Origin of the sequence: Streptomyces sp. NPDC046831 (genome assembly GCF_040645305.1) — a bacterium.
Classification (GTDB): domain Bacteria; phylum Actinomycetota; class Actinomycetes; order Streptomycetales; family Streptomycetaceae; genus Streptomyces.
The window spans coordinates 173,015-228,601 of sequence record NZ_JBEYXZ010000001.1; the positions used below are offsets into that span (position 1 = coordinate 173,015).

General features: G+C 71.2%; 51 protein-coding genes and 7 pseudogenes (2 of these 58 only partly in view). 34 read left to right on the forward strand and 24 right to left on the reverse strand.

The window, feature by feature from the left end; genetic code table 11:
- The 5 genes from ABZ920_RS00600 to ABZ920_RS00620 all read left to right on the forward strand — a co-directional run.
- Nucleotides 1-136, forward strand: partial view of an SRPBCC family protein gene (locus ABZ920_RS00600; protein WP_361496928.1) — the final stretch only. The gene continues 278 nt to the left of window position 1, outside the view; 136 of the gene's 414 nt are visible here — the last part of the coding sequence; the start codon falls outside the window, past its left edge; it ends in the stop codon at nt 134-136.
- Nucleotides 137-339: 203 nt separating this feature from the next.
- Complete coding sequence (locus ABZ920_RS00605; protein WP_361496931.1) at nt 340-654, forward strand: metalloregulator ArsR/SmtB family transcription factor; 315 nt, start codon at nt 340-342, stop codon at nt 652-654.
- Nucleotides 651-1,061 carry an SRPBCC domain-containing protein gene (locus tag ABZ920_RS00610; protein ID WP_361496934.1) on the forward strand — a complete coding sequence of 137 codons (411 nt, stop codon included), beginning with the start codon at nt 651-653 and terminating at the stop codon, nt 1,059-1,061. Before ABZ920_RS00605 ends, ABZ920_RS00610 begins: the two co-directional genes overlap by 4 nt.
- Before the next feature lie 231 nt (nt 1,062-1,292).
- Nucleotides 1,293-3,530, forward strand: a complete 2,238-nt coding sequence (locus ABZ920_RS00615) for a helix-turn-helix transcriptional regulator (protein WP_361496937.1) — start codon at nt 1,293-1,295, stop codon at nt 3,528-3,530.
- A 7-nt stretch (nt 3,531-3,537) separates the two neighbouring features.
- A complete protein-coding gene (locus tag ABZ920_RS00620) occupies nt 3,538-4,095 on the forward strand; it encodes an XRE family transcriptional regulator (protein ID WP_361496940.1) in 558 nt (185 codons plus the stop codon).
- Nucleotides 4,096-4,265: 170 nt separating this feature from the next.
- Here the strand turns inward: ABZ920_RS00620 and ABZ920_RS00625 are convergent, their stop codons facing one another.
- Nucleotides 4,266-5,291, reverse strand: coding sequence for a winged helix-turn-helix domain-containing protein (locus ABZ920_RS00625; protein ID WP_361496943.1), 1,026 nt, complete (start codon nt 5,289-5,291; stop codon nt 4,266-4,268).
- Between the two features lie 153 nt (nt 5,292-5,444).
- Between ABZ920_RS00625 and ABZ920_RS00630 the strand changes: the two genes are divergently transcribed.
- Nucleotides 5,445-5,825, forward strand: coding sequence for a hypothetical protein (locus ABZ920_RS00630; RefSeq protein WP_361496946.1), 381 nt, complete (start codon nt 5,445-5,447; stop codon nt 5,823-5,825).
- Between the two features lie 248 nt (nt 5,826-6,073).
- Here the strand turns inward: ABZ920_RS00630 and ABZ920_RS00635 are convergent, their stop codons facing one another.
- Together ABZ920_RS00635 and ABZ920_RS00640 are read right to left on the reverse strand one after the other, a co-directional pair.
- A complete protein-coding gene (locus ABZ920_RS00635) occupies nt 6,074-6,625 on the reverse strand; it encodes an EF-hand domain-containing protein (RefSeq protein WP_361496949.1) in 552 nt (183 codons plus the stop codon).
- A gap of 167 nt (nt 6,626-6,792) precedes the next feature.
- Nucleotides 6,793-8,208 (reverse strand): hypothetical protein, encoded by a 1,416-nt coding sequence (locus ABZ920_RS00640; protein WP_361496952.1) that lies wholly within the window; start codon nt 8,206-8,208, stop codon nt 6,793-6,795.
- 314 nt (nt 8,209-8,522) lie between these two features.
- Here ABZ920_RS00640 and ABZ920_RS00645 point away from each other — a divergent pair, with 314 nt between their 5' ends.
- Complete coding sequence (locus tag ABZ920_RS00645) at nt 8,523-9,623, forward strand: PP2C family protein-serine/threonine phosphatase (RefSeq protein ID WP_361496955.1); 1,101 nt, start codon at nt 8,523-8,525, stop codon at nt 9,621-9,623.
- A gap of 235 nt (nt 9,624-9,858) precedes the next feature.
- Here the strand turns inward: ABZ920_RS00645 and ABZ920_RS00650 are convergent, their stop codons facing one another.
- Nucleotides 9,859-10,590 carry an alpha/beta fold hydrolase gene (locus ABZ920_RS00650; protein ID WP_361496958.1) on the reverse strand — a complete coding sequence of 244 codons (732 nt, stop codon included), beginning with the start codon at nt 10,588-10,590 and terminating at the stop codon, nt 9,859-9,861.
- A gap of 353 nt (nt 10,591-10,943) precedes the next feature.
- Here ABZ920_RS00650 and ABZ920_RS00655 point away from each other — a divergent pair, with 353 nt between their 5' ends.
- From ABZ920_RS00655 to ABZ920_RS00680, 6 genes are all read left to right on the forward strand, one after another.
- The gene (locus tag ABZ920_RS00655) at nt 10,944-12,047 is read left to right on the forward strand and encodes an AI-2E family transporter (RefSeq protein WP_361496961.1); all 1,104 of its coding nucleotides are present in this window, start codon (nt 10,944-10,946) and stop codon (nt 12,045-12,047) included.
- A 108-nt stretch (nt 12,048-12,155) separates the two neighbouring features.
- Complete coding sequence (locus tag ABZ920_RS00660) at nt 12,156-13,220, forward strand: YihY/virulence factor BrkB family protein (RefSeq protein WP_361496964.1); 1,065 nt, start codon at nt 12,156-12,158, stop codon at nt 13,218-13,220.
- Nucleotides 13,221-13,362: 142 nt separating this feature from the next.
- Entirely contained in the window at nt 13,363-13,734 is a 372-nt protein-coding gene (locus tag ABZ920_RS00665) for a phage holin family protein (protein WP_361497571.1), read from the forward strand.
- Nucleotides 13,731-14,174 carry a DUF3618 domain-containing protein gene (locus ABZ920_RS00670; RefSeq protein ID WP_361496967.1) on the forward strand — a complete coding sequence of 148 codons (444 nt, stop codon included), beginning with the start codon at nt 13,731-13,733 and terminating at the stop codon, nt 14,172-14,174. The genes ABZ920_RS00665 and ABZ920_RS00670 overlap by 4 nt, the downstream gene beginning before the upstream one ends.
- Nucleotides 14,175-14,458: 284 nt before the next feature.
- Entirely contained in the window at nt 14,459-15,007 is a 549-nt protein-coding gene (locus ABZ920_RS00675) for a phosphatase PAP2 family protein (RefSeq protein ID WP_361496970.1), read from the forward strand.
- 147 nt (nt 15,008-15,154) lie between these two features.
- The gene (locus ABZ920_RS00680) at nt 15,155-15,322 is read left to right on the forward strand and encodes a hypothetical protein (protein ID WP_361496973.1); all 168 of its coding nucleotides are present in this window, start codon (nt 15,155-15,157) and stop codon (nt 15,320-15,322) included.
- A gap of 38 nt (nt 15,323-15,360) precedes the next feature.
- Here ABZ920_RS00680 and ABZ920_RS00685 read toward each other — a convergent pair.
- Together ABZ920_RS00685 and ABZ920_RS00690 are read right to left on the reverse strand one after the other, a co-directional pair.
- Nucleotides 15,361-15,537: pseudogene (locus ABZ920_RS00685) on the reverse strand (aldo/keto reductase); the annotation flags it as partial.
- A gap of 54 nt (nt 15,538-15,591) precedes the next feature.
- Nucleotides 15,592-15,693: pseudogene (locus ABZ920_RS00690) on the reverse strand (hypothetical protein); the annotation flags it as partial.
- Here ABZ920_RS00690 and ABZ920_RS00695 point away from each other — a divergent pair.
- From ABZ920_RS00695 to ABZ920_RS00705, 3 genes are all read left to right on the forward strand, one after another.
- A complete protein-coding gene (locus tag ABZ920_RS00695) occupies nt 15,664-16,266 on the forward strand; it encodes an aldo/keto reductase (protein WP_361497574.1) in 603 nt (200 codons plus the stop codon). The pseudogene ABZ920_RS00690 and the gene ABZ920_RS00695 sit on opposite strands and share 30 nt — an antisense overlap.
- Nucleotides 16,267-16,463: 197 nt before the next feature.
- Entirely contained in the window at nt 16,464-18,095 is a 1,632-nt protein-coding gene (locus tag ABZ920_RS00700) for a sulfite oxidase (protein WP_361496976.1), read from the forward strand.
- 106 nt (nt 18,096-18,201) lie between these two features.
- Nucleotides 18,202-18,864: a fasciclin domain-containing protein gene (locus ABZ920_RS00705; protein ID WP_361496979.1), complete on the forward strand. Its 663-nt coding sequence runs from the start codon at nt 18,202-18,204 to the stop codon at nt 18,862-18,864.
- A gap of 234 nt (nt 18,865-19,098) precedes the next feature.
- Here ABZ920_RS00705 and ABZ920_RS00710 read toward each other — a convergent pair whose 3' ends face one another.
- The 3 genes and pseudogenes from ABZ920_RS00710 to ABZ920_RS00720 all read right to left on the reverse strand — a co-directional run.
- Nucleotides 19,099-19,848, reverse strand: coding sequence for an anti-sigma factor (locus tag ABZ920_RS00710; protein WP_361496982.1), 750 nt, complete (start codon nt 19,846-19,848; stop codon nt 19,099-19,101).
- A complete protein-coding gene (locus tag ABZ920_RS00715) occupies nt 19,845-20,429 on the reverse strand; it encodes a sigma-70 family RNA polymerase sigma factor (protein ID WP_361497577.1) in 585 nt (194 codons plus the stop codon). The genes ABZ920_RS00710 and ABZ920_RS00715 overlap by 4 nt, the downstream gene beginning before the upstream one ends.
- A 143-nt stretch (nt 20,430-20,572) precedes the next feature.
- A pseudogene (locus ABZ920_RS00720) lies at nt 20,573-21,054 on the reverse strand (M48 family metalloprotease); the annotation flags it as partial.
- A 322-nt stretch (nt 21,055-21,376) separates the two neighbouring features.
- Here ABZ920_RS00720 and ABZ920_RS00725 point away from each other — a divergent pair.
- Complete coding sequence (locus tag ABZ920_RS00725) at nt 21,377-21,592, forward strand: hypothetical protein (RefSeq protein ID WP_361496985.1); 216 nt, start codon at nt 21,377-21,379, stop codon at nt 21,590-21,592.
- A 285-nt stretch (nt 21,593-21,877) separates the two neighbouring features.
- Here the strand turns inward: ABZ920_RS00725 and ABZ920_RS00730 are convergent, their stop codons facing one another.
- From ABZ920_RS00730 to ABZ920_RS00750, 5 genes are all read right to left on the reverse strand, one after another.
- Nucleotides 21,878-22,873 (reverse strand): NUDIX domain-containing protein, encoded by a 996-nt coding sequence (locus ABZ920_RS00730; protein WP_361496988.1) that lies wholly within the window; start codon nt 22,871-22,873, stop codon nt 21,878-21,880.
- A gap of 3 nt (nt 22,874-22,876) precedes the next feature.
- Nucleotides 22,877-28,867, reverse strand: a complete 5,991-nt coding sequence (locus ABZ920_RS00735; RefSeq protein ID WP_361496991.1) for a hypothetical protein — start codon at nt 28,865-28,867, stop codon at nt 22,877-22,879.
- Between the two features lie 394 nt (nt 28,868-29,261).
- Entirely contained in the window at nt 29,262-29,573 is a 312-nt protein-coding gene (locus ABZ920_RS00740) for a hypothetical protein (protein ID WP_361496994.1), read from the reverse strand.
- A gap of 6 nt (nt 29,574-29,579) precedes the next feature.
- Complete coding sequence (locus ABZ920_RS00745) at nt 29,580-29,861, reverse strand: hypothetical protein (protein WP_361496997.1); 282 nt, start codon at nt 29,859-29,861, stop codon at nt 29,580-29,582.
- Nucleotides 29,858-31,084, reverse strand: coding sequence for an APC family permease (locus ABZ920_RS00750; protein WP_361497580.1), 1,227 nt, complete (start codon nt 31,082-31,084; stop codon nt 29,858-29,860). Before ABZ920_RS00750 ends, ABZ920_RS00745 begins: the two co-directional genes overlap by 4 nt.
- A gap of 910 nt (nt 31,085-31,994) precedes the next feature.
- Here ABZ920_RS00750 and ABZ920_RS00755 point away from each other — a divergent pair.
- The 4 genes and pseudogenes from ABZ920_RS00755 (at nt 31,995) to ABZ920_RS00770 (ending at nt 35,397) form a co-directional block, all read left to right on the forward strand.
- The gene (locus tag ABZ920_RS00755; protein WP_361497000.1) at nt 31,995-33,167 is read left to right on the forward strand and encodes a polysaccharide pyruvyl transferase family protein; all 1,173 of its coding nucleotides are present in this window, start codon (nt 31,995-31,997) and stop codon (nt 33,165-33,167) included.
- An 82-nt stretch (nt 33,168-33,249) separates the two neighbouring features.
- A complete protein-coding gene (locus ABZ920_RS00760; protein WP_361497003.1) occupies nt 33,250-34,713 on the forward strand; it encodes an FAD-dependent oxidoreductase in 1,464 nt (487 codons plus the stop codon).
- A 21-nt stretch (nt 34,714-34,734) separates the two neighbouring features.
- Nucleotides 34,735-34,947, forward strand: a pseudogene (locus ABZ920_RS00765) (hypothetical protein); the annotation flags it as partial.
- Nucleotides 34,948-35,193: 246 nt separating this feature from the next.
- Entirely contained in the window at nt 35,194-35,397 is a 204-nt protein-coding gene (locus ABZ920_RS00770; protein WP_055711351.1) for a cold-shock protein, read from the forward strand.
- 603 nt (nt 35,398-36,000) lie between these two features.
- Here the strand turns inward: ABZ920_RS00770 and ABZ920_RS00775 are convergent.
- The 5 genes from ABZ920_RS00775 to ABZ920_RS00795 all read right to left on the reverse strand — a co-directional run bounded on the left by ABZ920_RS00775 (nt 36,001) and on the right by ABZ920_RS00795 (nt 40,938).
- Nucleotides 36,001-37,932 carry an ABC transporter ATP-binding protein gene (locus tag ABZ920_RS00775; protein ID WP_361497006.1) on the reverse strand — a complete coding sequence of 644 codons (1,932 nt, stop codon included), beginning with the start codon at nt 37,930-37,932 and terminating at the stop codon, nt 36,001-36,003.
- A 3-nt stretch (nt 37,933-37,935) separates the two neighbouring features.
- Nucleotides 37,936-38,352 (reverse strand): lasso peptide biosynthesis B2 protein, encoded by a 417-nt coding sequence (locus ABZ920_RS00780; protein WP_361497009.1) that lies wholly within the window; start codon nt 38,350-38,352, stop codon nt 37,936-37,938.
- Between the two features lie 75 nt (nt 38,353-38,427).
- Nucleotides 38,428-38,688 carry a lasso peptide biosynthesis PqqD family chaperone gene (locus ABZ920_RS00785; protein ID WP_361497012.1) on the reverse strand — a complete coding sequence of 87 codons (261 nt, stop codon included), beginning with the start codon at nt 38,686-38,688 and terminating at the stop codon, nt 38,428-38,430.
- Between the two features lie 128 nt (nt 38,689-38,816).
- A complete protein-coding gene (locus tag ABZ920_RS00790) occupies nt 38,817-40,670 on the reverse strand; it encodes an asparagine synthase-related protein (RefSeq protein WP_361497015.1) in 1,854 nt (617 codons plus the stop codon).
- 160 nt (nt 40,671-40,830) lie between these two features.
- Nucleotides 40,831-40,938 (reverse strand): keywimysin-related RiPP, encoded by a 108-nt coding sequence (locus ABZ920_RS00795; protein WP_358938496.1) that lies wholly within the window; start codon nt 40,936-40,938, stop codon nt 40,831-40,833.
- Nucleotides 40,939-42,099: 1,161 nt separating this feature from the next.
- Here ABZ920_RS00795 and ABZ920_RS00800 point away from each other — a divergent pair.
- A complete protein-coding gene (locus ABZ920_RS00800; protein ID WP_361497018.1) occupies nt 42,100-42,282 on the forward strand; it encodes a hypothetical protein in 183 nt (60 codons plus the stop codon).
- Nucleotides 42,283-42,422: 140 nt separating this feature from the next.
- Entirely contained in the window at nt 42,423-42,965 is a 543-nt protein-coding gene (locus tag ABZ920_RS00805) for a DUF5709 domain-containing protein (protein ID WP_361497021.1), read from the forward strand.
- 4 nt (nt 42,966-42,969) lie between these two features.
- On the opposite strand, the pseudogene ABZ920_RS00810 reads toward ABZ920_RS00805, so the two are convergent.
- Nucleotides 42,970-43,567: pseudogene (locus ABZ920_RS00810) on the reverse strand (FAD-dependent oxidoreductase); the annotation flags it as partial.
- A gap of 220 nt (nt 43,568-43,787) precedes the next feature.
- Here ABZ920_RS00810 and ABZ920_RS00815 point away from each other — a divergent pair.
- Both ABZ920_RS00815 and ABZ920_RS00820 read left to right on the forward strand, forming a co-directional pair.
- Entirely contained in the window at nt 43,788-43,910 is a 123-nt protein-coding gene (locus ABZ920_RS00815) for a hypothetical protein (RefSeq protein ID WP_361497024.1), read from the forward strand.
- 116 nt (nt 43,911-44,026) lie between these two features.
- Nucleotides 44,027-45,940 (forward strand): cellulase family glycosylhydrolase, encoded by a 1,914-nt coding sequence (locus ABZ920_RS00820; protein WP_361497027.1) that lies wholly within the window; start codon nt 44,027-44,029, stop codon nt 45,938-45,940.
- Nucleotides 45,941-45,983: 43 nt separating this feature from the next.
- On the opposite strand, the gene ABZ920_RS00825 is transcribed toward ABZ920_RS00820, so the two are convergent.
- On the reverse strand, nt 45,984-46,346 hold the full coding sequence (locus ABZ920_RS00825; RefSeq protein ID WP_361497583.1) for a transposase: 363 nt from the start codon (nt 46,344-46,346) through the stop codon (nt 45,984-45,986).
- A gap of 47 nt (nt 46,347-46,393) precedes the next feature.
- Between ABZ920_RS00825 and ABZ920_RS00830 the strand changes: the two genes are divergently transcribed.
- The 5 genes and pseudogenes from ABZ920_RS00830 (at nt 46,394) to ABZ920_RS00850 (ending at nt 49,983) form a co-directional block, all read left to right on the forward strand.
- Nucleotides 46,394-46,756 (forward strand): MarR family transcriptional regulator, encoded by a 363-nt coding sequence (locus ABZ920_RS00830; RefSeq protein WP_361497586.1) that lies wholly within the window; start codon nt 46,394-46,396, stop codon nt 46,754-46,756.
- Nucleotides 46,753-48,513, forward strand: a complete 1,761-nt coding sequence (locus tag ABZ920_RS00835; RefSeq protein ID WP_361497030.1) for an MFS transporter — start codon at nt 46,753-46,755, stop codon at nt 48,511-48,513. The genes ABZ920_RS00830 and ABZ920_RS00835 overlap by 4 nt, the downstream gene beginning before the upstream one ends.
- A 24-nt stretch (nt 48,514-48,537) precedes the next feature.
- Nucleotides 48,538-48,639, forward strand: a pseudogene (locus ABZ920_RS00840) (carboxymuconolactone decarboxylase family protein); the annotation flags it as partial.
- Between the two features lie 109 nt (nt 48,640-48,748).
- Nucleotides 48,749-49,711: a zinc-binding dehydrogenase gene (locus ABZ920_RS00845; RefSeq protein ID WP_361497033.1), complete on the forward strand. Its 963-nt coding sequence runs from the start codon at nt 48,749-48,751 to the stop codon at nt 49,709-49,711.
- The gene (locus ABZ920_RS00850; RefSeq protein ID WP_361497036.1) at nt 49,708-49,983 is read left to right on the forward strand and encodes a hypothetical protein; all 276 of its coding nucleotides are present in this window, start codon (nt 49,708-49,710) and stop codon (nt 49,981-49,983) included. The genes ABZ920_RS00845 and ABZ920_RS00850 overlap by 4 nt, the downstream gene beginning before the upstream one ends.
- Before the next feature lie 10 nt (nt 49,984-49,993).
- Here ABZ920_RS00850 and ABZ920_RS00855 read toward each other — a convergent pair whose 3' ends face one another.
- A complete protein-coding gene (locus ABZ920_RS00855) occupies nt 49,994-50,878 on the reverse strand; it encodes a helix-turn-helix transcriptional regulator (RefSeq protein WP_361497589.1) in 885 nt (294 codons plus the stop codon).
- 241 nt (nt 50,879-51,119) lie between these two features.
- Between ABZ920_RS00855 and ABZ920_RS00860 the strand changes: the two genes are divergently transcribed.
- The 4 genes and pseudogenes from ABZ920_RS00860 (at nt 51,120) to ABZ920_RS00875 (ending at nt 54,191) form a co-directional block, all read left to right on the forward strand.
- Nucleotides 51,120-52,565: an MFS transporter gene (locus ABZ920_RS00860; RefSeq protein ID WP_361497039.1), complete on the forward strand. Its 1,446-nt coding sequence runs from the start codon at nt 51,120-51,122 to the stop codon at nt 52,563-52,565.
- A 33-nt stretch (nt 52,566-52,598) separates the two neighbouring features.
- Nucleotides 52,599-52,697: pseudogene (locus ABZ920_RS00865) on the forward strand (IS5/IS1182 family transposase); the annotation flags it as partial.
- A 127-nt stretch (nt 52,698-52,824) separates the two neighbouring features.
- Nucleotides 52,825-53,439 (forward strand): DUF1326 domain-containing protein, encoded by a 615-nt coding sequence (locus tag ABZ920_RS00870; protein WP_361497042.1) that lies wholly within the window; start codon nt 52,825-52,827, stop codon nt 53,437-53,439.
- Complete coding sequence (locus tag ABZ920_RS00875; protein WP_361497045.1) at nt 53,436-54,191, forward strand: DUF2182 domain-containing protein; 756 nt, start codon at nt 53,436-53,438, stop codon at nt 54,189-54,191. The genes ABZ920_RS00870 and ABZ920_RS00875 overlap by 4 nt, the downstream gene beginning before the upstream one ends.
- 384 nt (nt 54,192-54,575) lie before the next feature.
- On the opposite strand, the gene ABZ920_RS00880 is transcribed toward ABZ920_RS00875, so the two are convergent.
- Nucleotides 54,576-55,307: an alpha/beta hydrolase gene (locus ABZ920_RS00880; protein WP_361497048.1), complete on the reverse strand. Its 732-nt coding sequence runs from the start codon at nt 55,305-55,307 to the stop codon at nt 54,576-54,578.
- Between the two features lie 249 nt (nt 55,308-55,556).
- On the reverse strand, nt 55,557-55,587 hold the 3' portion of the coding sequence (locus ABZ920_RS00885) for a hypothetical protein (protein ID WP_361497051.1). Its footprint extends 368 nt past the window's final position; only the last 31 of its 399 coding nucleotides appear in the window; its start codon lies beyond the right edge, outside the window; its stop codon occupies nt 55,557-55,559.

Consider the following 55,587-nt stretch of genomic DNA (forward strand, 5'->3'; position numbering starts at 1 on the left):
GGACGGTGACCGGAGCCGGGTGGAGTGGTCGGGCACCTTCACCCCGGCGGGAGCGAGCGAAGAGGAAGCGATCGCCCTGTTCCACGGCGTCTACACCGAGGGGCTGGCGGCGCTGAGGGAGACGCTCCAGGCGTGAGGGCGGACACGGGACGCCCGGTCGCCGCCGCCGGCTTCGCACGGCGGCGGCGACCGGCCCCGTGGCGCGGGGCCCGCGATGCGTGCAGGCTCCTCGTCCGACCATGACTCCGTGCACCTCGGCACGTCCCGCGCCCGCCGCGGCCGCTCGCAATGCGTCGGATTTCATTGACGCGTCGGAAGCTTCCGGCATATCCTTTCGGCATGCCCACCGACGTGTTCGGCGTGCTGGCCAATCCGGTACGCCGCAGACTCCTGGAGCACCTGCGCGAAGGGCCCCGCTCCACGGGCGAGCTGGCCGCACTCTTCGAGCTGGGGAGGCCCGCCGTCTCCGAGCACCTGGCAGTGCTGCGCACCGCCGGACTGGTACGCGAGGAGCCGCGCGGCCGGCACCGCTACTACCACCTCGAACCCGCCCGACTGGCCGAAGTGAGCCAGTGGCTGCACCCGTTCGAGCACTACTGGCAGCAGCGCCTGGACGCCCTGGCCGAACTCCTGGACGAGGAGAACGAGACATGACCGAGAACAACACGATCACCTGCGAGAAGTTCCTGCCCCACCCCCCGGCGGCGGTCTGGCGGGCGCTGACCGACCCCGAACTCCACGCCCGCTGGTGGGCCGCCGGCGACGTCCGGCCCGTCGTCGGACACCGCTTCACCCTCGACATGGGGAACTTCGGCAGCCAGCCCTGCGTGGTGACCGAGGTGGACCACCAGCGCCTGCTGGCCTACCGGTTCGCCGAGGGCACCCTCGACACCACCCTCACCTGGCTGCTCCAGCCGGAGGACGACGGCACCCGCCTCCTCCTGACCCACTCCGGTTTCGACCTCGACTCCCCGATGGGCCGACAGGCCTACGACGGGATGGGCAAGGGCTGGCCCCACGTGCTGGACCGCCTGGGCACCGTCCTGGCCGAAACCGCCTGACCCCAGCCTCCTCCCGGGTGCCGGCCACGCGGCCGCTTCGACCGACGGCGGTGCGCCGTCGTGCCGCTCCCGTCGAGCCCCACCGTCCGGCGCGGGCGGTGGGGCCGCTCGTGCCGGAACAGGACTCGTCGGGTCAGGAACGGTTTCCGTACGGGAGGTGAGGGGCGAACGTCCGCCATAAGTACGCTTCGGGGGTAGGGTGTTCGGTCTTGGAGTCCTGGAGGTGCCGGCATGTCCGAGTTGTTCGACGCGGTCGACGCGCTGGTCGCGTCCCGGGCCTCGTTGCCGCCGCCGGAGGAGCGCAGGCGGCTACGGAAGGCCCACGGTCTGACGGTCGAGGAAGTGGCCGCGGCGCTCAAGGTCCGACGGGCGACCGTGAGCGGCTGGGAGGCCGGCAAAACGGAGCCGCGGCCGCCGGAGCGCGACGCCTACGCACGGCTGCTGAACAGGCTCGGCGAGCTGTATCCCGCCCCCGCCGGCGAGACCGCGCCCGCCCCGGAGCCGGCGGTGCCGCAGTCGTTCACGGACGAGCCCGTCCCGGCCACGGACCCGCGGACCGCGTCAGCGTCACTGGCCTCGGCAGCGCCGGCCACGACGGCTTCCGACCACACCCGGCCCCGCCCCGCGACCGGCAGCGCGCCGGCCGGCGCGTCGCGGCCGGCACGGACGAGTGCACCGTCGCCGACGCCGCGCCGTCCGGGCGCGGGGAGGGCCGCCCCGGCCGGCACCCCCGCGGGCGCCGACCCGCGCTTCGAGAACGGCCCGCTCGCGGTCGTCGACGTCGATGACGGCCAGGTCGTGGCGTACTGCGCCGGCGGCCTGCTCCTGGACGTGCCCGCCAAGTCCCTGCCGGCCCTGGTGGAGTGGACGCTGAAGGAGGCCGGGCTCGGGCAGCCGAAGCTGGTCGGCCCGGGCAAGGACGCCGATCCGCTCCTGGTGCTCACCGAGGCCGCCCTGGAGCGGTACGGCCTGCCCGTGGCCCTCACGGAGGAGGAGCGGCTGGCGGGCCGGCTGCCGGAGGGCCACAAGGTCATCAGGCAGCTGGCCCGCGCGGAATGGAAGCTGACCCGGCGCGGGTTCGGGCCCTGGGCGCGGATCTACCGCCCGGCGCAGGGCTCGGAACGCAACTGCGTGCAGCTGTGCATCCCGTCGTGGAACGCGCTCGACGCCCGGCACTGGGGCAACGCCGCCGAGCTTCCCCCGGCGGACCTCGCCCGGCTGCTCGGCACCTACGCGGCGCGGGTGATGACGCCGCGTGGGTCGACCGCCGTGACCGGCCTCGAGCTGATGACCGCCCTGCACCCGCCGACCCGCGCCTCCGAGCCCGACGAGACGGGCACGCGGCACAGCGTGCACAACCCCGGATCGCTCGGCAAGGACCCGGTCGACCCGGCGCCCTGCGAGGCCCCCGACGGGCACCCGCTCCTGGCGGACCTGCCGCGCTTCCACCGCCGCACACCGGCGGAGGTCCTCGCGGAGGAGGCCTGCGACTGGGCCCGCCCGCTCACCGACGACGAGTGCACGAAGCGGTTCCTGGTCGGCATCGACGTCAACATGGCCTTCGCCGCCGGCGCCAACGGCCTGGTCGTCGGCCTGGGCGCGCCCACCCACGTCGAGCGGCCGCCGTTCGACGCCAAGTTGCCCGGCTCGTGGCTGGTCGACCTGTCCCACGTCGACCTGTCGAGGGTGAAGGCCGGCAAGGAGTGGGTCCAGCTCGACGCCGGGCTGCTGCCCAGCCCGTTCACACCGTCCGGCGAGCGCCCCGCAGGACCGGCCTGGTACGCCACGCCGACCGTCGCCTACGCCGTCGAGCTGGGGTACGACGTCACCCCGCTCGAGGCCTACGTCCGCCACGAGAACGGCCGTTACCTGGACGCCTGGTACAACCGGCTGCGCGACGCCTACGTGGTCACCATGGCCGAGCTCGGCGTGCCCGCCGACGCGCCACCGGAGGAGTTCCTGCGGGCCATGGCCGGCCACAGGGACCGCGACCCCGAGCTGGCGATCGTGGTCTCGGCGATCAAGGCGACCGTCAAGGGCGGCATCGGCAAACTGCGTGAGCGGCCGCGCGGCGAGGGCTGGAAGCCCGGCCGGCCCTGGCGCGCCCTCGCCCGCCCCACCTGGCGCCCGGACATCCGCGCCGCGGTCATCTCCCGCACGCGGATCAACATGCACCGCAAGATCGTCAGGCATGCGGCGTTCACCGGCCAGTACCCGGTCGCGGTCCTGTCCGACTGCGCCGTCTACGCCTCCACCGGGCCGTCGCCGCTGGACTTCCTGCCCTACCGCGAGGGCAGACCGCTGCCGGGCGGCTGGCGGCTCGGTGTCTCGCCCGGGATGGTCAAGCACGAGGGCACCCAGACCGTGCTGTGGGGCGAAGAGGTCCGCGAGCGGTTCGACGCGCCGGAGCTCAACCTCGCCCGGTACATCAAGACCGGCGAGGTCACCACCGGGGACGACGGGGAGTGACAGGCCGATGAGCGTGTTCGGGGACGGCCTGGACAAGGCCGTGCAGCGGGCGTTCACCCGCCCCGTGCCCAAGAGCGCGGGCGCGCAGATGCGCTACCTGGTCAAGCAGCTCAAGAGCACCAGGGCCGTCGCCCGGATGCTGCGGATCTCCCAGCGCACCGTCGAGCGGTACGTGAAGAACCAGATCAAAAAGCCCCGCCCGGACCTCGCCGCCCGCCTGGAGAGCGAGGTGAGGAAGCGGTGGCAGCCGCAGATCCGCGCCAGGGCACGGCAGCAGGCGGCGACCACCGGCGGCATCGTCATCGACACCCGCGCCCGCATCGGCTACACCGCCCCCGTCGGCACCACCGACGACGCCCGCCTGCGCCACCTCACCGTCGCGCTGCCACCGCAGTACGCCGCCCGCCTCTTCGACGCCCTGGAGCAGGGCGCGCCCGACCAGCAGCTGCAGCAGATCGCCGCCGAAGGACTCAAGGAGGTCTACTTCCAGGACGGCGGCCGCCGCGCCGGCTCCCTGGAGGAGGTCCGCTTCACCGACGTCGAACACGTGGAGTTCGACCTGTGAAACGCGCTGGGCGTGGCGGGGAACCCCGGGACGGGGGCGCCCCGACCGAGTGGTGGCAGGGCCGGGCGGCGTGCGGGCGACCGGAAACCAGGCGTGCGGACGGCGCCACCCGTTGACGTACGCGTCCCTCACACCCGCCGGGCGGGGGAGAGGCAACGGAACAACACCCGTCACCGCGGACGAGCGGGGGAGGGGTGCCGCCCGCCCGCGCGCCCGTCCGCCGGCCGCGCACCGCCGAGCAGAGCGGAACCCAGCGGTGTGAGGCAGTGCAGGACCGTGTTGCCGCGCCGGGTGCTGCTGATCAGGCCCGCTTCGCGCAGCGCGGCGGTGTGGTGCACCGCGGTCGCGGTCGAGACACCGGCGCGCTGGGCCGCCTCGGTGGTCGTGACCCCTGTGGCGGTGGCCCTCAGTATCTCGGCCCGGGTCCGGCCGAGCAGGGCCCGCAGCGGCTTGGCGTCCCCGCCCGGCGGCGGCTCGGGAGGATGGTGCAGCGGATACATGATCACCGGGGGCAGCTCGGGGTCCACCAGCGTGACCGGGTCCTTCCAGCAGAAGTAGGACGGGACGAGCAGCAGCCCCCTGCCCTTCAGACGGACATCCCGCTCCTCGGGGTAGACGGCGACCTCCAGCACGGGATGACGCCAGCGGACGGTCGGCGCCAGATCGCTGAGCAGCCCTTCGGTGCCGCGGTCGAGCACCGACCGGGCGTGGCGGACCCGCTCCGCGTGGAGGCGTTCGGCGATGCGGTCGTCGTACGGGGCGATCACCGTGCGGTGGTAGAGGCGCAGCGCACGGACCAGCTGGTCGCGCAGGTCGCTCTCGGCGAGGCGCGAGACCCACTGCGGCGAGGCAGTCGTCCGGGCGAGCCGCAGCGTCTCCCGGGCCACCTGCCGGCGCGGGGCCCCGAGCACCGCGCTCAGCCCGGCGTCCAGTCCCTCGGCACCCTCCGCGGGAGTGAGGAAGTCCGGGAAGTAGGTCGTGCGCGGAAAGAGCGGCAGCAGGAAGTCGCGCACCACGCCGTCGAGGCCGGCCTCCCGCAGGCGCGACCGCGCCGTGCGGTACCAGTGCGCATAGGCCCAGCGGCCGTCCCGCGTCTGGAAGCGGTGGAGACTGGAGGCGATCTCCCACAGGGGATGCGGTGCGGCCACCACGCGGGTGCGCGCCAGGTCCTCGGCCGTGAAGTGAATGCGGAGCATCCCCTGCCCCCTCTTGTCTCCCGCCTGCGACTTTTCACCCGGTTCGAATGACGGTGACAGAGGCGCCGCACGCCCGGAAGCTGATTTCAGGTTGAACTCGGCACGCAGCGCGAGCGTCAAGAACGGAGAAGCCCTGTGGGTACAGCCCAGCGCATGACGACAATCCTGGCGGCCGCGGTCCTGACCGCCGGCGGACTGACCGCGGTGACGGCGACGTCCGCCGGCGCGGCGCCGTCGGTGGCCTGTCGCAGCGACAGCAACCTCGTGTCCATCAACGGCACCGACCCCAACGGCCACTGGCCGCCCTACAGCTCCGCGTACACCACCGCCAACTGCGTCGACATCCAGGTCAGGCTGACCACGACGACGGAGGTGAAGACCTGCTTCCAGCCCACGAGCGGGCCCTATCACTGCAACGCCTGGCGCACTGCCCCGGCGAACACCTGGACGCTCACGGCCACCGATGTCAAGGACCACACCCAGTTCTGGCTGCTGTTCCTCAGCGAGGGCGTCCGCGGCGTCGCGGCCTACTGAGTCCCCCAGGCCGCCCCCCGAGGCCGACACCCCGCAGGGCCGTCCCCGCGCCGGCCGCCGCGCCGTCCCGGCCTGCCGGGCGAGGGACCGCGGCGGCCGGTGAACCGCCTAGACCCCAAGTGGACTTGAGGTCCTGCGACAGCGAGGCTGCCCCGCGCACGGCGACGGCCGCCCCATGGGATGGAGTTCAGGGGCGGCCGTGGCCGGCTCCCGGCCCGAGCGGACGGAGCCGGCCGGGGACCGACGGGTCAGACGCGCCCGTAGAACAGGCTGCCCGGTGCGTCCGGGTCGTTCGACAGGTAGAACTCACGGATTGCGCGGATGAACTCGTAGCGCGAGATCGCGCCGTCCCCGTCGGTGTCCAGCTTGTGGAACACCTCCATCGCCTCGGGTGCGTCGCTCTTCCACACGTCCCTCAGGAAGCGGGCGAACTCGTCCTTGCCGATCTCGTTGTCCCCGTCGGTGTCGAGGACGTCGAAGATCGCGTGGCCGCCGCCCTCGGTCACGTTGAGCCGGCTGGTGTCGATGACCGCGAGGCGGTTGGCCGTGATGAACTGCTCCTTCGTGAGCCGGTCCCCGTCCACGCCCGAGTGACGGAGCAGCTCCAGCCAGTAGATCTGGCAGTAGGTCTGCAGCGCCCTGGCCCGGAGGTCGTCCCGGCCGAGGCGGTAGGCCTGTATGTAGCGGTCGGCGAGCTTCTGGCAGTCCGTCCACTCCAGGTGACCGTCGTGGTTGGCGTCCATGGCGTCGAAGTTGCGTTCGAGCTTGATGCTGACGATGTCCTGTGCCGTCGTGGTCATGGACCGAGTCCTTCCGTGGTTGTGTCTCGCGCTGTCCTCTGGGTGAGGACATAACGACTGTTACGCAGGAATCGGACAACCGCCCGGCCGTATGGGCCAATCGGGGTACGGGCTCCTGCGCGCCACCCAGGGCACCGCGCGGCACCACCGCCCCGCCGCATTCAGCTCTACACCCCGGCCTCCCACTTGCGTCGGCGCAGCTCACGGTCACTGAAGAGGTGTCGGCTCCGGTCGAGCAGTTCCCCCACTTCCGCGTCGCCGCGCCCCACGTCCGCCGACGGACGCCAGCGCTGCACGCACTGCCCGGCCCGGGTGCGCAGCTTCATGTCCGGGTCCTCCAGCAGACCGACCGCTGCCCGTAGCGCCGCGATGCAGCCGCGCGCGTCGAGCAGCCGAAGTGCGGCGACGCGGACGTGCCGCGGTCGTTCTGAGCCGGTGCGCTCCAGTAGCCAGTCGGCGGGCAGTCCCTGTGCCGAGGGCAGCAGGGTGACGGCCGTCTCGCGGACGACACCGGCGGCTGGATCGTCGAAGAGCGGTCGCAACCGCTCCGTGTCCACGCAGTCCAGTGCCCGCAGCCCTGCCACCGCCTGCGCGCGTACCCCGGCTGCCGGGTGCGCGAGCAGTGGCCACAGCAGGCCGGCGTCCGCGCGGTTCCCGCACTCGGCCAGCCCGATGACCGCACCGGGCGGCAGTTCAAGGGTGTCCGGTGCGGTGCACCACTCCCGGTACCAGGCCGCCGGATCGCCTCCGTGCCGGCGTACGACGTACCGGGCGCAAGCACGCACGAGCGCGGACCGGTCGCTCAGGAACGATTCCGCCTGCACCGGCCGCCCTGCCCGCCGCAGCCCGGTGACGCCGGCCGCACGGGTACGCGGGTTGCGCGCGGACAGCAGTGGAGACAGCACCTCCTCGGACGCCTCTCCGTCCCCCAGTGTCTCGAGGGCCGCTGTGGCACAGATGTCCTGGACCACGGTGTCCTCGTCCCCTGCGGCCGCGCGGGCCAGCTCTCCGGGACACAGCAGCCGGCCCTCGACGGCCAGCCGGTACGCGAACCGCCGGGTGTCGCGGTCGCGGCGGGCGAAGAGGGCGACGAGCTGCTCGCCGGATGCTCGGCGCAGAACCTGGCCGAGCACATCGACGCCGAAGGCACCTCTGTCGCGGCGGCCGACGCGGAGGATGAGCGGCGCGAGGTCGAGGGCGGACTCCACGTCCAGAGCCTCGCGCAGCGACTGCCGGGCGCACTGTCGCACTGGGCCGGCCCAATCGGCGCAGCGGATGACGACCAACGGCAGGAGACCGGGGTAGCGGGCGGACCGACCCACCGCCTCCTGACGGATCCGCCCGTTGCGGTGGCAGAGGGCGAGCGCGAGCCGAGACTCGCCGAGCTGACTCAAGTCGGAGGGCACAGGCGCGGGCTGCTCCCACTCCGGCAGGAACGATGTCCGGTACCTGGCCACCTCGCGCACCCCTGCGTCCAGAGCCAGCCAGTCACCGGGATCGGCGAGATCGAGCGTGCTCCGAAGCGGCGCACCTCCCGCGAGCCGCACCGCTGCCGCTGCCCCGTCCTCAACGCCCTCAAGCATTCCCACCCCTCCAACAGCCGTGCGGCATGAGCGTAGGCCACGGGGTCAGCGCAGAGCACGCGGTCGACCACCACCGGTACGGTCAGCGTCATCGATCTCACGAAGCCGGCCGCCGCCAGTCAGAAGCTCCGAGGGCTGACCACAGCAGGCAGTGGAAGGGCCCCGGCCGGCAGCACCGCCCGCCAGGGGCCCTTCCCGTCCGGGGCGCCGTGGTCCCGGTGCCGGGCCTCGGCCGGGGAGGCGAACAGGCCGGCGCCTGGGGCCGCCGTCGGGCGAATGATGCACAGGCGGAGGACACCCCGCACAGTGGGTGCATGGCCGTCCGAGCACGATGGGTGAACGAAGAGCGGCGAAGCCGCTGGCTGGTCCTGATCCCGGTCGCACTGATCGCAGTGATCACGGTCGTCGACATCCGCTCGCCCACCAGCATCCACCTCGGGCCGCTCCTGGTGATCGCCCCCGCGCTGACGCCGTCCCTCGCCGGGCCCAGGGCCACCGCGGCGATCGGGGCCCTCGCGGTCGCCGCGCAGGTGTGCATCGCCGTGCTGCACGGCGGGCTGACCACCAGCAACCACCTGGCCCAGATCGCCGCGCTGACCGTGCTGTCGGTGCTGATCGTGCTGCTCACCGTGGTACGCGAACGCCGCCGTCGCCAGCTGGAACGCGCCCAGTCGGTGTCCGAGGCCGCCCAGCGAGCCCTCCTGCGCCCGATGCCGGAACGGATCGGAGCGTTCCAAGTCGCCTGCCGGTACCTGGCCGCCGAGCACGAGACGCAGATCGGAGGCGACCTGTACACCGCCACCCGCGCGGACCACACCACCCGCCTGCTGATCGGCGACGTCCGCGGCAAAGGCCTGGCCGCCGTCGGCGAGGCCGCCCTCCTGCTCAGCGCCTTCCGCCTCAACGCCGCCCACCAACCCGGCCTGCCCGACCTCGCCACCGTTCTGGACACCCACGTCCGGCGCTACCTCGTCGATTTCGCCGCCACCGGGGACGAAACCGGCGAGCACTTCATCACCGCCCTGCTGCTGGACCTGCCCGACGGCAAACCGGTCGCCCACCTCACCAACTGCGGACACCCTCCACCCCTGCTGCTGCGCCCCGGACGCGATCCCGAGCCGGTCGGCAGCGACACCGCCCCGCCGCTGGGCGCCAGCCTGCTTCCGGCCGACGCCCACACCTGCACCACCGTCCCCCTGGACGCCGGCGACACCCTTCTGCTGTACACCGACGGTGTGATCGAGGCGCGCGACGGTTCCGGCGCCTTCTACCCGCTGGACCAGCGCGTCACCCGCTGGAGCCAATGCCCTCCGGCCGTGCTGGTCGCGCACCTGAGCCGCGACCTGCTCGCCCACGCGGGCGGCCGCCTGGGCGACGACGCCGCCCTGGTCGCCGTCCACCGCACCGTGCCCTAGCCAGGCCGTGCTTGCAGGACGGCGTCGGAACCGGCACCTACGTGCACACCGGTGGCCGCTGTCCACAGCCGGCTTCTGACCCGGCCCGACGTCATCCCGGTACCGGTCGACGGCATCGCGCCCAGCCAGGTGTGCCTGGCATGGGGGCCACCCGGCGCTCGGCGCTCATCCACGACTTCGCCGAGACCGCTGCGCGAACCCCCGCGCGGACTGAGGCGAACTGACGGCGGCGATGTCAGGGGAGGTGCCGGGCGAAGAAGCGAAGCGCGCTGTCCAGCTCGAAGGCCGGGAGTTCGCCGTGTCGGCCGGGGTTGGCGTGCAGCGTCTTCTCAGCCGAGGCGAAGGCGTCGAACAGCGCCAGGCTCGCCGACCGCGGCACCCGCTCGTCGTCCCACTGCACCAGGAACTCCACCGGTATCGTGATCCGGGCGGCCTCCTCGGCTGAGGCCAGAGCCCCGCCCAGGCCCAACACCGCCGCCCGGATCCGTGGTTCGGCGGCGACGAACGGAACACCGAGTCCGCACCCCAGCGAGACTCCCCAGTAGCCCACCGGGCCGGTGCCGACGTGCTCGAGTGCCTGGACCGCGTCCAGGACCGCCCGCCATTCCGGGACGGTCTGGCGGGCCACGAGCGCCTGGAAGCCCGCGATCAGCGGGGCCAGTTCTTCCCCGGCCTCCACGCGAGCCTGGTTCTCCATAGCGATCCGGTTGTACTCCTCGTGCCTCGGCCGATCGCCATGGCCAGGCACATCGACCGCCACCACCGCGAAATCGCACTCGGCCGCGAAGCGGTGCCCAAGGGCCTGGATACCGGTGGTCTTCTTGTGCTGACCGCCGCCGTGTCCCATCAGGATCAGGGGCCGAGTACCGGCGGCACCTTCCGGCGTCCACAGGACGCCGGGGATGTCATCGAGGAGGAAGAGCTGTTCGCGGACACCGTCGGACGACGTCTCGGAGGTGAAGCGCATGGCGTTGCGAGCCTTTCGGAATGCCTACTGCGGGCACTCCCTGGGCCACGCTCGGGAGGGAGCCCCGACCTGTCACAGCGTTGATGGGTCTCACCTCCTCGGTTCCCAGCGCGCACGGCGGCGCCGAAGGTACCACGGACGATGATGTACGTCGACCCCACGACGCCAGAAGGTTCGAGGGCTGTCGGACCCGGACACGGAGCCGCGCGCCGGTCCGCCGGGCTCGTGGGTCGTATGGTCCGCCGGAGCAATGGATGAGCGCGCGGCAAGCGAGTCCTCGACCCCCTACGCGCCCCGGCGCCGACCCGCCCGCCTCTCCGTTTCCCCCGCGGGATGCCGGGCACTCCGGCTGCATGCAGACACGCCCTGTTCCGGTACGGACCATTCTCGCCACCATCGGCCTGGTGCTCGCCACCTACGTCGGGCTGCAACTGGTGATCGAGACGCGCCGGGTCCTGGTCTGGACGGTGATCGCGCTGTTCTTCGCCGTCGCCCTGCACCCCGCGGTCGCCGCGGTCGAGCGACGGCTGACACGCTGCCGCCGGTCGGTGGCGACTCTGCTGGTCTTCCTGGTGACGGTGGTGGTCGTCGGCGCGCTGATCGCCTTGTTCGTCACCCCGCTCGCGCAGGAGGGCACCCGGCTCGCCGGCCGGCTGCCCCAGATGATCGAGGACGCGCGGTCCGGCCGCGGGCCGGTGGGGAACCTGCTGGAACGCACTCACGCCCTTCGCTACGTGCAGAGTCATCAGGAGCAGATCCGCTCCTTCGCCACGGGACTGGGCACCCCCGCCCTGGCATTCGTGCGCAGCGCGGCCACCACCCTGGCGGGAGCCGTCACCATCTTCGTCCTGGCCTATCTGATGGTGCTGGAAGGGCCGAAGGCCATCGACGGCGCCCTGAGCCTGGTGGACGACGCGCGTGCCGCCCGCATCCGCCGGGTGGGCGCCGCGTGCGCGCGTACGGTGACCGGCTACCTGACCGGCAACCTGCTGATCAGCGTCATCTGCGGAGTGCTGACCTACACCGTGCTGCTCATCGCCGGGGTACCGTTCGCCGGCCTGCTGGCCCTGTTCGTCGCCGTCGCCGACCTCATCCCCCTGGTGGGCGCCACGCTCGGGGCCGTCGTGGCCTCCCTGGCGGCGTTCTTCCACTCCGTACCGGCCGGCATCGCCGCCGTCGTGTTCTTCATCGTCTACCAGCAGGCCGAGAACCACCTCCTGCAACCGGTCATCCTGTCGCGGACGGTCAAGCTCAACCCGCTCACCGTGCTGCTGGCCATCCTCCTGGCCGTCGAAGTCGCCGGCATCCTGGGCGCCCTGCTGGCGATTCCCGTCGCCGGGATGATCCAGGTAGTTCTCCGTGACGTCTGGGCGCACCGCCGAGGACGGCCGCTGGAACTCCCGATGCGGGGCGACGACAGCGCTGACGACCCCGAGCAGGCCACCCGAACCGAGTGACCTGCTGTCGCACACGGCGTGTCGAGGCAGGCACCGCACCAAGTGCGCCTTCCCAACGGGCTGATGCGGAGGCGCTTGGAACCCCCGCTGCGGGAAACCCGCGTCCGTATGGCAGAGATGCATCTTCCCGGACAAGACAAGCGTGCGCCTGGCGAGCAAGAACCGTCCTCCCCTGAAACGGCGCCACCGGAAGCCGGTCCGGACGAGGATGTGGAGCGCGCCGCACCGGACACGCCGGCGAAACTGCCCAAGCGAGCCTGGGGCGCGGTGCTCAAGGGCAGCCTGAAGGAGTTCAAGGACGACGAGCTAACCGACCGGGCGGCCGCGCTGACCTACTACGGGGTGCTGTCCCTGTTCCCGGCCCTGCTCGTACTGGTCTCCCTGCTCGGCGTGACGGGCAAGTCGACCACCGACAAGCTGTTGAGCAACCTCAAACAGCTGACCCCCGGCTCGGCCCGGGACATCATCACCCGGGCCGTGGAACAGTTGCAGGGCAACGCCGGCACCGGTTCCCTCGTGGCCGTCGTCGGCCTGGCGCTCGCCGTCTGGTCCGCCTCCGGCTACGTGGCGGCGTTCATCCGCGCGGCCAACGCCGTCTACGACATGCCCGAAGGCCGCCCGGTATGGAAGATCCTGCCCGTGCGGCTCGGGGTGACGATCGTCCTCATGGTGCTGGCCGTGGCGAGCGCGCTGATCGTGGTGTTCACCGGCGGCCTCGCCCGCCGGGCGGGCACCGCGCTCGGAATCGGAGACACCGCACTGACGGTGTGGTCGATCGCCAAGTGGCCCGTCCTCGTACTGCTGGTCGTCGCGATGATCGCGATCCTCTACTGGGCGACCCCCAACGCCAAGGTCAAGGGCTTCCGCTGGGTCACGCCGGGCAGCTTCCTCGCCCTGCTCATCTGGCTGATCGCCTCGGCGGGCTTCGCGTTCTACGTCGCCAACTTCGCCTCCTACAACAAGACCTACGGCACCATGGCCGGGGTCATCGTCTTCCTGATCTGGCTGTGGATCAGCAACCTCGCCATCCTGCTCGGCCTGGAGTTCGACGCCGAGACGGTCCGGCAGCGGGCCATCGCCGGCGGGCATCCGCCCGAGGCCGAGCCCTACACCCAGCCACGCGACACCCGCAAGTGGGACGAGGACGACCGGCGCCGTATGGACGACGTGTGACGCTGAATCGCCCGGACGGGGGTATCTGCGTGTGCACAGCGGACGTACCGCACGTCAGCCACAGCAAAGTCGGAAGGTGATCGCCGTGTCCAGTACCCAGCCCCGCTTCGAGGCAGGGCGCCAGGAACCGGGGTCGGAACCGGTGGGCGAGCTCGTGCAACGTGCCTCGCAACAGCTGACCGAACTGGTGCGGGGCGAGCTCCGCCTGGCCCAGGCGGAGATGAAGGAGAAGGGCAAGCGCTACGGCAAGGGCGGCGGGCTGTTCGGCGGTGCCGGTCTGGTCGGCTTCCTGATGCTTCAGGCCCTGATCGCCACGGTGATCGCGGCCCTGGCGCTGGTGCTGCCCGTGTGGGCGTCGGCCCTGATCGTCACCGCCGTACTCGGCGTGATCGCCGCGGTGATGGCAGTGGCCGGCAGGAAGCAGGTCGCCGAGGCCGCGCCGCCCGCACCCGAACAGACGATAGAGAACGTGAAGGCCGACGTGGCCGAGATCAAGGAGAGCGCACACCGATGACCCAGCCGCCCCACGACGAGCCCACCGCCTCCAGCCCCGAGGAACTGCGCGCACAGGTCGAGCAGACCCGTCAGCAGCTCGGCGAGACGGTCGAGGCGCTCGCAGCCAAGACGGACGTCAAGACCCGCGCCCAGGAGAAGGCCGCCGAGGTGAAGGAACAGGCTGCCGCCACGGCAGCGCAACTCAAGGACAAGGCCGCCCAGGCCGCCCACCAGGCGCAGGACAAGCTGCCCGACCCGCTCAAGGAAAAGGCGGCCCGCATCGCCGGTCAGACCCGGACCGCAGCCGGGCAGGCGGGCCGGCTGTGGCAGGAGAAGGCTCCCGAACCGGTACGGCGGAGCACCGCGCTCGGTACGCGGTGGGTACGGGACAACCGCACGCTTCTGATCGCCGGGGGCACAGCGGTTCTGCTGTGGCTGACCTGCCGCCGCAAGGGGTGACGGAGATGCTCCGGAGGGGCCGACACCGGTTGGTGTCGGCCCCTCCGCACTGTTACGGAACGGCAGCAGTCACGTGCGGTCCGGCCCGGGCAGACCGGCGAGGCGGCGACCGGCCCGGCAACGGCTCAGCCGTCAGCCCGCAGCCCGCAGCGAGCGTCTCTGCCCGTCGTCGATCGTGCCGGATCGCTCACAGGGCGGCCAGGTCCCGGCGTCACACCGCCGCTTCGAACTCGCCGCTCGATGATCTCACGCATAGGTCGGTGACCAGGGGATAGTCGCCTCACATGGGACTTCTCGCGGTGGTGCGTGACGTTGACCGGTCGTTGACCAAGCTGGCGGCCTGCCGCATCCCGTCCGGCGTCGGTACGGTGCTCTCGGCGGTCGAAGGGGCCGCCGCGCACAGCAAGTTGTGGTGCGGCGCCGCCACCGCCATGGCCTGGGTGGGCGGCCGACGCGGACGCAGGGCAGCGGCCGCCGGCCTGGCCGCCCTGGCCGTCGCGCAGCTCATCTCGAACGGGCTGTGCAAGCAACTGGCCGATCGGCCCCGGCCGCCGAAGGAGTGGATCCCGCACGACGAGGTCGACGATCGCCCCGACTCCTCCTCCTTCCCCTCCGGTCACACCGCCGCTGCCGTGGCGTTCACCGCGGCGGTGACACCGGCTTGGCCGGCCGCCGGGCTCGCGTGCTCCCTGCCTGCCGCCATGGTGGCGGTCGAGCGGGTGCAGAGCGGCGCGCACTACCCCAGCGACGTCGTCACCGGCGCCGCCATCGGCCTGGCCAGCGCTTGGTTGACGCGCCGGGCTCCGCACCTGGCCCTGCGGCACTGGCCTTGAGGCCCTGCCTGACATTGATCGAGCTGTGGGAGCAGTCATTCGGCGCTGAGGGACCATCAACTCACGCCAGGCCGTCGCGGCCGCGCTGGGCGCGGTCGTGCTGAAGGTGTGCCCGGAGAACTCCCTCATCGTGCCTTCGCCCGCGTGATGACCCACACGCCGGGCGGGCGCGTACTGACCGAGCTGACCGGCGCGTCCCAGGCCGACGAGGACCTGGCCACCGCCTACCGGGAGCTGTACTCCTCCCACCGAGCCCCCTCGGCCGCCGCGCACCCCGGACCACCTTCACACGCGGCTGCCCGCGCCCGAGGGTGACGACGTCGTCGATGCGGTCCAGGGCCGCTGCGTTCAGGGCCACGTCGGGCCGGGTCGTCCGACATCGGGAAGTAGACCTTGGTGGCCAGCATGTAGGAGTCGCGGGGGCGGGAGGAGAGGATCTCACCCCAGGCCGTCTCTGCGGCCCCCTGGCCGTAGACATTGGCGGTGTCGAAGAAGTTGATGCCTGCGTCGAACGCCGCTTCGGTGCAGGCCTCGATCGGGACGGCGGGGTCGAAGCGGTGTGCCTGGTAGAGGTCGACGTAGTCGGTCTTCAGACGGGTCAGGGAGGCGTCGATCTGCTGCGCGATCTGTGCCGGGGACAGGCCCTGGGCGCCACCATCGAGGCCTTCCAGAAGGTCGTCGAGCAGGGCAAGGCCCGCTACCTCGGCTTCAGCGAGTGGACCCCCGAGCAGATCCAGGCCGCGATCGACATCGCCGGCCCCGACCTGTTCGTCTCCTCCCAGCCGCAGTACTCCATGTTGTGGCAGGCCCCCGAGGCCGAGGTCTTCGGGCTGTGCGCCGCCAACGGCATCTCGCAGATCGTGTGGTCCCCGCTCGCCCAGGGCGTGCTGACCGGCAAGTACAAACCCGGAGAGCCCGTGCCGGAGGGCAGCCGGTTCGCCTCCGCGGACATGGCGGTGTCCAAGGACCTGGTCTACAGCGACGCCACCCTGGAAGCGGTCCAGAGGCTCGTGCCGATCGCCGAGGAGGCCGGGATGAGGATGCCCACCCTGGCGCTCGCCTGGGTCCTGCGCCGTACCGAGGTCGCCTCCGCGATCACCGGCGCTTCCCGTCCCGAGCAGGTGCACGCCAACGCCGCCGCCTCCGGCATCCATCTGTCGGACGACCTGCTCACCGCCGTCGACCAGGCCCTCGGCGAGATCCCCGTCACCGAACCCACCCTCGCCCCCGCCGCCCGGACCGGCGTCAAGCACCGCTGACCAGGCGGCTGCTGCCCGCCGACGACCCCGCACCCGGAACGACCAGCCCGCCCACGGTGACCGCGCCCTGCCGCATCGAACAGGCCGGCGACCGCAGCGCCTGCCTGGCGGGCGAGGGTCGCGGTGCGGCCGACGTGCCGTGGACCGGCAGGCGAACAGAGACCAATCCGCCCGGCGCGCAGCACCGGATTCCTCCCGTGAGGGACGAAGAGAAGGATCAGCGAGGACGGCCGGGTCTGCCGCGTTGGGCGCTGGGTGCGCTGAGCGGGTTGCTGGCCGGCTTCGTCGCGCTGGCGGTGGCCGAACTGGTCGCGGCGGCGGTGCGTCCAAAGTCCAGCCCCGTCATCGCGGTGGGCGGAGCGTCCATCGACGCGACGCCCGCTGCGGTCAAGGACTGGGCGATCCGCCACTTCGGAACCGACGACAAGCTGGTACTGCAGCTCGGCATCCTCGTCGTGCTGGCCGTGATGGCTCTGGTGTTGGGTGTGCTGGCGGCGCGGTGTCGTCGTGCCGGAGCCGCCGGGCTCCTCCTCTTCGGGGCTGTGGGGGCGGCCGCTGCCGTCAGCCGGCCCGACTCCACCGGCGGCACCGACGCGCTGCCCGCCGTGGTGGGGGCCATGGCCGGAGCTCTGCTTCTGTACGTTCTGGTGGGCCGCCTGACCGAGGCGAGACGGTCACCGGCCTCGACATGCGGGTCTGTCACCGAGGAGGCGGGAGACGGTCTGCATGCGTCCGGAGGATGGGATCGGCGGGGCTTCGTCCTGGCGGCAGCCTCTGCGGCGGCGGCCTCTGCGGCGGTGGGAGCGGTCGGCCGGTCGCTGAACGCCTCGCGAGGCAACGACGCGATCGCATCCCGTAGGAAGGTGGTGCTGCCTTCGCCCGGGTCACCGGCACAACCGGTCCCCGACAGGGCCGGCCCGCGCGTGCCGGGGATCAGCCCCTTCTTCACACCGAACGACGACTTCTACCGGGTGGACACCGCGCTGGTGGTGCCCAGGGTGGACGCCACCGCCTGGCGACTTCGGATTCACGGCAAGGGCGTACGCCGTCCGGCCGTCTACTCCTTCGACGACCTGCTGCGCAGGGAGCTGGTGGAGCGGGACGTCACCCTGACCTGTGTTTCGAACGAGGTGGGTGGCCCATATGTGGGCAACGCCCGCTGGATCGGCGTACGGCTGGCCGACCTGCTCGCCGAGTGCGGGGTCAGGCCTCCGTCCCGGGGAGGCCCGGCGGATCAGCTGGTGTCCAGGTCGGTGGACGGCATGACGATCGGCAGCCCGGTCGAGGACGTCATGGACGGCCGGGACGCCATGCTGGCCCTCGGCATGAACGGTGAGCCGCTGCCCTTCGAACACGGCTTCCCTGCCCGCATGGTCGTCCCGGGCCTGTACGGATTCGTTTCCGCATGCAAGTGGATCGAGGACCTCCAACTCACGACGTTCGCTACCTACGACCCGTACTGGGTCAAGCGCGGCTGGGCCCGCCGGGCCCCCATCAAGACCCAGTCGCGGATCGACACGCCCGAGCCGTTCGGCCGTCCCCGGGCCGGCACGGTGATGGTGGCCGGGGTCGCCTGGGCCCAGCACCGGGGCATCGACAAGGTCGAGGTCCGCATCGACGACGGCCCCTGGCAGGAAGCTCGCCTGGCCGCTGAGGACACCCGCGACACCTGGCGCCAGTGGTCCCTTCCCTGGCAGGCCACCAAGGGCAGCCACACCCTCACCGTGCGCGCCACCGACCGCACCGGCGCGGTCCAGACCGACAAACGCACTTCCACGATCCCCGACGGTGCCAGCGGATGGCATTCCGTCGTCGTGACCGTCGAGTGACGCCCCACCCCTCACAAGGGCTCCGTGCTCTTTTCCCGAACCACTGTTCCGCAACAACAACCCCGAACGCAGCCGCATCACGCTGCACCGTCCAACAGGAGAACTGATGAACACCCGTATCCGCCGTATCGCCGGACTCTTCGCAGCGGCCGCCGTGCTGCCCTGGGCCCTCACCGCCTGCTCCAACGGCAGCAGTGACTCGGGCAAGTCCGACTCCTCCGACAAGGCGTCGGCTCCGGCCGCGAAGAGCAGCGACGACCTGGGCGGCTCGGCGGCGTCCTCGAGCAGCATGGACCAGCCCTTCGGCCCGGCCTGCTCGGCCGTGCCGAGGAACGGTGCCGGCTCCTTCGCCGGCATGGCCGAGGACCCGGTCGCCACCGCCGCCTCCCACAACCCCGCACTGTCCACGCTGGTGACCGCGGTGAAGAGGGCCGGCCTGGTCGACACTCTCAACAACGCGCAGAACATCACCGTGTTCGCGCCGACCAACGACGCCTTCAAGAAGATCCCGAAGGCCACCCTCGACAAGGTTCTGAGCGACAAGGCGCAGCTGACGGAGATCCTCACCTACCACGTCGTCGGCCAGAAGCTCGCGCCCGGGGACCTGGAGAACGGCTCCTTCGGCACGCTGGAGAAGTCCAAGGTCGTGACCTCCGGCTCGGGCGAGTCCTACACCGTCAACGACTCCGCCGAGGTCGTCTGCGGCAACGTCAGGACCGCCAACGCCACCGTCTACATCATCGACTCCGTCCTGATGCCCAAGAGCTGACACCCCCGCGCACCGAGGACGCGCGCCCTGTCCGATCGCCTTGACGGCGACCGGCCGGCGCGCGTCCTCCCTACGGGACCATCCGCCGGCCACCCATCCGGCAGGGCCTGGCGAGTGCCTCTCGTCAGAGGGCTGGTCTGCAGACCCAGCGGAGCGATGGGGCCACCGCGCCGAGACCGACAGCCGCGTGGGGAGCCCGCCGGTGGGCGGGCTCCCCACGCGCATGCGCTCGCGTCAAGTCGGCACGTCGAGCAGGGCGACCGGCGTCGACGTCGGCTCCTTCGATCCACCGGCCGGCTCCACCGTGATGCCGACTCCGGAGGCGCCGTCCACCGCTCCCTGCATGAGCACGGCCTGGCTGCCGCGGTCGGCGTCCATCAGGCCGGCCGAGCGCATCTTCCCACCGTCGGCGAACCACAGCTGGTACACCTTGCCCCGCGGCGGGGCGGCCATGCCGGAGCCCACGAACACGGCCCGGTCGCGACTGGCGGAGACCACCAGGGTGCCGGCGCCCCCCGCCACCCGTGCCGACCGGGACTTCGCATCGGGCGCCGTCAGCACGCCGGCGAGGTCCTCGGCGTGCCCCTGAGCCCGTGCGGCCCGATCGTGCGCGTCCTGAGCACGCTCGTACTGCCACACCGCGGTGCCGCCGAACGCGGCAGCGGCGGCCACGCTCGCGGCCAGCGCCCAGCGGACAAGGCCCCGCCCCCGCGGCACGCCGCGGCGGACCCGGCGCAGTGGCGCGGCTCTCGGCGGCACCTGGCGCACGGTGGCGATGCGGTTGAGGACCTGCTCCCGCATCGCGGGCCGGGCCGGCACCGACGCAGCCAGGGCCAGCCGGGCAGCGGTGGCAGAGAACTCCGCGACCTCCTCCTCGCACACCTCGCACTGCGTCAGGTGACCCTCGAAGGCTTCGCGTTCGGCATCGGGCAGTGCGTGCAGCGCGTAGGCGCCCGTCATGCTGTGCACATCCATGGTGGTCATGCGGTCACCCCCAGGCAGTCGCGGAGCCGGATGAGCCCGTCGCGCAGCCGGGTCTTCACCGTGCCCAGCGGCAACGCGAGCGCCTCGGCGACCTCCCGGTAGGTCAGGCCGCGGTAGTACGCCAGCGTGACCGACTGGCGCTGCAGCTCGGTCAGCGTGCGCAGGCAGCGCCGTACCTGCTCCCGCTCCAGCCGGGTCTCGACCTGCTCGGTCACCTCGTCGTACGCGGGCTGGTGTTCGAGCAGCGCGGCCTTGGTGTCGCGGACGGCAGCGGCCTCCACGGACCGGACCCGGTCCACCGCCCGCCGGTGGGCGAGGGTGAGGATCCAGTTGACGGCCGTGCCACGCTCGGGCCGGTAGCGAGGGGCGGTCCGCCACACCTCCACCAGCACCTCCTGCGCCACTTCCTCCGACTGCGCCTGGTCGCGCAGCACCGCGCGGACGACCCCGAGCACGGAGCCGGCGACCGCGTCGTAGAGGGCAGCGAAAGCCTCCTGATCACCCAGTGCCACCTCGTGCAGCAGTTTCTGCACATCAGGTCCCGCCGATGGGTGTCTGCTGATGTGCACGGCTTCCTTCACCATGGCCCTCCAAAGGCTTGACAGGCCGGAACGGCCCTATGTAATCCGAGACCACTGGGCCCGCGGATTGGAGTTGCGGCTGAACCGTCGCCGCCCGGCGTTGCCGGCCATGCGGCGTCCGACGGCGTGGTAGTGATGCCGTTTCAGCGGATTGCCTCGCCTTTGGCGACTTTGATGTCCAAGGTGGACGCTGATGCGCCGGTCGTCGCGGTGACGCAGGAGAACGCCGCGCAGGCGCTCAGGAGAACGGCGATCCACGGCACGATGCGCGGTGTTCGCCGGCCGGGTTCAGGAGGGCGGCCACGCGCCGCGGCACCGGGCCAGTGGTCGCTGCCGGTGTGAACGCCGGGCGGCCCGTGCCCGCCGCGTGCGCGGCCAGGGCGGCTCGGGCGATGGCGCGGGCGGTCAGGCGCCGGTCGCCAACAGCGGTGGCGGCCGCCTCGTCGGCGGCGCGTTCCACGACCAGCCGAACAGCCTCACGGACCGGTCGCAAGGCAGGGTGGCAGTGGGCGGCGAGTTCCGCCGCGGCCAGGAAGTAGTGGTGGCCGCCGGTGTTGTGGGCACGCTCGTGCGCGAAGAGGGCCTCGCGCTCGTCCGGACGCAGGGCACGCAGCAGCGGCGAGCTGGTTGAAGCTGCATTCGCCGACGCCACTGCTCAGGTAGGCCGTCCAGTCGAGCCGGCAACGGGTCGCCCTCGCCGGACACAGGACAGGTGCAGGGCGTCACTCCGCGGCGTGGCAGTCCGGCTCGGGCCGCGAAGCACCGGACGGCGCGCCTGACCCGCCCTTCCGGCACGCCGACCAGCTCGCCCCCTCATCCGTACGGTGGAGGCGGACGGGCGGGCGCGGGCCATCGGGGTGGGCCCAGGACGTGTCGGGCGGTCGGCGCGGCTCCCGCCGGTCATGCTGGGCCGGTACTGGCTCCCTCCCAGCGACAAGGAGCGTGGCATGCCGACGGATCCGGTCGGACGATTCCTGGCGGCTCTGGACCCGGAGCACCGGAAGGCCGTCGGCGCCATGCCGCGAGGCGAACAGGAGCGGCTCGCGGCGGCCTGGGAACGGGATCTGGAGGTGGACGACGAGCTCGACACCCTCGACGAGCTGTCCCCGCCGGCAGCGGAGGCCGAGGCCGCCCGCCGTGTCCTGGACCGCGAGACCGACTAGCGACCGAGCCGGTGTCATCGCATCGTCCTGGGCCGCCGGCCCGGTCCCGGAGGCGTGCGATCGCTGGGACCGACTGTCTCCTCATCGGCGCCAGGAGGGTGCGAGCAACACGGCCCGCTTGACGGACGGACTCATAATCCGTCGGCCGTCCGGGGCGGGCAAACGGCCCGTACTGGAAATGGCCCGAGGAAACTCTCCACGCGTCTCCCCTCCAAGCCCCCGGCCAACCTGCACTCTCAGGTTTGGCGAATTCCTCGGCGTCAATCCACCGCCATCGGGATACCTCTAGCCCAGAAGCGGGATGACGGACAGGATGAGGCCGAGGATTCCGATGACCAGGCCGACGGTCTCCCATGGTCTGTCTAGGACCACCGCGCGCAGCGATCTGCGCTGGACGTCCGGCAGACTCCACGGCAGGCCGCGGAGGCCCCCGGGGAGTGACTGGTCGAGCCGGTCCAGGGCGGTGACGTTCAGGGTGGTGCCGTCGAGCAGGGTCGCCTGGTCGAGCAGGGCGTCCTCGGGCACCCAGCGACCGCCGGGACCCACCGGGATTGACCGGGCCTTTGACTCGAGTTGGAAGAAGACGACCCGGTACTCCGTCACTGCGCCGAACGTCCGGGACAGCTGGACAGCGGAGACCGCACCGAGTTCCTTCAGCTCGTCCCTGCCCGGAGTGTGGTCATAGCCCAGCAGCTCCTCCTCCAATTCCCGGGCGGCTGCGGCGCGGGCGCCAGCGTCTGAGGCGCGGATGTGGCCGCCCGGCAGTTGGTACTGCCGGGCTCGATCGTCGTACACCAGCAGGTACTGGGCCCGGCCACCACGGCCCCGGAGGCGGCACTTGACCACCACCTGGACGACCTCGGTGCGGCGTAGCGGTGCGGCGTCGGAATCAAGAGCCAGCCGCCGCTCCTCCATCAGGTAGAGAAACTGCGGTCCGGACAGTGCCTGGCGGCTGGTGTACGGCGGCTCGGTCGTTCCCGGCCGTTCCCAGTTGGCCAGGATCGAACGGCCCGTCCGCACATAGGAGGCAAGACTGTGCAGGAAGTAGCGCGCTTGCGGGCTGACCGCAACGACGCCAGCCTGACCGTTCGTCGGTCCGTGTTCGGACCGCAGGACGCCGAACGCGCTCAGCAGCACCAGCACCATCGGCGCTGCGGTTCCGAAAGTCGGTCCGCTCAGGCCTGCCCGTCGGCAAAGCTCGGACACCGAGACCGGAGGCCCGGTATGTTCGGCCAAGGCCTCCAGGAGCGCGGCGACCGCAGTCACCTCATCGTCCGCCACAGCTCATCCTTCCGCGCTGGGGGGCTGGGTGCTGCGCCCGCGCAGCACCCAGGTGTCCGGCCTTGGGCAGTGGGCCTCCCAGCCGTGTGCCTCGACCACCTGACGGAGCGTGCGGCCGACCGTCAACGCCTGATAGGTCTCGGGGCCCCACCGCTCCCGCAACGCGTTCCCGAGAACGGTGAGACGAGCCTCGCCGTCACGCGTCAGTAGTTCTCCGATCACGGCGTTCAGGTCGGCCGCGACGTCCACCTCTGCCGCAGAGCGCCTCGCTGGTGCGGGTGCACCGGCTCGATGGGCCAGGTGCACCCCGGGCCTGATCTCTTCCAGCCGCCACCCGGGTTCGCGTTCGATCCGCTTCTTCAATGAAGAGCCGACGACGCTCGCATACGCCTCGCCGAGTCGGGACCGCAGGTTAGATCCGATCGTCTGGAGGCTGGGGGGCTTTCCCTGCCGGGCGAGTTCGTCCACGATGTGGGCGAGTGCGGTGGCGAACGGCTCCGGCGCGTCTGCGGGCGGCGCGGGAGCACCGGCTCGGTGGACCAACTGCACACCGGAATTGAGTTCCCGCAATTCCCACCCCGGCTGCTGTTCGATCCGCCTCTGCAGGGATCTGCCGACCACGGCGTCGTACCTGCTCCTCAAGTGCTTCACAAGCCCGTTCTTCACCTTGTAGAACGTGGGCGCCTTGCCCTTGTTGGCCTGTTGAAGCGCGGTGACCACGGAATCCAACGCCGTGCCGAAGTCGTCGCGCTCATCAGCGTGTCGCTCCCGCCCAGCAGCTTTTCCACGGGCCTCTGAGACGCGCCCGAACACTGTCCCGCTGGCCAGGCTCAGCATCCTGTTGCCGGGGGTGCCGCTCTGCTTCAGCCAGTCCAGCCCGTTCCACAGTTGCCCCAGGGACGGCAGACCGAGGCGGCTCGCGAGCGGCTGGCAGCCCTTGAACCTTTCCTCCAACCACTCCTCGAGTTCCCGGGTCGGCACCGTGCGCACTCCTTGCGCAAGCCGCTCCTCGATCTCGTACCGCAGGTCGGTCTCAACGCGCTCGAGGAGCTGCTCCACGTCCACCACCTCGGTGCCCACCAGCGTGGCCGTAAGGGGGAACAGCTCCAGGCCCCGTGCGTTGCGCCCTCCATTGCGGTCCATCTCCACCATGACCGCCCGCACGATCTGGCCGCGGACAGGACCGTCCGCAAGCGGCGTCCGCACATCGTCGGTCGTGAAGCGCGCCCACCCGTGATTCACCAGTTCAACGATGCCGTGCCCGTGGGTGTCATTGACGAACGAGATGCGGCCCAGTTCAGACTGGCCGTCGGAGGACAGCCCATGGTCGGGCGTTGCCGACCGGACCGGTTGGCCCTGGCCGCCGAGCAGTTGGACGAGCGGGTCGTTCTCGTCGGCGTCGAAGTAGACCCGGCCCGACTCGGCAAGGAGTTCGGCTACGTCCGCGCCGTTGTACCGGAAACGGGCACTGACCCGCTCGGTGAGCCGGGACAGCCGAGGCGTGTCGCCGACCGTCTGCCATGCCTCCAGCAGGGAGATGCAGAAATCGAGCCTGCGCTGCCGCGTGAGCATGGCAGCCTGCGCCGCAACCTGGGCCGGTGCCAGGTGCACGGGGTGCCGGGCGGTGAGCGTGCGCACCGGGCCCGTCGACACCGTTTGCCGTGCCCGCAGGGCGTGGTTGAGATGCCCCCGTCTGACGTCCCACGCGCGGGGCCCCTCGGGGCTGAGGCCGAGGAAGAAGTTGACCGGGGTGTTCTCGTCGCTGTCCGGGAGGAACTTGCCCCGGGACGGGACGAAGAAGGCGGTGACCGCGCCTTCCAGTTGGATGCTGCCCGCCTGGGGCCCGCGGATGAGGTCGATGACGCCATTCACCCGCTGCAGATGTGTGGTGTTCGTCCAGAACATGTCCCGGCGGTTCCACTCGCCCAGGTCGCTGTCAGCGATCAGCGGATACCACTCGGGGCCGGTGGACAGCCACAGATAGGAGCGGTTGGAGCGGCCCACCACATACTTCTCGGCCTGCTGCTGCTCCACGCGGAAAGCCTCCACGTCGTTGCTGCGGCCAGTGAACCAGAGGTGGAAGAAGAGGCAGTACCGGTAGTAGTGGGCGCGCCACGAGGGGAAGCGGTCCGCCCAGAGCTGGAGCTGGGAGAGCGCCTCGTCGATGTCAAACTCCGGCAGGAGCTTGTACGCCTCGAACCAGAGCCGGTAGTCCTCCTCCTTGCAGCCGGTTCTGGAGAGGTTCTGCCGTGCCAGCTCCACGATACGGGTGAGCTCGGAGTCGTCCAGCTCCCGCCAGGTGCGGCCGCCGCGCACGTAGTACGCCTGGGCGAGTGCCCGCTGCATCATGGGTGTGCTGCGGTTGCCGGCGACGGCGAGCTCCCACAGCTCGACCACGGAGTCGAGGTCGCCGTACAGCCGCTTGATGTCGGCCTGGCACCGCACCAAGTAGTCGTCGTGCTGGTCTAGCGTCCCGTATAGCTGGGCGGCCTCGTTCAGCAGGAAGTTGGCCTCGGCCACGTTCTCCGTGACCCACTCGCTCGCGTCGGAGCTGAGTTCCGCGATGGATGAGACCCGTGCCGCGTCCTTGATTGCCTTGGCGACATCGACGATGGCCTGCACATGGGTGACGTAGCCGTAGATGTTTTCCGGGTTGAGCTTCCGGGTGGTGGCGAAGCACTCGACGGTCTGCGCGAACCAGCGGTCGGCGGCGGCCATCACCGACTGCACTCCGCGCCGCTTGGCGTCGCGCAGCGCTTGGCGCATCCGGCTGCGGCGCGCGAGACCGAGGGTGTGGTGATGCAGGAAATCCCACTCCGCCAGGTTCACCGCGCGCGTGACGTACTCCTCCGCTTTGTCGAGCTCCCGGTTGAGGCGGTACATCTGGTGCCGGCCCAGGTGGTTCCAGAAGTGCGGCTCGTCGGGCACGTGCTCGGTGAGGGACTTGAGCACTTGGTGGGCGGAGTTGAGATCCAGCTGCTCGATCAGCGGGGCGAACTTCCGCCGGTCCTCGATCCCGTCCGCCGTGCCGCCCTGCCGGTCCACGAACATTTGGCGGAGCAGCACCCGCACTGGGTCCGCGGATACGTCGGTGGTGATCGCCAGAGCCTGGATGAAGTCGATCGACAGCTCCTTGAGATGCTGCTTCCACCGGTCGTCGTTCAGGAGTTCGGCCAGTACCTGCTCGGCCAGGAGCTGATGCTGGAGGCGTACCCGGCCGTTGCGCACCGCCACCAGCCGGGATGCCTCCGGGCCCAATACGTCGGAGAGGTCGAGTTCTGCCGACGGTGTGGAGACGTGCATCAGCTTCTGCACTAGCTCCCGCTGCAGCCCAGTATTGGAGTAGATGGTAGCCAGGGCGAGGTACTGCATGACCTCGCGCGCTCGGCCGCGTACGTGGTCGAGATGGGTGCGTACGTAGGTGGAGAGCTTGGTGAACTCCCGCTCGAAGGTGACGAGGCCGTAGAAGAAGGGCGTGCGGTAGGGCTCGTAATGTTTGGTACCGAGCAGCCGCAACTCGTCGATCCGATGCTGGTCGTCCGTCAGCGCGGAATAGCGGGCCAAGAACTCGGCGGTCTCCGCCGGTTCGAGCGGCTCCGACACCTGAAGGGCGCTCCGGCTGGACTGAGTGACCCCCCGTCTGACGTAGAGAATCGTCAGCGGGGTGTTGCGTTTGGCTGACTCGCGGTACAGCATCTCCCGGTAGGACTCGCTCAGGTCGCCCGCTTCCGCGACGAGCAGCACTGGCAGCTGCGTGATGGTGTACAGCAGATGCAGCCGGTCGGCGACGAGCGGGACGCGCGACGGCCCGATCGGCACGCCGTGCGGGAGCACCGCCACCGGAGACTCCTGATGCAGGTCCCAGGCGGCGCGCAGGGCTGCGGTGGTGCCGCCGGCACCAGGCCGGTGTTCAACCACGACGGTACGGGTGCGATGTTGCCTCAGACTGTCACGGAGGGCGGCCACGATGCCGTCGTTGACGGCGCGCACTACGTCCCGGCCAGCGTCCAGATCATCCCAGCCGATGAGGCCACCGCGCCAGAAAGCGTCGTTGTTGCTCTTGTCGCCGGGCGGAGCGGACGCATCGATCCCGTCATGCAGGATCACCAGATGCTCGCGTAGCTTCTGCATGGTCTCCGGCGAGATCGCCACCGTGCCGTTGTCGAGGGCGGGGACCGTGTAGTCGAGGTACTCGGCGCTGCTGCCCAGTGTCGCGGCGAGGCGGTCCAGCAGGTCGTGCACAGGCATCGGCACCTGGACCACGGGAACGTAGGGCTGTAGGTCGGCCAGTCCCACGTGCAGGAAAGTCGCCTGCCCCTGAAGCATCTCGTCCATGGTCTCGATGACCCGCAGCAGTCTGTTCCGGCCCCCTTCCGGCGCGGACTCGGTGCCGCCCTCGAGCACCAGGACGCACACCGGTGTCTCGCCGACGAACTGGTGGAACGAGGAGGTAAGCCGACGCACAGTGTCCAGGCGACGGAGCACCCACTCGCGGCCTTCCAGGGCGGGCTCCCGGCGCAGCACGGAACCGGCGGCCAGCAGCCAGGCTGTGCCGCGCGCATAGTCGATCACCGGGCGCTCCTCGGTGAAGAGATGCACCGCACGCTGCGTGTTGAGGACCGGGCTCGCCCAGTGGTGAAGTCCGTCGCCGTCCGAGGCCGGGTCGAGGTCGACGATCAGCGACCAGGGGATGCGGCCGAGCGCCGAGATGGACGATGTGCGGGGGAGTTGCTCCGCGACGAGGATGTAACGGGCCGCATGCGGGGAGAACCCGGAGACGGTGCCCCAGAGGGACTCCCACAGATCCTCGCGGACCCGCTCCACCTCCCTGGGCGGGGTGTGAGCCGCCGGAACGCTCGGGTGCTGCGGCGCGGCGCTGGCGAAGGTCCTGCGGTACCGCAGGGCGTACCAGCCGGCATAGGCGAGGCAGAGCCGGGTACGTTCGTCGTCATGGGGGAAGCGCCGGGCCCACAGCAGTGCGGCTGCCATGCGCACCAGCGTCAACTGCTGGTATAGGCGGTCCACCCGACCGGTCTGTCTGGAAATCCATTCCAGGATGCCGGCGCGTGACTGCTGCAGGAACTCCACGAGCCACTGGCAATCGTCCGGCACGGACTTGACCGAAGCGTCCTCAGCTGCCTCCAGGCACCGGGCGAGCACGGGGCGGCGGGTGGTCGGCAGCATGTTCACCAGGACGCTGACCTCAAAGTAGGCCAGGTCGAACCCGACGACGGACCGGCGCGCCTGGTCCAAGTCGACGATCCAGAAGGAGTCGTCACCGACCGCCACTTCGTCCCGAGGCACGAGTACGTTGCTGGTATTGAGGTCCCCGTGGCATATGCCCCCCATGATCGGCAGCTCGCCGTTCTCGGCTTCGCCCAGGACGGCGAGGGGGTTGAGGAACGCATGCCCGTCCTCCTCGTGGACCTCACCTCCGAAGAGGGATGAGGCAACGGCCAGGCACTCGTCGAGCTTGGCCGTTCCCGCCACCGTCGACAGCACGTCGTGCGGCTGCATCTGCGTCAAGTCGCTCGGATCCGCCCAGGCATTCAGGGTGTCGTGGGAGATGGCTTGCGCGCAACGCAGCAGCCCCGTCGACCCGCTGCGGGGCGGGCTGTACCACCTGAGGCTGTCGCCGGCGAGTTGGTGCAGCGACACCACCAGCCGGACGTCGCCGTGGCGGCGTTGGTTGATGCGCAGCAGGCGCGGGATGTGCCGCTCGGCGAACTCCGGGTCGGCCTCGCGGATCAGCTGATGGGCCGCCAATTCGTTCGCCTGGGCGAGGTCCTCCTCCGCCGGGCCGACACGTAGGACGTAGGTGCCTGGCGGGAAGCCTCCGGTGTTGCCGCTGATGTCCACGCTCACCAGCTCGGCACCCGAGCGGCCCCGGGGCATCGGCTCGAAGAGGAACCTCGCGGAGGGTAACCAGAGGTTCAGGGCCTCAGTCGCCATATCCTGGTATGCGGCATCGGCGAGACGCAGCCTCTTGTCCAACGGTCCCCCAACCTCCGCCGGTCGGCCACATCCTGCCATGTTCCGACCCCCCAAGTTAGTTGTTGTACCACCCCGCATGGGTGACCAGTAGACGTATTCGTAAGTAGCGGACGATCGCGCCCGAAGCGCACGCAGAGGATTTGGCCCGGCACCCCGGGCAATCCCTGCGCATTGGAACGGCAATCCGCTGCGGGCGGGTTCGAGCCCGCATCCGAGCTCGCGTAATCGCCCGACAGCCCGGCGTCCCTGGCCCTTCGGGGCGGCGTCGGGACGCAGTTGGGACGCAAGGAGAGGAACAGACCGACAAAGGGTGACGGGTGGAGACATTGCGCGCCCTGTCTGACCAGCAGAAACGTCACGGACGGACGCTGATCGGCAAGGGCCGCCAAGATCCTCAAAGGACTTGCAGCCCCACGACGAACTCCGGGAGCTGTTGCCACCTGAACCGAGACAGTTCAGGTGGAGGTCCGCCGCCGAGTCGCGGTCGTTCCGCGACCTCGTACGACTCGAGTCCCAGCGCTCGAATCTCACTGATCAAGTCGCGCCACGGCTCACAGGCAGGGTCGATGCCCTGGCCTGACGCCTCAAGGTACGCGATAGCCGGGCCGTACCCGTAAGCCTCATCGCGGGTACGGAGGGGCCGTAGCAGTACGTATTTCTCGCCGACGACGCGCCGACGAACAGAGTCGTCGACGTCGAACGGCATCTGCGCTCACGCGGGATGCGGAAGTTCGGACGCGGTGCGACCGGCCTCCGCGGCGTGGCGTTCCTCGATGTGGGCGACCACCCGCCGCCGGGCCAGGTTGCGGGCTGCGCGCAGTTTGGCCTCGGCGGCGACCAGCGGGGTCCACAGCAGCCAGCCCCAAAGGCTGTGGCCCGGGCGCTCAGCCCGTCGTGGGCCGGACGGCCGACCAGGCAGGTCGACGGCCTGGAACTCGCGATCCGAGACTGTGGGCCGGCGGGGGGTGCGCTTGGATCCTGCGGCCTCCGTCATCGGCGCTCAGCGGAGTCTCGTGGCTGGGTGGCGCCGGCGTTCCTGCGGCGCGTCCCATACGCGGCGGCGCCCAGGGCGAGTACGGCGGCTCCGGTGATCGCGGACGGCATGGGGAGGGTGAAGGCCAGGACCAGGCAGCCGGCCAGGCCGACGGCGGGGATGATCCGGGCCGGGCGGCCTTCGGCCGGGGTCAGGGTCCAGGCGGAGGCGTTGGCGATGGCGTAGTAGGCCAGGACGCCGAAGGAGGAGAAGCCGATCGCCCCGCGCACGTCCGTGGTCGCGGCCGCGACGGCGACGACGGCGCCGACGAGGAGTTCGGCCCGGTGGGGGACCTTGAAGCGCGGGTGCACGGCGGCCAGGGCGTGGGGCAGGTGGCGGTCGCGGGCCATGGCCAGGGTGGTGCGGGAGACGCCGAGGATGAGGGCGAGCAGGGAGCCGAGGGAGGCGACCGCGGCACCGATGCGTACGACGGGCACCAGCCGGTCGGCACCGGCGGCGCGCACGGCTTCCGTCAGCGGGGCGCCGGCGGCGGCGAGGCCGTCCGGGCCCACGACCAGCAGGACGGAGACTGCGACAAGGGTGTAGACGACGAGGGTGATCCCAAGGGCGATCGGGATGGCGAGCGGAATCGTGCGGGCCGGGTCGCGGACCTCTTCGCCCAGGGTGGCGATCCGGGCGTAGCCGGCGAACGCGAAGAACAGCAGGCCCGCCGCCTGGAGTACGCCGCCCGCGGTCGCGTCCGAGCCCACGGCCAGGCGGGCCGTGTCCGCGGCGCCGGAGGTCAGCGAGGCGGCCACGACGGCGGCGAGCACCGCGAGGACGACGGCCACGATCACGCGGGTGAGCAGGGCGGACTTCTGGACGCCGGTGTAGTTCACCGCGGTCAGGACCACCACGGCGGCCACCGCCACCGCGTGGGAGTGGCCGGGCCAGAGGTAGGAGCCGACGGTCAGAGCCATGGCCGCGCAGGAGGCGGTCTTGCCCACCACGAACGCCCACCCGGCCAGGTAGCCCCAGAACTCGCCCAGCCGCTCCCGCCCGTAGACGTAGGTTCCGCCCGAGGCCGGGTAGAGAGCGGCCAGGCGAGCGGAGGAAGTGGCATTGCAGTACGCGACCACGGCAGCGATCGCCAGCCCGATCAGAAGACCGGATCCGGCAGCCCGCGCGGCCGGAGCCAGGGAGGCGAAGATCCCGGCACCGATCATCGACCCCAGTCCGATCATCACCGCGTCCGGCACCCCCAGCCGCCGCTGAAGCTCGTCCGGGACCCCCGGGACGGGTTTGGATGCGCTGTTCAACTTCGCCGCTCCCTCGACTTCAGACGCGGACCGGTGCGCCCGCGTATCGCGCGCACGATAAGCGACGAACTTGAACAGTCGTGCCGGGAGCCCGGAGCCCGGAGCCGGGAGCCGGAAGCCGGAAGCCGGAGGCCGGAAGCCGGTATGACTGTGTAACGGTGCGGTGCCGGCGTGACGGCGCATTCGCCGAGGCCGGCCATGGAGCCCTCCTCCGCCGGTGCTGGGTCAGCGGCGGTTGCTCCGGCGCGTGTGGTGGATGAGCCGCTGTGCCACGAGGTGTCCCGAGCCGCCGCCGGGGCCGGGGTGGGTGGAGGCGCCGATGTGCCACACGCCGGGCACGAGGGTGGCGTGCCGGAGGCGCCGGGCACCGGGCGCCGCAGCGCGAGCAGGGCCTGCCGGAGGGGGCGAGTGCATCGAGGGCCTGCGCCGTGCGGCGACTGGCTCCGTGCCGGCCGCCGTCCCGCACTTTCTGGCTGAGCGTTCTTCGGTGCCTGGGTCCTGGGCCGTCGTGGGTCGCTGATGTGGTGTTGTGGTGTTGTGGCGTGTTGGAGGGGATGGGCTCGCACGGGCGCCGCAGGACCCGTCGAGGGCTGCGGGAGCGGAGTGAATGCACATCGGAGCCATCAATCGGCAGTCGGCCGTCCGGGGGCTCGCATGGGGTGATGTGCGGCTGACCTACGTCGTCGACGAACTGACCTCCGTCATCCTCCGCCCGTTCGGACAAATGGGGTGTTTCCCCCTGGGTCGCCGAGGCAACCCGGGGTCCTGCGGGGCCGACACCGCCCGCGGGCCAGGGCCGGCGGGCCGGCCGACTTCGACGTGACGGGAGCCCCGGGTGATCACTGCTCCCTCGCATGCGCACCCCGCCCGGTCGGGCCCACACATCGGCGTGCTCGGTTCGTACGGCGGCTTCAACGTCGGCGACGAGGCAATCCTGACCTGCGTCCTGGAGAGCCTCCGCGCCCAGCGGCCCGGCGCATACCTCGTCGTCTTCAGCCGGGACGAGGCGCACACACGCGCCCACCACCTCGAGGCCGACGACGTGGTGGCCTGGGAGGGCGTGAGCCGCAACAACGTGCTGGACGTGCTGCCCGGCCTGGACCTGCTGGTGCTGGGCGGCGGGGGCGTGCTGTACGACGGGGAGGCACGGCGCTATCTGCGGCTGGTGCGGGCCGCACAGGGCCGCGACGTGCCCACCTTCGCGTACGCCGTCGGCGCGGGCCCGCTGCGGGACGGCGAGGACCGGGAGATGGTGCGCACCGTCCTCGCCGACATGGACGACGTCGTGGTGCGCGACGAGGAGTCCCGGCTCGTTCTGGAGGAGGTGGGTCTGGAACGCGAGGTCACCGTCACGGCCGACCCCGCCCTGCTGCTGCGCCCGGAGCCCTTCACCGAGGTCATGCTGCACGACGAGGGCCTGCCCACCGACTCGCGGCTGGTGGGGATGTCCGTGCGGGAGCCGGGCCGGGCCGCCGAGAAACTCGACGAGGCCGACTACCACGCGCTGCTCGCCGACGTCGCGGACTTCCTCGTACGGCGCCTGGACGCACACGTGGTCTTCCTGCCGATGGAGCGGCAGGACGTACGGCACGCGCACGCGGTGCTGTCCCACATGACCGCGCCGGACAAGGGACGGCTGCTGCACGGTACCTACAGTCCGGGACAGGTCCTCGGCTTCATGCACCATCTGGACATGGCAGTCGGCATGCGACTGCACTTCGTGATCTTCGCAGCGCTCACAGGCGTGCCGGTGCTGCCGCTGCCCTACTCGGGCAAGGTCTTCGACTTCGCGCGCCGGCTGGGCGTCCCGGCCCTGGTGGGCGTGGCCCGGGAGCAGGCCGGACTGCTGCTGGCGGAGGTGGACCGGCTCTGGGACGAGCATCCGCAGCGCCGCAAGGAGCTGCGCATCCGCGTCGAGGAGCTGTCCGCGGTGGCCCGGGAGACCTGCGTGCGCTGCGGCTCGCTGCTGGACGAGATCGGGTGCGGGTCCCGGTCACAGCGGGAGTAGCCGCACCGTACTCGCCGCCGCTGACCGCGCCCGCCGCACGCTGACACCACCCCACCGCCGGCCCCACCCTCCGAGGAGTCCGATGCCGATCCTGAAAGAACCCCAGGAACACAGCACGGTCACCCTGCCACCACGGCCCGCCCAGCACGGTGGGCGCTGTGACGTCCTGGTGGTGGGCGGCGGTCCCGCCGGGTTCGCCGCCGCGGCCGGCGCGGCCGACACCGGCGCCGATGTCGTGCTGGCCGAGCGCTACGGATTCCTCGGGGGCAACGCGACGGTGGCACTGGTGATGCCGCTGATGTCGTTCCACAACGAGCACAAGCAGGCCACGTTCACCGAGTCCGGGGACACCGCACGGCTGCTGCCCACCGACCACGGCGAGGGCGAACCGGTGGTCGCAGGCGTCCTGTGGCAACTGCTCGACCAGCTCATGGGGCACGGCGCCTGCCTCCCGCCGTCGCTCAGCACCGGGTACACGGTCCCCTTCGACCCGGAGCTCTTCAAACTGGTCCTGCTCGAGATGATGGACACGTCCGGGGTGCGGATGCTGTTCCACGCCTTCGCCTCCGGCGCCCTGCCCCTCGACGACCGCTCCGGTTGGCGGGTGGTGTTCGAGACGAAGTCGGCACCGGTGGTGATCGACGCCGGGGTGGTCGTGGACGCCACGGGCGACGGCGACGTCGCGACCGCCTGCGGGGCTCCGTACGAGATCGGCCGTCCCGAGGACGGGCTGGTGCAGCCGATGACGCTGATGTTCCGCGTCGCGGACTTCTCGCGCCCCGACTTCGCCGACTTCGTACGGGCGCACCCCGATCAGTGGCGCGGTGTGCACGGCCTGTGGGACCTGATCGAGGAGGCCAGGGAGAAGGGCGAACTGAGGCTGCCGCGCGAGGACATCCTGTTCTTCGCGACCCCGCATCCGCGTGAGGTCGCCGTCAACAGCACCCGGGTGAACCGTGTGCTCGGCACCAGCGTGTGGGACCTCACCCGCGCCGAGTACACCGCCCGGCGGCAGCTCGCCCAGATCGACCGCTTCCTGCGCACTCGCGTGCCCGGTTTCGAGGAGTCGTACGTGGTGCAGAGCGGCACACACATCGGCGTACGGGAGACCCGGCGCGTCCTCGGCGACTACCAGCTGACCGGTCACGACATCCTGGCCGCGCGCGCCTTCGCGGACGTCGTCGCGCACGGCGCCTATCCCGTCGACATCCACAACCCGCGCGGTGCCGGCACCACCTTGAAGCGGGTGCCGCGGGGCAGCTTCTACGACATCCCGTTGCGCTGTCTGATTCCCCGGGGAACCGATCGGCTGCTGGTGGCCGGACGCTGCATCTCCGGGACGCACGTGGCGCACTCGTCCTACCGTGTCATGCCCATCGCCATGGCGACCGGCCAGGCGGCCGGCGTGTGCGCCGCGCTGACCGTCCGGCACGGGAGGGGACCGCGCGGCCTGCCCTACCGGCTGGTCCAGCGCGAACTGCTCCGGCAGGGCGCACGGCTGCGGGTGGGAGCGGCGGAGGCCAGGGACGATCGGGGCGCGGACTGACCGAGGTTCGGCCGGACCCTCATCAACGACGCCCTCGGCGTGCCTGACCGGCACAGGCCGTCCCCCCTCGCACCGTCCTGCACCCGGTGACCGGCGGGCAGACCGACACCCCGCTCGACGACGCCCTCACCGCGATGCGGGCCGTCGGTATCCGCCTGAGCCGGCGGCACCCGCCTCGCCGCCGTCACCGGCGGCAAGGGCACCGTGAGCGGCTTCGTCACCATGGAAGACGTCCCTGTCCGAATGCGTCGGTTTGACTGGGCCGTGGTGGCTGCGGACCGGAAGCCGGGGCTCTGGTGCCGTGTGTCACCGGATGGGCGAGCGCCGGCGCCCGGTGAGGCGATGGGCGAAGGGCTGTGTCGCCGGCCGGGTGAGTGCCGTGTTCCGGGGTAGAACGGTTGTTGGCTCGTGCGGTTGCAGGAGCCGGAGCATGCCCAGGCGAAGGGCTGTTCCCAGGCAGGAAACGAAGGATCGACCAGTATGGCCAGCGGCACCGTGAAGTGGTTCAACGCCGAGAAGGGCTTCGGCTTCATCGAGCAGGACGGCGGAGGCCCGGACGTCTTCGCCCATTACTCCGAGATCAAGGGCAGTGGGTACCGCGAGCTGACCGAGGGCGAGCACGTCACGTTCGACATCGGCCAGGGGCAGAAGGGCCCGCAGGCCCAGAACATCGTCCGGGGCTGACCGGACACGAGGATGGGACGACAGGCGGCTGCCCGGTGCGGGCAGCCGCCTGTCTCACAGGGCGATGCAGCCTTGTGAGGCCGGGTGCCGTTGAAGCTGCTCGAGACGAGCCTCCGGGCTGCCCGCTCCGGCCGCACAGGCAAGAAGCCGGCTGCTGAGCGGAAGGGGAAGGCCGCGTCGCCGCAAGGAAACTGCCGCGTGAGGGCAGGCGGCGCCCGCGATTCGTGCTGCACCCTTGTCGGCAGGGAACGCACGCCGGGACCTGTTGCCCTAGGGGAGCGGCGGGTCGGTGAACGCGGTGATGTCGCCGCCCAGGTCCGCGGGGAAGCCGACCGCTCACACCGCGGCCTGGCCCAGGCACTGCGCCGGGCCTCCGCCTCACAGCCGAGCCGCCCACCGTGCCACACCGCCAGCCGGTGCAGGCGGTGCGGACAGATTCAGTCAGGCCTTGCAGAAGCCGCTGCTTTGCGGGACGTGAAGCCGCTGCTTCGCAGGACGTGATTGATCTGCCTGCCTTGCGCCTCAGTGGTCGTCACGTCCCTGTACGTGAAGCGCTGAGAAGCCGACCGGTCCAGCTTGCTGCCGCCGCCATCGATACAGACCCTAGGCATCCCCGTCCGTGGAGGTCGCCCCAGGGCTGAGCATCTGGGTCGTGGCCAGGGTCCGGTAGAGGGAGTCGGTCTCGAGCAGTTCGGCGTGGGTGCCCACGGCCCGGACCCGGCCCGCCTCCATGACCACGATGCGGTCCGCCGTGGTGACGGTGGACAGCCGGTGCGCCACCACCAGCACGGTGATGTCCCGCGCCGCCTCCGCCACGGTCTCCCGCAGTGCCGCCTCGTTGTCGGCGTCCAGCTGCGACGTGGCCTCGTCCAGAAGGAGCAGCCGAGGGCGGCGCAGCAGGGCCCGGGCGATGGCCACGCGCTGGCGCTCGCCCCCGGAGAGCCGGCTGCCCCGGTGGCCGACCAGGGTGTCCAGGCCCAGCGGAAGACGGGCGACCACAGGGTCCAGCCTGGTGCGGCGCAGTGTCTCCCGAAGCTCCTCGTCCGTGGTGTGCGGTGCGCCCAGGGTCAGGTTCTGGCGCAGGGTGCCGGACAGCACGGGCGCGTCCTGCTCGACGTAACCGATGGCCGCGCGCAGTTCGGCCAGGGGCCACTGCCGCAGGTCACGTCCGTCCAGGAGGATGCGGCCGGTGTCCGGGTCGTAGAAGCGCTCGAGGAGGGAGAAGGTGGTGGTCTTGCCCGCGCCGGAGGGGCCCACCAGGGCGGTCACCGCCCGGGCGGGCACGGTGAAGGAGACGCTGCGATGGACGGCGGGCAGCCCGGGCTGGTAGCGGAAGCCCACCTGTTCGAAGCGCACCGTTGCCGCCGGCCGCGCAGAGCGCCCCGCGGCCTCCGCGGCGCCTGCGGGGGGCGTGCCGGGGACGGAGGGCTCGGCCGTCTCCGTGTCCATGTGCCCGATCGCCTCGATGCGCAGTGCGGCGGCCGCGCCGACCTGGAGCTGCCCCACGGCGTCGACGAGCTGGCTGATCCTCGGGGCCAGCGCGAACAGGTACAGCAGGAAGGCGACCAGCGTTGACACGCTGATCGTTCCGGAGGCGACCCGGGCACCGCCCACGCCGAGCACCGCCAGGAAGGACGCCTGCCCAGCGACGGCGGAGGCGGCCGCCGACAGGGCCTGCCACCCTGCGGCGCGTACCCCGGTGCGACGGGCGTCCTGCGCCATGCGGTCCAGTGCAGCCGCCTCCCGCTGCTCGGCCCCGGCAGCCTTGACCGCGCGCACCGCCCCGAGGGCCCGCTCCAGAGCCGCGCCGATCTCGCCGACCGATTCCTGCGCCTGCCGGGTGGCACGCCCGATGGCCGGTGCCGCCACCCCCACGACCGTTCCCAGCACCGCCACGACGGTGAGCGTGACGCAGAGCAGGACCGGGTCGACGAGGCCCATCAGCACCAGCGTCACGACCAGCATGACGACGCCGGTGACGGCGGGCGCCGCCGACTGGGTGGCGGCTTGCCGCAGCAGCATGGTGTCGGAGGTGGCGCGGCTGATCAGCTCACCCGGTTCGTGCCGGTCCAGCTCGGGCACCGTCAGCCGGAGCAGGCGCCCGGTGATCCGCCGCCGGGCGGAACACACGACGGACTCGGCGGTGCGGTGCAGGACGTACTGGCCCAGTGCGGAGAACGCGGCGGCCCCGAGCAGGAGCGCGGCCAGGACCAGGACCGCACCGGTGGCCGTGCGCCCGGAGCCCAGGTTGTCGATCAACCGCTTGGCAGCCAGTGGCTGGGCCAGACCGAGGGTGCTGCCGACCAGTCCCAGCAGCGCCCCGGCGAGGCCGGTGCGACGGTGGGGCCGGAGCGAGGCCGCCAGCGCCCGGTAGCCGGACGGTGCCCTCGGGGCGCGCGTCCGGGAAGCGGCGCCCCCGGCTCCGGCGACCGCGGCCGGCGCGCCGGCCGCGGTCGCGCACCCCGGGTCCCTTGAGGTGGTCCGGACGGTCGTCGCGGTGCCGGGGCGTGCGGTGGAGGGCGGCAGTCCGGCCATGGGTCAGTCGACCGCGAAGAAGCGCTGGAAGTAGTCGGCGGGGCAGTCCTCGCCGACCGGCTGGGAATCCGCCTCCACCCAGGCGTGCGCGGCGAACGGCGGCTGCTTGCGCACCCCCACGCACCAGGTGGGCCACTGGCCGCGCATCCGGCACAGCAGGACGGTCGCCAGCGACCTGGGCAGGCACCCCTTGCGGCCACCGGCGGTGAGGCTGACGGCCAGGACGGTGTCCAGGGCGGCCGCGGTCTGCGCCACCGAGGCCGGCCGTGCGCCGCGGCGCACCTGGCGCAGCAGGGTGCGTATCCGGCTGGGCGGCAGGGTCGCCAGCAGGTGGGCGCACCCCACGGCGAGGCGGGCCGCCAACCGGGTGGGCAGTGGTACCGAACGGGGCCGGTAGGGGACCGCTTCGGGTGTCGACATGGGGCTTTCCTCTCTGCACGTGCGGACGCGGTGAGGGGGCGCTCCGGCTTCTCGGGTCGCCGGCCGCTTCGCCCGTCAGTTCTCGTTGACGAGCCCGGCCGACCGGAGTTCCGTGAGAATGCGGTCGACGTCCTGCTGGGCGAGGCTGTCGCTGACGTCGTACCGCTCGGTGAGGGCGTGCACCGCGTCATCTGCGTCCCGGCCTGCCAGCATCGTCTCCAGGACCACGGCGGCGCTGGGGTTGAGCGTCCAGTACTCGCCGCTCTTCTCGTCCAGCAGGGCAAGGCCGTACTCGGTCTCGGCCATCAGGATGCCGCCGCGCAGTTCCAGTTTCATCGGACAACCTCCGTAGCGAGGGGTGTCTGCCGGTGGGGCAGGGGGTGACGGGTGTGCCGCAGCGGTACCGGCCCGGTCGCGTCCGGACCGCCGGGGCACGTGAACGGTGGCGCGTGGCGGCGCGGGCGTCAGCCGTCCGCGGGGCGGTGCAGAGTCTCCTGGGTGCGCAGCCACGCCTCGCAGCCGACGGTCGGGTGGAGGAGAACGTTCTCCAGCTCCGCCGACACCGGACCGGAGCACCAGGCGCGCCACACGTCCGCGTCGATCAGGCCCAGTCCGGCCAGCCGCGAGTCCTCGCACAGCGCCAGCAGGGCTTCCCGGTGCCGCCGCAGCCCGACCTCCTCCTCCAGCGTGGCGTTGGCCTTGGTGGCCCGGGTGCGGCTGGCCTCGGGGACGACGCCGCGCATGGCCTCCACCACGAGCGGCTTGTACCGCCACGGAGTCACCCGTTCCTCCGGGCGCACCGCCAGGCCGGCTTCCACCACACGGTCGTCGTAGAAGGGGGAGGCGAACAGGAGACCGCGCTGACGTGTCATCTGGTTGAGGTGCCTGGCGAACCGGGACACCGCCTGCATGGTGGCCAGTTCACGGTGCTCTCCGTGCCCGGGGCCCAGCGGCCTCGCCACGGCGGCCTCCTGCCGGATGAGTGCGCGCACCGCGTCGACGGCGTCCGCGGTGGCCCACGGCGGCATCCTTGCGGGCGAGCACCACTGGAACAACGGCTCCTCCGGCGAGGGCAGCGGGTCGGTCAGGTCGGTCGCGATCTGCTCCAGCCACGCCCCGTACGGGCGCCGGTCCAGCAGCTGGCGTACGGCTCGCCGCCGCGACCAGCGGTACTTGGCCAGGTATCCGCGGGTGTGGCGGACGGCGGTGCGCGGCTGGCGCAGCAGCAGGTCGTGGACGCGGGCGGAGGCGCCCGCCAGCAGCTCGTCACCGCCGAAACCGTTCAGGTGGACGGTGGATCCCCGATCCGCGGCCAGGTGGAGCAGGCTCATCCGCCGGTTGCGATCCACGGCGTACAGCGACGGGGCGTCCAGTACGTCGGTCAGCGCGTCCACGCCGTCGAAGGTGAGCGGGAAATCGTCGGCGGGAACGATGTGGTGCTCGATCCGCCCGCCGCCGTCGGCCGACGACAGCTCCTCGACCGTGCGGCGGGCCCAGTGGACGTCATCGCCGCGGGGGTCGCGGGTCGCCGCGGTGTAGGCGACGACCTTGGCGCCGGCAGCCACCGCGGTGCACACCACGGCGGTGGAGTCCAGGCCGCCCAGATCGGCGGTGACCACGTCCCGGTCCCGGACACGGACCTCGACGGCCCGGCGCAGCTCGTCCCGCAGCATCGCCGCGCCCTCGGCCAACGGCACGTCGCGCCGCGGCAGCCACCACCAGCGCTTCTGGTGTGCCCGGCCGTCGCGCTCCAGAACCAGGTAGTCGTGGCCGGGCACGGCTTCCACCCCGCGCCACACCGGTCGCGCCGACAGCGGGTGGAGCACGCCCAGACTGAGCATCTGGAGCGCGAGCCGGCCCTCGTCGAGGGGTGCCCCGGTCAGGTCGGCCAGGACGTCGGCCCGGTCGGCCGCCAGGTGGGCCCGGTGCGCCCCGCCGTGGAACAGAGAGCGGACACCGGTCACGGTGCCCTGCGCACGTACCCGGCCGTGCAGACTGGCCAGGAGGTGGTAACTGCCCGGCCAGGAACGGGCGTAGCGGTCGAGGGAGGCCGGGTCGGTGGCCGCGGCCGCCGCGCGGGCCGCTTCCTCGGCGGTGACGGCGTGCTCACCCAGCACCGCCAGGCGCACCCCGCCGCACTCGCCGACCGTCAGCTCCCGGGGGTCCCAGCGCCCCATCAGCCACGGCCGTCCCGAGACGTGCGTGTGGGTCTCGGTGGCGTGCGGCAGAGCCCTGGCCGCCACGGCTGCCGCTTCGTCGGTATCGGGCAGCACGACGAACCAGGCGGGCACCACGGCGGGCAGCGCGGGGCTGTTCATGGACTCACGTACCTCCGGTCGATGGCGTGCCCGCGGATGCGGCGGGAAGGACGGGCCGGGCGGAGCGGCGGAGGGCAGTCGGTGACCGCCCTCCGCCGCCATGGACGGGCCCCGGTCACTCACTCCGGAGGGAGGAGGGCAGGGCCCGGTCGCCTCGTGGTCAGATGAGCTGGTGACCGCCGAGGAGGTCCTTGGCGGTACCGCCGGCCAGGCCCGTCGTCTTGCGGAAACCGCCGGCCTTGCTGAGGGTGGGACGCTCGTACGTCATGGCCACACATCCTTTCGTTCACGACGACGTCAGCTGCCGCCGTGTCAGTCGGGTGAAGGAAACGTCAACACAGGCACCTGTTCGAATCGGACCGTTTTTCACCGCGGTTCCGGATCCACGGGCGGCCAATTCGGTAAGTCACCCTAGGGTCAGCCGTCGGATCATCACAACAGTGCGTGGAGGGGGTGACGTAGCACGCGGGAAGCGAACTCTGCACCTTTTCACGGGTGGATGCCGCCGAAAGCGGCGGAACACGTGCCATGGAAAGCAGATTTGAGGGTAGGGGAGAGGGTTTTCCCGTTGCCCGGACGGGAACCGCGTGCGTCCGAGGCCCGTAAGTCGCACCACCGCCGACCGGTTTGCCCAGGTCAGGGGCTACCCGGCCATCACGGCTCCCTCTCGGCCGCCCGAGGCGTCCGTGGGCCGGCACCCGCCGCCGTGAGAGAAATCGACAAAAGCTTCAACTGTCGAACGTGTAATCGTTGACCGGCGCTTTCGGTCGGCTCTCGCGGTGATCCGCGACTCTCCCGTGAGAACGGAGGGGAAAGAACTGACGGGTAACACCGCAGGTATTTCATGTCCGGACCGCCGGGTGCGTGTGCTCTCACCGACCGGCCTCGCCGTACCGGTGGCCCTCGCGGCCCTGCACGACAAATACGGTGCCCTCCAGGCCGCGTTCCCCAAAGCCGCAGCGCACCTGGACACCGCCCAGCACGACCTTCCGGCCTTCACGGCCTGGCCGCACCCTCACTGGCCCGGTCCTTGAACTGGTAGGGACACGGATCCCGACCGGCTCGCCCCGGGCAGGGCCGCTGCTCGCCCTGATCTGTGACAGACATGCCCCGTCACGAAACTGCTTGATCTCCGGCAGGACGCGGTGGGCGGGCACCCGCCCCAGCGGATCAGCGCCGGTGGCGGCGAACGCCCGCCGTAACGGGACACCGAGGAATCACGGTCGGCCAGGACGAGCCGGCCCGGGCCGCACGAGCGCGGCAGGCGGCCGACCAGGGTGACTTCCCCGGTGCGGCAGCCGGCGAGTTCCGCGTCCAGCACCGCATGACTGCCCACCTCCCCCAAGGCAGCCATCCGCACCTGCGGAAACGCGCTTCTGCCTGACCCGCGGCCGCTCACCACGCCCGTCACCCCCGCCGGATCCAGCCCGTGCTCGGCACGCTGACCCCTGCCGACGAGGCCGAGACCCTGCAGGAAACCGCGCAGGAGCTGCTCTCCGACGTGATGAACCAGTTCGGCCTCGACCCGCAGATGCAAGAACCGCCCCACCACACGCGCCCCGACGTCACACCGTGTGTGGCTGTGATGACAGGCGCGCTGGTTGACCCTTGAAAATTGACCGAAGCGTAATTATCTGCTCACTGTCCGGAGTTAAACCAGTGCTCCGGCCAAGCCGTCTGCTTGGGACGGCAATACCGGGAAACGCGGATGTCGACGCTCCCGGGAGCCGCTGGAAGGAGGGAGGCCCACAGGTGAACACCGATCCGATGGCCGACGACGTCTACCAGCCGACCCAGAACGACGTGCGCGAAGAGAGCACCGCACGGTTGGACGACCTGGAGGACGCGATCGAGGAACCGAGCTATGACGACCTCCTCGACGAGGGGTACTCCCCGCCCGAGAAGCCGCTCGGCGTCACCAAGCACGGCACGACCGCGGCCGAGCAGCGGGAGGGCGAGAGCCTCGACCAGCGGTTGATCCAGGAGGAGCCGGATGTACGGGAGCCGGAGGGTGACGGGGTGGGCGACCTGCCCGGCGGTGACGGCGAGGTCATCGACCCGGAGGCGGGTGAGGCGCGCGCCGGCCGCCTGATGGCCCCGGACGAGGGCGCACATCCCGACACCGAGAAGGACGAGGTCGCCTACGACGTGGGCATCGACGGGGGAGCGGCCAGTGCCGAGGAGGCCGCCGCCCACGTCACCGACGACGACTTCTCGCCGCCCGACGACGACCCCATCCCTCCGGAGGATCCCCTGCTTTACCCCCGCCTCCGGCGCCGGCACCGGCAGGACTGAGGAGTCAGCCCCGCAGCCGGTCGATCTGCCGCGGCTTGTTCGTCGCGTCCAGGGCGGCGACCTTGTACGACTCCGCGAGCGTCGGGTAGTTGAACAACACGGCGTCGACGAGGGAGTCGACGGTGCCGCCGCAGCCCGTCACCGTCTGTCCGATGTGGATGAGCTCGGTGCCCCCGTGCCGAAGCAGTGCACGCCGAGCAGCGTGTGGTCCTCCGGCGACACCATCAGCTTGAGCATGCCGTGCGAGTCGCCGATGATCTGCCCGCGCGCCGGTTCCCGGTAGCGGGAGACGCCCACCTCGAACGGCGCGCGGCCCTCGGTGAGCCAATCCTCCGCGGACCCCACGAAGCTGATCTCCAAAATCGTGTAGATCCCGATCGGCTGCAACTGGCGCATCGGTCCCACGGGTTCCCCGCACGCGTGGTACGCCGCCGCCCGCCCCTGCTCCATGGAGACCGCCGCCAGCGCCGGGTAGCCGATGACGTCGCCGACCGCGTAGATGTGCGGCACCTGGGTGGGGGAGTCCTCGTCGACCGTGATCCGCCCGCGTCCGTAGGCGCTCAATCCGGCCTTGCCAGGGCCAGATCGTCGGTGAGCCCCTGTTCGGCCCGTCACCCGCCTCACCCTGCTGAAGAGAGCAGACCCGCCGTGTTCCGGCAGACCCCCTCTACAGCCGCATCGTCGCCGAGCGCGGCGCCGTCCCCGTCCAGGTGCGCGGTGCAGCCGACCGCATCCACCACGACCTGGCACAGGTGGTGCGCTGGGCACCCGCATCCGACCTGCCCGCCCGTACCACGCAGGACCGGGCGAGACGCTGACCGCGTGTCTGCCACGAAGGTCGTTTCCCGTCTGCTCCCCCTCAGCGGTGAGCGGCCGGTGCCGCTCGAACGGGTGCTGATCCGATCAGTGGGGGAGAGCGGAGCAAGCGGTCTGAGCTACGCCTGACCCGCTGTGGTGGGTGCATCGCGGTGTGTGTGCCGGCTGTCTGGACCTTTCTGGCGGGAGAGGGCACTGTACAGCTCCGGAGAACGGTTCCCCCACACCGATCGAGGGCTGTGCACATGCCGATGGCACCAACTGTCCTGCGGCTGGCCGGAGCGGTCGCCGGTCTCGTGCTCCTGGCCGCGCAGACGACGACGGCGGCGTGCGCCGTGCCGCCGTCCCGCCCGCTCACCGCGCCACGGGCCGCCTCCGCGGCGCAGACCTGGTATCCGCCCCTGTCCACCCGGGGCCGCTACATAGTCGACGCCCGGGGCGACCGCTTCCGGCTGAAGGGCGCCAACTGGGACGGGGCACAAGGGTCGTGGACGGGCAGCGGCGACATCGGCGATCCGGCGAACCATCACGCGGGCCAGGACTCCCACGGGATACCGCTCGGTCTCGACCGCGTTCCGCTCGAGGGGCTGCTCGCCGACTTCCACGAACTGGGCATCAACACCGTCCGGCTGCCGTTTTCCAACGAGATGATCCACAGCACGGCCGCGGTGCCCGACAGCGCGGTGAGCGCCAATCCGCAACTGCGCGGCAGGACACCGCTCCAGGTCTACGACACGGTCGTGGAGGCGCTCAGCCGGAGCGGGTTCGCGGTCATCCTCAACAACCACACCAACACCTCCCGTTGGTGCTGCGGGGTGGACGGCAACGAGCGGTGGAACACCGGGCAGTCCACCCGGCAGTGGGCCGACGACTGGGTCCTCATGGCCCGCCGCTACGCCGGGATCCCGGGGGTGGTCGGCGCCGACCTGTACAACGAGGTCAGACGCAACGTCCTGGACGACCCCAACTGGGGCCTGGGCGACGACCACGACTGGTACGCGGCCGCCCAGCTCGCCGCCGACCGGATCCTCACCGAGGGCGACCCCCGTCTCCTCATCGTCGTCGAGGGCATCAACTGGACCGGCCTGCCCGCCGACGGGCTCCCGCACGGCCGGCCGCAGCTCACCCCCGTGCGCACGCTCTCGCACACCCTCGTGGACGCGCACAAGCTGGTGTACTCCGCGCACTTCTACGGCTACACCGGTCCGCACCACAGCGGTGCCACCGGCATCGGCGAGACACATGACCTGCGCTACCAGGACATGACCCGGGGGCAGTTGGGCGCGGCGCTCGACGACGAGGCGTTCTTCGTCGAGGAGAGCGGCCGGCACTACACCGCGCCCGTCTGGGTGAGCGAGTTCGGCATCGGGAGCGGCGAGACGAACCCGGCGGCCCGCACCTGGTTCGGCAACATGACCGACTACCTCACCGACCACGACGCCGACTTCGCGTTCTGGCCGCTGGTCGGCTTCGAGGGCCACGACGACTGGGCGCTGCTGCGCTACGACGGCGCCGGGCACCGCTCGGGCGTCCTCGACGCCGCCGACTGGCGCGGCACGGCCTGGCGGCACCTCATGTCCGCGCCCGGAACGACCGGCCCCGTGGCGTCCGTGCCCGCCTGGCGGATGCTGGCCACCGACCACGGCGACGCGGTGGAGTCGCGGCGCGCACGGGCGACGGGCGACTGGGACCCCGGCGCCCGCAAGGCCGCCTGCCCCGACGGGCTGCGGCTGATCGGTCTGGGCCACACCAGCGGCCGTGGCATGTGCACCGACGCCTACGCGGCGGCTGCGGCCACGGACGCGGGGCAGAGCGTCGTCACCGACGAGCGGTACGTGCCCGCCGGCGGCGACTGGGCGTCGGGGTACACGAAGCTGCAGTGCCCGTCGGGCGGTCTGCTGACCGGCTACAGCGTGCGCGGGGAGCGGATGTCGGCGGCGCTGTGCGTGCCGGGCCGTACCCCGCTCGCGGGGGCCGCCCGCACCGTGTGGTTCGACCGGTCCGACAATCGTCCCGACGGTGCGGCGGCCGGTGACTTCGCCGAGGGCGATTACAAGGGGCAGTGCGCGACGAACGAGTACGCCGCCGGGATCGCGTTCACCACGCGGTTCGGCAGCCGCCCCGGGCCCGGCGCCCTGCTGTGCCGCACCCTGCCGTGAGCGCGTTGTAGGACGACTTTGTCGGGAATCTTGAGGTTCGGGGTCATTTGCCCTGCCTCCAGCACAGGGGCCGGGGCAGTCCTCGCTTGTCGAGGTACTGCTGGAACGCCGTGGGCGGGCGCGGCCGGTAGGGGCCGTCCGCGGGTTTTTGAAGGCTCAGCCGCTCCACGTTGATCGCGAGTGCGGTCAGGACGCGCTGGAGGTGCGTCCTCCCGAGGCCGCGGTAGCGGCACCGGCGTCCGCGGTGGCCGTCCACGAATTCCTCGACGCTGCCCTCGGCCCCGGGCGCAGCCGGCAGAGCCGGCGCCGGTCGGCCATTTCCATAAACTATGAATATAAAAATGCTATGCTTCTGGCATGAGTCGCCAAGACGCCGCTCCTTGCGCGTCCGCCGCCATCGGGGCAGCCCTCTACGGCCTGGCCACCAGGGCCGCGAGACGCCTGCCCCGGGACATGAGTCTGACGTCCGCCGCCACCCTGGCCACCCTGGACCGGACCGGCCCGCGGCGCATCACCGATCTGGCCGCGGTCGAGGGCGTCACCCAGCCCGCGATGACCGCCCTGGTCCGGGTGATGGAGAAGTCCGGCCTGGTCGAGCGGCGGGGCGACGCGTCCGACAAGCGGGTCACGCTGGTCTGCCTGACCGAGGCCGGCGCCTCCTACGTCCGGACGCGGCGCCAGGCAGGCGTCCACGCGTTCGAGCGGTTGATCGGCGAGCTCACCGGCGACGAGGTCGAGGCGCTGGTGGCGGCCCTTCCGGCGCTGAAGCATCTGGCAGAGCTCGAAAGCCAGGACCGCGAAGGGCCGAAGCAGTGACCGGGCACCCGGTCGGCGGGGTCGCGGAGAAGGCGTTCCCGGTGGCGCGTTCCGAGGCGCGGCTGCTGGTCCCCGCCCTGATGTTCATCGCTCTGGTCGTGGCGGCGGTCGCCAGCCTCGGGACGCCGCTCATCACCAGCGTGGCGACCTCGTTCCACGTGTCGCTCGGCAGCGCGCAGTGGACGCTGACCGTCGCGCTGCTCAGCGGCGCCGTCGCAACGCCGGTCCTGGGTCGGCTCGGAGCCGGCCCCCACCGGCGGGCCACGATCCTCGCCACGCTGGCGGTCGTCGTCGCCGGCAGCGCGCTCACCGTGCTGCCGCTGCCGTTCGCGTGGCTGCTGGCCGGCAGGGCGGCTCAGGGCGTCGGGCTCGGGCTGACGGCGCTGATGATGGGCGTGGCCCGGGACCACCTCCCCGAGGAGCGCAGCGCGGCCGTGATCGCCCTGATCTCGGTGGTCTCGGTCATCGGGGCCGGCGTCGGCTACCCGCTGGCCGCACTGCTCGCCGAGCTCGGCGGGGTACGCGCCGCCTACGGCCTCGGCCTGGTCGTCACCGCAGCCGCCCTCCTGACCGCGTGGCGCTCCGTGCCCGAAGCCCCCGGGGGCCGCTCCGCCCACGTGGACGTGGCAGGCGCGGTCGCCCTGGCCGCTGCGCTGCTCCTGGTGCTGTTCCTCGCCGGCGAACGGAATCTGTGGAGCCGGCACCTCGCCGTGGCGGCGGGCCTCGCCGTCGCCGCGGTGGTGCTGCTCTGCGTCTGGGCCGTCGTCGAGCTGCGCAGCACGACGCCCCTGGTCGATGTGCGGGCGGTGCGGCACCCGGCGGTCGCCGGGGCGAACCTCGCCATGTTCGTCGGCGGGATCGGCATGTACCTCCTGCTCACGCTCATCACCCGGTACGCGCAGACGCCGCACGGCGCCGGCTACGGCTTCGGGCTGACGACCTTCGTCGCCGGGCTGGTCCTCGTCCCGTTCTCGGTGCTGGGGTTCGTCGCCGGCAAGCTCACGCCGCGGGTCCGGACGCGGATCGCCGACCCCCTGCTCCTGGCCGGCAGCGCCGTCGTGGTCGGCGGCGGATTCGCCCTGTTCGCGGCGGCCCGGTCGGACCTGGCCGAACTGTTCGCGGCGATGGGCGTGCTCGGCTTCGGCGTCGGCGGCTTCTCGGCCGCGATGCCCGGCGCCATCCTGGCCGTCACCCCCAAGAGCGAGACGTCGAGCGCCATGAGCTTCAACTACGTCGTCCGCAGCGTCGGGTACTCCCTGGGCAGCGCCATCGGCGGCCTGATCCTCGCCGCGGGCACCGGCCCCGGCCACCTCTTCCCCGACGACAGCGCCTACACCACCGCGGCGCTGGTCGGCATCGGCGCCATGGCGATCACGACGCTGACAAGCCTCGCTCTCGCCCGCCGACGCTCGTCCGAGACCAACCCGTGCGTCAGCTGCACTCATCCCGACACTGGAGGTTCCATGCCCAAGGGCTACTGGGTCAGCGTCTACCGCACCATTTCAGACCCTGAGAAGCTGGCTGCGTACAACAAGCTGGCCCGTCAGGCCGTCCAGCCCTGGGGCGGCCGGACCCTCGTCCGTGGCGGTCGGGTCGTGGCGTATGACGCCGGAAGCGCCGAGCGCACCGTCCTGGTCGAGTTCGACAGCTTCGAGCAGGCCGTCGCGGCGCGCGAGAGTGCGGCCTACCAGGAGGCGCTGGTCGCCCTCTCCGACGGCGTCGAGCGCGACTTCCGCATCGTCGAAGGCATCGACTGACCGAGGTCCAGTCGGATCTTCACTGAGGTGCTCGAGCTCCTCGTGCCGGCCGGCTGGTACCGCACCATCAGCTACCTGGCCCATGGACTCCTCCTGGAAGAGGAACTCCGGGGCGCCCGCTTCCCCGGGCCGGTGACCGCACTTCGCGCACATCTGGGTGTTGGCCGGCATCGCGGAACAGCTTTTCGGGCCGGCTCGGACGGGCTGGAAACAGTGATCTCGCGGAAGGGAATTCATGCGTGCCATGCGATTCGGGAGGTTCGGTGGCCCGGAGGTCCTGGAGGAGGCCGATGTGCCGGATCCGTTGGCGGGGCCGGGCGAGAGTGTGGTCCAGGTGGAGGCCGCGGGTGTCAATTTCGGCGACATAAAGCAGATCGCGGGCGAGCACACCGACGGTCCGTACGCTCCCCAAGGCCCACTGCCCCGTATTCCCGGCATGGAAGTCGTCGGCAGGACCGCAGCCGGCCAACGAGTCCTCGGCTACGTCCCACAGGGCGGTTACGCCGCCAAGACGGTTGTCGCCGACCGCCACCTGGTCCCGTTGCCGCCGGGGCTGGGTGCGGGCGAAGCACTGGCAGTTCTCCTACAGGGGCTGACGGCGTGGCATCTGCTGCGGTCGGTCGCGCGTATCAGGCCCGGTGAGAGCGTGGTGGTCCATGCCGCCGCGGGCGGGACCGGCAGTCTCCTGGTCCAGCTGGCCCGGGAGTTCGGGGCAGGACGGATCATCGCCACAGCGTCGACCGACGAGAAGCGCGCCTTGGCTCTCGAACTGGGCGCGGACGCGGCGATCGACGGCGACGCGGCCGGCTATCGAGAGAGGGTCCTTGACGCCAACCGCGGACACCCTGTCGACATCGTCCTGGACGCCGTCGGCGGCCCCGTCCTCGACGCCGCCCTGGACACACTCGGACACCTCGGCCGACTGGTGACCTACGGCGTCTCGTCCCGGCAGACAGCCTCCGCGATTGCGCCGAGCCGACTGGCGGTGGACAGCATCACTGTCGCCGGCTTCTGGGTCATCCCGCTCATCGTCAGGAGCGGCGCCGGCGGTGCGGAGCTGGCGGAGCTGCTCGACCTCACGGCGCAGCGTCGCCTGCGGCCCCTGGTCGGCGCGGAATACGACCTGGCGCGGGCTCGCGACGCGCACGAGGACCTGCTCGGCCGCCGTACGAAGGGGAAACTGATCCTCCGCCCTTGACGACGAACGCCCGTCTTGCCACCGTATGGGCCCCATGGTCGTCCCGCACCGTCACCCGCCGGCGTCTCACCCGCCACGACGCCTTGCAGCACATCCAGGCCGAGGCGGACGAGGCCGGCAATATCGACTGCCTGGTCCAGATCGACTCCATCATCGTCCGCGCTCACCGGGTCCGCCGGGGAGACGTCCTGCGGGCAGGGCAGCCGGGATGTCCCGTCGGCCACCTCCACCCGCACCGCCGACACCAGCCGCAGCACGGGTCTGTGCGGTGAGCGGTGTCCCTCAGCGCCGTACCGCCGTCGGATCCTGTGCCAGCGGGGCCGCCACGCTGCCAAGAAGCCGCAGCGCGGCCTCCGACGGCGAGCCGGGCTCGGCCGTGTAAGCGATGAGACGCTGGCCGGAGGCCCCGGGTATGACAAGGTTCTCGAAGCTGAGGTCCATCGCGCCGACCAGCGGATGACGCAAGTGCTTCACCCCGGAGGTGCAGGTGCGCACCGGATGCCGGGCCCAGCGAGAGGCGAACTCAGCACAGTTCATGCTCAGTCGACCGATGAGTTCGGCCAGGGATCGGTCGTGGGGATGGCGGCCGGCGACCAGGCGCAGGGAGGCCACGCCGAGTTGCGCCTCCTCGTTCCAGTTCGTGAACAGCTCCTGATACTGCTCATCCAGGAACAGCATCCGGGTCAGGTTCGGACGGGTGGCCGGTGTGTCGGGGCTCTCGGGCGCCAGATGTCCGGCTAACAGCGCGTGCCCCATACGGTTCCAGGCGAGAACGTCGTTGTGCCGGTCCAGCACCAGGGCCGGGACGTCGCTCATGGCCCCCAGCAACTGTCGGGCTGAAGCACTGGCATGGGCCACTCGGGGCGGAGCCGGCCGGGACGAAGCGGCGGTGGGGCGGGCCAGGTCCTTCAGATGGGCCGTCTCGTCCTCGGAGAGACGCAGCGTACGTGCAAGGGCATCCAGCACACCGTCGGAGGCGCTGGTGGCACGGCCCTGTTCGAGACGGGTGTAGTGGGTGATGCTGACCCCGGCAAGCGTGGCCAACTCCTCACGACGCAGACCGCTGACGCGGCGGCGGGTCGGGTGCGGGGTGATGCCGACGTCCTCCGGGCGCAGTGCGGCGCGACGCGACTTGAGGAAGTCTCCCAGCTCGGACGGGGCGTCCACCCATGCCTCCAGGTCGGCGGTGTGCAACAGGCCGTGGCCACTGACTTCCCATGATGCCCGCCCGACACGAAGACCGGAGGCCATAAGGGTGGTCATGTGGTGACTACCCTCGCGCTGGCTGTGCGAGGCAGGGTGCTGGCTGGGATTCCGGGTGTCGGCGAGTCTCTCCTTCCGGAGCCGCGCGTGAAGCGACCGTGCGCGCGCTGGGTGTCAGGAAACGTGAGGAAAGGGACTCGGCTTCATGTCTGTCACTGATTCGGAGGCGGCCGGTACCGTCTCCGGCACCGCCGCCGGCACGGCCCCTGCCGCGCTCACCCCCCGGCTTCGGCTGGTACTGGTGCTCTTGCTTGCGGCCCAGTTCATGCTGGCCGTGGACTTCTCCATCTTGAACGTGGCGCTGCCGGTGATCGGTGAGGGCCTGGGCTTCTCCCTATCGCATCTGCAGTGGATCGCCACATCGTTCGCGCTGTGCGCGGCCGGCTTCACCCTGCTGTTCGGCCGCGTCGCGGACCTGTTCGGCCGCCGCCGGCTGTTCCTCGGCGGCCTCGTCGTCCTGGGCGCGGCCTCGCTCGTGGGCGGTCTAGCGCAGAACCCCGAGGTACTGATCGTGGCCCGCGTCTTCCAGGGCCTGGCCACAGCCGCTGTCACCCCGGCCGGACTCTCGTTGCTGACCACCTCGTTCCCGGAGGGCCCGCTGCGTGAGAAGGCGCTGGGCCTCAACGGGGCACTCATGTCAGCCGGATTCACCACCGGTGCCATCCTCGGCGGCCTGCTGACCGACCTGCTGTCGTGGCGCTGGGCGTTCTTCATCAATGTGCCTGTCGCCCTCGCCGTGCTGTTCATCACCCCGACGGTCATCAAGGAGTCGCGCCCCAGCGAGCGCCCCGAGCTGGACCTGCCGGGTGCCGTCACCGTCACGCTCGGTTTGCTGGCCATCGTCTTCGGGCTCACCCAGGCGGGCGAGAAGGGATGGGGCTCGGCGCAGGCCCTGTTGTCGCTGGCCCTGGGTGCTGCCCTGCTTCTGGTGTTCTACGCCGTCGAGCGCAAGGTGTCCGCGCCGCTCGTACCGCTCGGTGTGCTCGGCAAGAGGTCGGTGGCCTGGGGCAACATCGCCGGTCTGATCGCGTTTCTCACCGAGACCTCCCTGGTCTTCCTGCTGACGCTCTACCTCCAGAATGTGCTCGGTTTCTCCCCGCTCGCCGCCGGCCTGTCCTTCGGCGTGCTCGGCACCGGAACGGTCGTCGGCGGCACCATCGCCCCGAAGGTCATCGGGCAGATCGGCAGCAAGTCGACGCTGATCACCGGCGGCATACTGCAGACCGTCTTCACCGCCGCGCTGCTCGGCCTCGGCGACGACCGCTCGTGGATGTGGCTGCTGCTGATCGGCACCTTCGCCGGCGGGGTCGGCAACATGCTCGTCATCGTGGGCTTCATGGTCACCGCCACTTCGGGGCTCGCCGATCACGAACAGGGTCTGGCCACCGGCCTCGCCACCATGACCCAGCAGGTCGGCATCACCATGGGCACGCCGATCATGAGCGCCGTCGCTACCGCCGCCATGACCGGCGCCGGAGCCTCGGCCATTCTCGGCGGTCTGAAGGTCGCCATCGCGGTGAACGCCGCCATCGTGCTCCTCGGCACCCTCACCAGCGCCCTGTTACTGCGCACCCGGTCGAGTGCGCAGTAACGGCGGGCGGTACGAGCCGCCGGCCGCAGCCCAGCCGTTCTCCACCGCCTGGGCCTCGACGGACTCGGTGCCCGCGGTGACCTGGACTGGTCGCGGTGCGCGATCGACTCGGTGAACATGCGGGCCTGGAAAGCCTGATCCGTGCGGATCTGCGCGACGGGACCGTCGGGAATAGCGTGGAGAACAGCGGCACCGGGACAGGAGGGATCTCCCGATGCATTCCTCTGACGAGGGGGGAGTGAAGCAGGGAGATGGCGTCATGCCCTGGAACCTGAACGGCACGTACCTGGAGAGCTGCAACTGCGACGTGGTCTGCCCCTGCACCACCTCGGGCTTCGCCGCGCCGGCCGACCACGAACGCTGCCAGGTGACCTTCGCGTTCCACGTGGACAGCGGGAACGTGGACGGCGTGGACGTCTCCGACCGCAGCGTGGCCCTCTTCATCGACGGGCCCCGGGTGATGGCCGAGGGCGGCTGGCAGGTGGCGCTGTACGTCGACGCTTCGGCCGACGACGGCCAGGCGGAAGCCCTGGGCAAGGTCTTCTCCGGCCAGGCCGGCGGGCCGATGGCAGCGCTCACTCCGCTCATCGGGGAGGTCCTCGGCGTGAAGCGCGTCCCCATCCACTACCGCGACGACGGCCGCCGCCACGCCGCACGGGTGGACGACGCCATCGACATCGAGATCGAGGACCAGGTCGCTCCGCAATTCGGCGACGACGGTCCGGTCATGCGCCTGACCGGCATGTTCCACCCGGCGAACAGCACGCTGACGATCGCCCGCTCCACCCGGGCGACGGGCGACGGCGTGTACGGCCGGTCCTGGGACTTCACCGGAGCCAACGGACACTCGGCACCCTTCACGTGGTCCGCATGACCGGTCGGCCGGTCACCGTCCGCAGGGCGGGCCCCGCCGGGCTGCTGCTGGTCGCAGCAGCCGCCGCCTGGATCTGGGCGGTGACGCGCTCTGCCGGCACGGGAGCGATGCCGGGCACCATGGGCCTGGGCCTGCCCGCCTTCCTGGCCGTGTGGACGCTGATGACGGCGGCGATGATGCTGCCTGCCACGGCGCCCGTCGCCGCACTGTACGCACGCACCATCAGCGCGCACCGCGCGCCCCACATGGTCGTTTTCACGGTCGCCTACCTGCTTGTCTGGGCGGCGGCCGGCCCGCCGGCGTACGCACTGGCCGCCGGCCTGGGCCGGGCGGCGAGCCTCCCCGCCGCGGCGGGGACCGCGGTGGCCACAGCCGTGTTCGCAGTCAGCGGTGTCTACCAGCTCACGCCCCTCAAAGACCGCTGCCTGGCCAAATGCCGATCGCCGATCGGGCTGATGCTGCGCTACGCCTCGTATCCAGGGCCCTCGCGCGATCTGCGTGCCGGGGCCCACCACGGCGCCTTCTGCCTGGGCTGCTGCTGGTCGCTCATGGTGCTGCTGGCAGCGTTCGGTCTGATGAACCTGTGGGCCATGGTGGTCCTGGCCGCCGTGATCACCGCTGAGAAACTCGCTCCGGCCGGCCGCCTGGTGGCCCGTGGCGTGGGGATCGCCTCAATCGCTCTGGCCGTCGCCGTCTTCTGGGTCCCTGCGCTGGCTCCGGGCCTCACCGGTGGCAGTACGGCAGGGATGTGAGACGGCCCGTGCGCCCGGGGGATGGCATGGAGCAGGACCACGACGCCGGCCTGGACCTCGGCGACGGCGTTCGCCGCCGCTGGGGGGTGTCTCTATGTCTTGCGGCTGTTTCCGTGATGACCGGGTTCCCGTCGCCCTGCCTGAACCGCTCGGTCGCCTCCATCCTCAACTTCACCCGCAAGGCCCGCCGTTCGTCGGTCAGTCCGCCCCCTTGCGCATCCCTCAGGCATACCGCAGAGATCATGAGGCGCCAGCCCTGACGACACCACGCTTTGAAGTTCAGTAGTACTCCAGTGTGGTTTCGTAATCCCCCAGCGCGTTGTGGCCGAGCACAGCAATTGGCCGAGTATCCAGGGGAGCCAGGCGGTTTCGGTGCTGGCGCGATCAGCTGGCGGCTGGAAGCTGGCGGGCGAAGCGGCGGACGGCGTCAGTGAAGGCGTCTGGGTCGTCGAAGTTCGCGAGATGTCTTGCTCTGGGGATCAACTCGACCCGAGCGTGGGGATGCGCACGGGCGAAGGCCGCCTCGCCGGCCCGGAAGACGGTGTCCTTTTCGCCGTTGAGAATCAGTACCGGGGCCTCCACAAAACGCATCGCGCCCGCGTCGAAGCGTCCCAGTACCTCGTCCCAGGCTGCGGGCAGGGTATGGAAGGCGTAGCCGGAATGGATGGTTGCCTCCACCACTTCCGGCAGATAGAGCCGCCGCAGCAGCCAGTCGTTCCACTGGGCCAGCCGATCTGCCGGAAGACGAGGGACCAGCTTGGCGACCCATCGGTAGGGCGCTGCCCAGAGGCCGCGGGTGGACGCGCTGGCTCCCGAGAGGATCAGCCCGCGGAGTCTTTCTGGACGACGTCGCGCGAACTCCAGCGAGGCGTATCCGCCGAGCGAGTGCCCGACGACCAGAGCCGGCCCACGGTCGAGCGAGTCCACCGCGGAAGCGATGATCTCGGTCGCGCTGCTCAGGCTCCAGGGTTGAGCCGAGCGCTTCCCATGGCCGGGCAGGTCGACGGCGGCTACCGGGAATTCGTCCCGGAGTGCAGCAAGCTGGACGCTCCACTGTTCCGCGCTGAAGCGCGTCCCGTGAACGAAGACGATGCCCACCGCATCCGCTGCCGTCATCAGTTCCCCCGGGGTTCTGCCGTCCGGCCGACTCTACCGGCGCGGTCTCGACCAAGATCAAGGGATGTGCTGGAAGGTGTTCTGGCCCAGTTTGCCTATCATCCGGTCGGACGCCTCGGTATCGGCTGCGTCCCATCCGGGTGACGCCGGACGGCTCGGGTGTTCGCGGCCCCGCTCGTTTTCTTCTGCCTGCCCGCGCACGGGGGTGACGGGCGCCTGCGATGTCGTCCGCGGCCGGGCGGCTGGCGCTTACTGGCCGGGGTGGACCGCCTCAACGCCA

Excerpts from the sequence above, each read along its gene's own strand:
- ABZ920_RS00615 (WP_361496937.1), top strand. The coding sequence starts at position 1,293 with ATGTCCGAGTTGTTCGACGCGGTCGACGCGCTGGTCGCGTCCCGGGCC.
- ABZ920_RS00670 (WP_361496967.1), top strand. The coding sequence starts at position 13,731 with ATGACCCAGCCGCCCCACGACGAGCCCACCGCCTCCAGCCCCGAGGAA.
- ABZ920_RS00710 (WP_361496982.1), bottom strand. The coding sequence starts at position 19,848 with ATGACCACCATGGATGTGCACAGCATGACGGGCGCCTACGCGCTGCAC.
- ABZ920_RS00795 (WP_358938496.1), bottom strand. The coding sequence starts at position 40,938 with ATGACGTACGAGCGTCCCACCCTCAGCAAGGCCGGCGGTTTCCGCAAG.
- ABZ920_RS00790 (WP_361497015.1), bottom strand. The coding sequence starts at position 40,670 with ATGAACAGCCCCGCGCTGCCCGCCGTGGTGCCCGCCTGGTTCGTCGTG.
- ABZ920_RS00775 (WP_361497006.1), bottom strand. The coding sequence starts at position 37,932 with ATGGCCGGACTGCCGCCCTCCACCGCACGCCCCGGCACCGCGACGACC.
- ABZ920_RS00760 (WP_361497003.1), top strand. The coding sequence starts at position 33,250 with ATGCCGATCCTGAAAGAACCCCAGGAACACAGCACGGTCACCCTGCCA.
- ABZ920_RS00780 (WP_361497009.1), bottom strand. The coding sequence starts at position 38,352 with ATGTCGACACCCGAAGCGGTCCCCTACCGGCCCCGTTCGGTACCACTG.
- ABZ920_RS00705 (WP_361496979.1), top strand. The coding sequence starts at position 18,202 with ATGAACACCCGTATCCGCCGTATCGCCGGACTCTTCGCAGCGGCCGCC.
- ABZ920_RS00675 (WP_361496970.1), top strand. The coding sequence starts at position 14,459 with ATGGGACTTCTCGCGGTGGTGCGTGACGTTGACCGGTCGTTGACCAAG.
- ABZ920_RS00740 (WP_361496994.1), bottom strand. The coding sequence starts at position 29,573 with ATGCCGTTCGACGTCGACGACTCTGTTCGTCGGCGCGTCGTCGGCGAG.
- ABZ920_RS00820 (WP_361497027.1), top strand. The coding sequence starts at position 44,027 with ATGCCGATGGCACCAACTGTCCTGCGGCTGGCCGGAGCGGTCGCCGGT.
- ABZ920_RS00830 (WP_361497586.1), top strand. The coding sequence starts at position 46,394 with ATGAGTCTGACGTCCGCCGCCACCCTGGCCACCCTGGACCGGACCGGC.
- ABZ920_RS00605 (WP_361496931.1), top strand. The coding sequence starts at position 340 with ATGCCCACCGACGTGTTCGGCGTGCTGGCCAATCCGGTACGCCGCAGA.
- ABZ920_RS00870 (WP_361497042.1), top strand. The coding sequence starts at position 52,825 with ATGCCCTGGAACCTGAACGGCACGTACCTGGAGAGCTGCAACTGCGAC.
- ABZ920_RS00770 (WP_055711351.1), top strand. The coding sequence starts at position 35,194 with ATGGCCAGCGGCACCGTGAAGTGGTTCAACGCCGAGAAGGGCTTCGGC.
- ABZ920_RS00660 (WP_361496964.1), top strand. The coding sequence starts at position 12,156 with ATGGCAGAGATGCATCTTCCCGGACAAGACAAGCGTGCGCCTGGCGAG.
- ABZ920_RS00860 (WP_361497039.1), top strand. The coding sequence starts at position 51,120 with ATGTCTGTCACTGATTCGGAGGCGGCCGGTACCGTCTCCGGCACCGCC.
- ABZ920_RS00875 (WP_361497045.1), top strand. The coding sequence starts at position 53,436 with ATGACCGGTCGGCCGGTCACCGTCCGCAGGGCGGGCCCCGCCGGGCTG.
- ABZ920_RS00630 (WP_361496946.1), top strand. The coding sequence starts at position 5,445 with ATGACGACAATCCTGGCGGCCGCGGTCCTGACCGCCGGCGGACTGACC.
- ABZ920_RS00620 (WP_361496940.1), top strand. The coding sequence starts at position 3,538 with ATGAGCGTGTTCGGGGACGGCCTGGACAAGGCCGTGCAGCGGGCGTTC.
- ABZ920_RS00745 (WP_361496997.1), bottom strand. The coding sequence starts at position 29,861 with ATGACGGAGGCCGCAGGATCCAAGCGCACCCCCCGCCGGCCCACAGTC.
- ABZ920_RS00655 (WP_361496961.1), top strand. The coding sequence starts at position 10,944 with ATGCAGACACGCCCTGTTCCGGTACGGACCATTCTCGCCACCATCGGC.
- ABZ920_RS00785 (WP_361497012.1), bottom strand. The coding sequence starts at position 38,688 with ATGAAACTGGAACTGCGCGGCGGCATCCTGATGGCCGAGACCGAGTAC.
- ABZ920_RS00880 (WP_361497048.1), bottom strand. The coding sequence starts at position 55,307 with ATGACGGCAGCGGATGCGGTGGGCATCGTCTTCGTTCACGGGACGCGC.
- ABZ920_RS00645 (WP_361496955.1), top strand. The coding sequence starts at position 8,523 with ATGGCCGTCCGAGCACGATGGGTGAACGAAGAGCGGCGAAGCCGCTGG.
- ABZ920_RS00725 (WP_361496985.1), top strand. The coding sequence starts at position 21,377 with ATGCCGACGGATCCGGTCGGACGATTCCTGGCGGCTCTGGACCCGGAG.
- ABZ920_RS00635 (WP_361496949.1), bottom strand. The coding sequence starts at position 6,625 with ATGACCACGACGGCACAGGACATCGTCAGCATCAAGCTCGAACGCAAC.
- ABZ920_RS00610 (WP_361496934.1), top strand. The coding sequence starts at position 651 with ATGACCGAGAACAACACGATCACCTGCGAGAAGTTCCTGCCCCACCCC.
- ABZ920_RS00625 (WP_361496943.1), bottom strand. The coding sequence starts at position 5,291 with ATGCTCCGCATTCACTTCACGGCCGAGGACCTGGCGCGCACCCGCGTG.
- ABZ920_RS00650 (WP_361496958.1), bottom strand. The coding sequence starts at position 10,590 with ATGCGCTTCACCTCCGAGACGTCGTCCGACGGTGTCCGCGAACAGCTC.
- ABZ920_RS00680 (WP_361496973.1), top strand. The coding sequence starts at position 15,155 with ATGACCCACACGCCGGGCGGGCGCGTACTGACCGAGCTGACCGGCGCG.
- ABZ920_RS00845 (WP_361497033.1), top strand. The coding sequence starts at position 48,749 with ATGCGTGCCATGCGATTCGGGAGGTTCGGTGGCCCGGAGGTCCTGGAG.
- ABZ920_RS00640 (WP_361496952.1), bottom strand. The coding sequence starts at position 8,208 with ATGCTTGAGGGCGTTGAGGACGGGGCAGCGGCAGCGGTGCGGCTCGCG.
- ABZ920_RS00750 (WP_361497580.1), bottom strand. The coding sequence starts at position 31,084 with ATGATCGGACTGGGGTCGATGATCGGTGCCGGGATCTTCGCCTCCCTG.